50 protein-coding genes and 1 pseudogene (2 of these 51 cut by a window edge) are annotated in these 57244 nt (G+C 63.0%); 28 read left to right on the top strand and 23 right to left on the bottom strand.

Translation table 11 applies throughout. The features are described from left to right. Positions 1 to 522 carry the 3' portion of a hypothetical protein gene (locus tag JJJ17_RS07585; protein WP_200685103.1) on the top strand. It extends 126 nt beyond the left edge of the window, so 522 of the gene's 648 nt are visible here — the last part of the coding sequence; the start codon falls outside the window, past its left edge; the stop codon is at positions 520 to 522. Between the two features lie 40 nt (positions 523 to 562). Here the strand turns inward: JJJ17_RS07585 and metK are convergent, their stop codons facing one another. The 6 genes from metK to JJJ17_RS07555 all read right to left on the bottom strand — a co-directional run bounded on the left by metK (position 563) and on the right by JJJ17_RS07555 (position 7719). Beyond that, complete coding sequence (gene metK, locus JJJ17_RS07580; RefSeq protein ID WP_200685102.1) at positions 563 to 1741, bottom strand: methionine adenosyltransferase; 1179 nt, start codon at positions 1739 to 1741, stop codon at positions 563 to 565. A gap of 4 nt (positions 1742 to 1745) precedes the next feature. Further along, a complete protein-coding gene (gene ahcY, locus JJJ17_RS07575) occupies positions 1746 to 3137 on the bottom strand; it encodes an adenosylhomocysteinase (RefSeq protein ID WP_200685754.1) in 1392 nt (463 codons plus the stop codon). Between the two features lie 150 nt (positions 3138 to 3287). Continuing rightward, complete coding sequence (locus tag JJJ17_RS07570; RefSeq protein WP_200685101.1) at positions 3288 to 3923, bottom strand: TetR/AcrR family transcriptional regulator; 636 nt, start codon at positions 3921 to 3923, stop codon at positions 3288 to 3290. A gap of 306 nt (positions 3924 to 4229) precedes the next feature. Beyond that, positions 4230 to 6050, bottom strand: a complete 1821-nt coding sequence (gene typA, locus JJJ17_RS07565; protein WP_200685100.1) for a translational GTPase TypA — start codon at positions 6048 to 6050, stop codon at positions 4230 to 4232. Between the two features lie 359 nt (positions 6051 to 6409). Next, positions 6410 to 7165 carry a hydroxypyruvate isomerase family protein gene (locus JJJ17_RS07560; protein WP_200685099.1) on the bottom strand — a complete coding sequence of 252 codons (756 nt, stop codon included), beginning with the start codon at positions 7163 to 7165 and terminating at the stop codon, positions 6410 to 6412. 8 nt (positions 7166 to 7173) lie between these two features. Then, the gene (locus JJJ17_RS07555; protein WP_200685098.1) at positions 7174 to 7719 is read right to left on the bottom strand and encodes a DUF1285 domain-containing protein; all 546 of its coding nucleotides are present in this window, start codon (positions 7717 to 7719) and stop codon (positions 7174 to 7176) included. A 63-nt stretch (positions 7720 to 7782) separates the two neighbouring features. Between JJJ17_RS07555 and JJJ17_RS07550 the strand changes: the two genes are divergently transcribed. The 8 genes from JJJ17_RS07550 (at position 7783) to lpxB (ending at position 18110) form a co-directional block, all read left to right on the top strand. Beyond that, on the top strand, positions 7783 to 8790 hold the full coding sequence (locus tag JJJ17_RS07550; RefSeq protein ID WP_200685097.1) for an AAA family ATPase: 1008 nt from the start codon (positions 7783 to 7785) through the stop codon (positions 8788 to 8790). 7 nt (positions 8791 to 8797) lie between these two features. Further along, a complete protein-coding gene (locus JJJ17_RS07545; protein WP_200685096.1) occupies positions 8798 to 9667 on the top strand; it encodes a DUF58 domain-containing protein in 870 nt (289 codons plus the stop codon). Then, complete coding sequence (locus JJJ17_RS07540) at positions 9667 to 12444, top strand: DUF4159 domain-containing protein (RefSeq protein ID WP_200685095.1); 2778 nt, start codon at positions 9667 to 9669, stop codon at positions 12442 to 12444. The genes JJJ17_RS07545 and JJJ17_RS07540 overlap by 1 nt, the downstream gene beginning before the upstream one ends. Next, positions 12444 to 14585 (top strand): hypothetical protein, encoded by a 2142-nt coding sequence (locus JJJ17_RS07535; RefSeq protein ID WP_200685752.1) that lies wholly within the window; start codon positions 12444 to 12446, stop codon positions 14583 to 14585. Before JJJ17_RS07540 ends, JJJ17_RS07535 begins: the two co-directional genes overlap by 1 nt. 61 nt (positions 14586 to 14646) lie before the next feature. Further along, positions 14647 to 15126 (top strand): 3-hydroxyacyl-ACP dehydratase FabZ, encoded by a 480-nt coding sequence (fabZ, locus tag JJJ17_RS07530; protein WP_200685094.1) that lies wholly within the window; start codon positions 14647 to 14649, stop codon positions 15124 to 15126. After that, a complete protein-coding gene (gene lpxA / locus JJJ17_RS07525) occupies positions 15119 to 15904 on the top strand; it encodes an acyl-ACP--UDP-N-acetylglucosamine O-acyltransferase (protein WP_200685093.1) in 786 nt (261 codons plus the stop codon). The genes fabZ and lpxA overlap by 8 nt, the downstream gene beginning before the upstream one ends. Beyond that, positions 15901 to 16701 carry an LpxI family protein gene (locus JJJ17_RS07520; protein WP_200685092.1) on the top strand — a complete coding sequence of 267 codons (801 nt, stop codon included), beginning with the start codon at positions 15901 to 15903 and terminating at the stop codon, positions 16699 to 16701. Before lpxA ends, JJJ17_RS07520 begins: the two co-directional genes overlap by 4 nt. Positions 16702 to 16967: 266 nt before the next feature. Next, a complete protein-coding gene (gene lpxB, locus JJJ17_RS07515; RefSeq protein ID WP_200685091.1) occupies positions 16968 to 18110 on the top strand; it encodes a lipid-A-disaccharide synthase in 1143 nt (380 codons plus the stop codon). A 52-nt stretch (positions 18111 to 18162) separates the two neighbouring features. Here the strand turns inward: lpxB and JJJ17_RS07510 are convergent, their stop codons facing one another. From JJJ17_RS07510 to JJJ17_RS07500, 3 genes are all read right to left on the bottom strand, one after another. After that, on the bottom strand, positions 18163 to 18510 hold the full coding sequence (locus tag JJJ17_RS07510) for a RidA family protein (RefSeq protein WP_200685090.1): 348 nt from the start codon (positions 18508 to 18510) through the stop codon (positions 18163 to 18165). Positions 18511 to 18591: 81 nt separating this feature from the next. Then, complete coding sequence (locus JJJ17_RS07505; RefSeq protein ID WP_200685089.1) at positions 18592 to 18840, bottom strand: hypothetical protein; 249 nt, start codon at positions 18838 to 18840, stop codon at positions 18592 to 18594. Beyond that, on the bottom strand, positions 18837 to 19223 hold the full coding sequence (locus tag JJJ17_RS07500) for a hypothetical protein (protein WP_200685088.1): 387 nt from the start codon (positions 19221 to 19223) through the stop codon (positions 18837 to 18839). Before JJJ17_RS07500 ends, JJJ17_RS07505 begins: the two co-directional genes overlap by 4 nt. Positions 19224 to 19300: 77 nt before the next feature. On the opposite strand from JJJ17_RS07500, the pseudogene JJJ17_RS20355 reads away from it, so the two are divergent. From JJJ17_RS20355 to JJJ17_RS07490, 3 genes and pseudogenes are all read left to right on the top strand, one after another. Beyond that, positions 19301 to 19452, top strand: a pseudogene (locus JJJ17_RS20355) (MerR family DNA-binding transcriptional regulator); the annotation flags it as partial. Beyond that, positions 19444 to 19734 carry a MerR family DNA-binding protein gene (locus tag JJJ17_RS20350; RefSeq protein ID WP_325168794.1) on the top strand — a complete coding sequence of 97 codons (291 nt, stop codon included), beginning with the start codon at positions 19444 to 19446 and terminating at the stop codon, positions 19732 to 19734. The pseudogene JJJ17_RS20355 and the gene JJJ17_RS20350, both read left to right, overlap by 9 nt. Positions 19735 to 19801: 67 nt before the next feature. Next, a complete protein-coding gene (locus JJJ17_RS07490; protein ID WP_200685087.1) occupies positions 19802 to 21448 on the top strand; it encodes a flavin monoamine oxidase family protein in 1647 nt (548 codons plus the stop codon). 166 nt (positions 21449 to 21614) lie between these two features. Here JJJ17_RS07490 and JJJ17_RS07485 read toward each other — a convergent pair whose 3' ends face one another. Both JJJ17_RS07485 and uvrA read right to left on the bottom strand, forming a co-directional pair. Then, positions 21615 to 21977 (bottom strand): DUF4260 domain-containing protein, encoded by a 363-nt coding sequence (locus JJJ17_RS07485; RefSeq protein ID WP_200685086.1) that lies wholly within the window; start codon positions 21975 to 21977, stop codon positions 21615 to 21617. Beyond that, positions 21974 to 24853 (bottom strand): excinuclease ABC subunit UvrA, encoded by a 2880-nt coding sequence (uvrA, locus tag JJJ17_RS07480; protein WP_200685085.1) that lies wholly within the window; start codon positions 24851 to 24853, stop codon positions 21974 to 21976. Before uvrA ends, JJJ17_RS07485 begins: the two co-directional genes overlap by 4 nt. A 62-nt stretch (positions 24854 to 24915) precedes the next feature. Between uvrA and JJJ17_RS07475 the strand changes: the two genes are divergently transcribed. After that, complete coding sequence (locus tag JJJ17_RS07475) at positions 24916 to 25311, top strand: GFA family protein (protein ID WP_456152410.1); 396 nt, start codon at positions 24916 to 24918, stop codon at positions 25309 to 25311. 59 nt (positions 25312 to 25370) lie between these two features. Here the strand turns inward: JJJ17_RS07475 and JJJ17_RS07470 are convergent, their stop codons facing one another. The 4 genes from JJJ17_RS07470 to JJJ17_RS07455 form a co-directional block, all read right to left on the bottom strand. Next, complete coding sequence (locus JJJ17_RS07470) at positions 25371 to 26447, bottom strand: hybrid-cluster NAD(P)-dependent oxidoreductase (RefSeq protein ID WP_200685083.1); 1077 nt, start codon at positions 26445 to 26447, stop codon at positions 25371 to 25373. A gap of 4 nt (positions 26448 to 26451) precedes the next feature. Next, the gene (locus tag JJJ17_RS07465; RefSeq protein WP_200685082.1) at positions 26452 to 27696 is read right to left on the bottom strand and encodes an aromatic ring-hydroxylating oxygenase subunit alpha; all 1245 of its coding nucleotides are present in this window, start codon (positions 27694 to 27696) and stop codon (positions 26452 to 26454) included. A 515-nt stretch (positions 27697 to 28211) separates the two neighbouring features. Then, the gene (gene bioB / locus JJJ17_RS07460; RefSeq protein WP_200685081.1) at positions 28212 to 29180 is read right to left on the bottom strand and encodes a biotin synthase BioB; all 969 of its coding nucleotides are present in this window, start codon (positions 29178 to 29180) and stop codon (positions 28212 to 28214) included. Continuing rightward, positions 29177 to 29743: a biotin transporter BioY gene (locus JJJ17_RS07455; RefSeq protein WP_200685080.1), complete on the bottom strand. Its 567-nt coding sequence runs from the start codon at positions 29741 to 29743 to the stop codon at positions 29177 to 29179. The genes bioB and JJJ17_RS07455 overlap by 4 nt, the downstream gene beginning before the upstream one ends. A 167-nt stretch (positions 29744 to 29910) precedes the next feature. On the opposite strand from JJJ17_RS07455, the gene JJJ17_RS07450 reads away from it, so the two are divergent. The 5 genes from JJJ17_RS07450 (at position 29911) to nrdF (ending at position 34566) form a co-directional block, all read left to right on the top strand. Beyond that, a complete protein-coding gene (locus JJJ17_RS07450; RefSeq protein ID WP_200685079.1) occupies positions 29911 to 30192 on the top strand; it encodes a hypothetical protein in 282 nt (93 codons plus the stop codon). 426 nt (positions 30193 to 30618) lie between these two features. Then, positions 30619 to 30840 (top strand): glutaredoxin-like protein NrdH, encoded by a 222-nt coding sequence (gene nrdH, locus JJJ17_RS07445; protein ID WP_200685078.1) that lies wholly within the window; start codon positions 30619 to 30621, stop codon positions 30838 to 30840. A gap of 9 nt (positions 30841 to 30849) precedes the next feature. Next, the gene (gene nrdI / locus JJJ17_RS07440; protein WP_200685077.1) at positions 30850 to 31263 is read left to right on the top strand and encodes a class Ib ribonucleoside-diphosphate reductase assembly flavoprotein NrdI; all 414 of its coding nucleotides are present in this window, start codon (positions 30850 to 30852) and stop codon (positions 31261 to 31263) included. After that, the gene (gene nrdE, locus JJJ17_RS07435; RefSeq protein WP_200685075.1) at positions 31248 to 33371 is read left to right on the top strand and encodes a class 1b ribonucleoside-diphosphate reductase subunit alpha; all 2124 of its coding nucleotides are present in this window, start codon (positions 31248 to 31250) and stop codon (positions 33369 to 33371) included. Before nrdI ends, nrdE begins: the two co-directional genes overlap by 16 nt. Before the next feature lie 217 nt (positions 33372 to 33588). Next, on the top strand, positions 33589 to 34566 hold the full coding sequence (gene nrdF, locus JJJ17_RS07430) for a class 1b ribonucleoside-diphosphate reductase subunit beta (RefSeq protein ID WP_200685073.1): 978 nt from the start codon (positions 33589 to 33591) through the stop codon (positions 34564 to 34566). 4 nt (positions 34567 to 34570) lie between these two features. On the opposite strand, the gene JJJ17_RS07425 is transcribed toward nrdF, so the two are convergent. After that, on the bottom strand, positions 34571 to 36124 hold the full coding sequence (locus JJJ17_RS07425) for an NAD(P)H-hydrate dehydratase (RefSeq protein WP_200685071.1): 1554 nt from the start codon (positions 36122 to 36124) through the stop codon (positions 34571 to 34573). 155 nt (positions 36125 to 36279) lie between these two features. Between JJJ17_RS07425 and JJJ17_RS07420 the strand changes: the two genes are divergently transcribed. Then, positions 36280 to 36618 carry a P-II family nitrogen regulator gene (locus JJJ17_RS07420; protein WP_200685069.1) on the top strand — a complete coding sequence of 113 codons (339 nt, stop codon included), beginning with the start codon at positions 36280 to 36282 and terminating at the stop codon, positions 36616 to 36618. 99 nt (positions 36619 to 36717) lie between these two features. Next, the gene (gene glnA, locus JJJ17_RS07415) at positions 36718 to 38124 is read left to right on the top strand and encodes a type I glutamate--ammonia ligase (RefSeq protein WP_200685066.1); all 1407 of its coding nucleotides are present in this window, start codon (positions 36718 to 36720) and stop codon (positions 38122 to 38124) included. A gap of 114 nt (positions 38125 to 38238) precedes the next feature. Here the strand turns inward: glnA and JJJ17_RS07410 are convergent, their stop codons facing one another. Both JJJ17_RS07410 and JJJ17_RS07405 read right to left on the bottom strand, forming a co-directional pair. Continuing rightward, positions 38239 to 38841 carry an NAD(P)H-dependent oxidoreductase gene (locus JJJ17_RS07410; protein ID WP_200685064.1) on the bottom strand — a complete coding sequence of 201 codons (603 nt, stop codon included), beginning with the start codon at positions 38839 to 38841 and terminating at the stop codon, positions 38239 to 38241. Further along, positions 38841 to 39911, bottom strand: a complete 1071-nt coding sequence (locus JJJ17_RS07405; RefSeq protein WP_200685062.1) for an alkene reductase — start codon at positions 39909 to 39911, stop codon at positions 38841 to 38843. The genes JJJ17_RS07410 and JJJ17_RS07405 overlap by 1 nt, the downstream gene beginning before the upstream one ends. 217 nt (positions 39912 to 40128) lie before the next feature. Here JJJ17_RS07405 and JJJ17_RS07400 point away from each other — a divergent pair, with 217 nt between their 5' ends. The 3 genes from JJJ17_RS07400 (at position 40129) to JJJ17_RS07390 (ending at position 46076) form a co-directional block, all read left to right on the top strand. Beyond that, positions 40129 to 42648, top strand: coding sequence for a cation:proton antiporter domain-containing protein (locus JJJ17_RS07400; protein ID WP_200685060.1), 2520 nt, complete (start codon positions 40129 to 40131; stop codon positions 42646 to 42648). A gap of 71 nt (positions 42649 to 42719) precedes the next feature. Beyond that, complete coding sequence (locus JJJ17_RS07395; RefSeq protein WP_200685058.1) at positions 42720 to 45023, top strand: Tex family protein; 2304 nt, start codon at positions 42720 to 42722, stop codon at positions 45021 to 45023. Positions 45024 to 45299: 276 nt separating this feature from the next. After that, a complete protein-coding gene (locus tag JJJ17_RS07390; RefSeq protein ID WP_200685056.1) occupies positions 45300 to 46076 on the top strand; it encodes a transglutaminase-like domain-containing protein in 777 nt (258 codons plus the stop codon). Positions 46077 to 46081: 5 nt separating this feature from the next. Here JJJ17_RS07390 and JJJ17_RS07385 read toward each other — a convergent pair whose 3' ends face one another. Together JJJ17_RS07385 and JJJ17_RS07380 are read right to left on the bottom strand one after the other, a co-directional pair. Next, positions 46082 to 47533 (bottom strand): TrkH family potassium uptake protein, encoded by a 1452-nt coding sequence (locus JJJ17_RS07385; RefSeq protein WP_200685054.1) that lies wholly within the window; start codon positions 47531 to 47533, stop codon positions 46082 to 46084. Positions 47534 to 47695: 162 nt separating this feature from the next. Next, positions 47696 to 49183: an MFS transporter gene (locus JJJ17_RS07380; RefSeq protein WP_200685052.1), complete on the bottom strand. Its 1488-nt coding sequence runs from the start codon at positions 49181 to 49183 to the stop codon at positions 47696 to 47698. 98 nt (positions 49184 to 49281) lie between these two features. On the opposite strand from JJJ17_RS07380, the gene JJJ17_RS07375 reads away from it, so the two are divergent. Continuing rightward, positions 49282 to 49827 carry a TetR/AcrR family transcriptional regulator gene (locus JJJ17_RS07375; protein WP_200685050.1) on the top strand — a complete coding sequence of 182 codons (546 nt, stop codon included), beginning with the start codon at positions 49282 to 49284 and terminating at the stop codon, positions 49825 to 49827. A 281-nt stretch (positions 49828 to 50108) separates the two neighbouring features. Further along, positions 50109 to 51515: a peroxidase family protein gene (locus JJJ17_RS07370; RefSeq protein ID WP_200685049.1), complete on the top strand. Its 1407-nt coding sequence runs from the start codon at positions 50109 to 50111 to the stop codon at positions 51513 to 51515. Between the two features lie 15 nt (positions 51516 to 51530). Here JJJ17_RS07370 and JJJ17_RS07365 read toward each other — a convergent pair whose 3' ends face one another. The 3 genes from JJJ17_RS07365 to surE are packed head-to-tail and all read right to left on the bottom strand — an operon-like array spanning position 51531 to position 54159. Next, positions 51531 to 52652 carry a LysM peptidoglycan-binding domain-containing protein gene (locus JJJ17_RS07365; protein WP_200685048.1) on the bottom strand — a complete coding sequence of 374 codons (1122 nt, stop codon included), beginning with the start codon at positions 52650 to 52652 and terminating at the stop codon, positions 51531 to 51533. A gap of 35 nt (positions 52653 to 52687) precedes the next feature. Next, entirely contained in the window at positions 52688 to 53353 is a 666-nt protein-coding gene (locus JJJ17_RS07360; protein WP_200685047.1) for a protein-L-isoaspartate(D-aspartate) O-methyltransferase, read from the bottom strand. 5 nt (positions 53354 to 53358) lie between these two features. Continuing rightward, positions 53359 to 54159 carry a 5'/3'-nucleotidase SurE gene (gene surE / locus JJJ17_RS07355; protein WP_200685046.1) on the bottom strand — a complete coding sequence of 267 codons (801 nt, stop codon included), beginning with the start codon at positions 54157 to 54159 and terminating at the stop codon, positions 53359 to 53361. Positions 54160 to 54337: 178 nt separating this feature from the next. Between surE and JJJ17_RS07350 the strand changes: the two genes are divergently transcribed. The 3 genes from JJJ17_RS07350 to JJJ17_RS07340 form a co-directional block, all read left to right on the top strand. Beyond that, positions 54338 to 55255, top strand: coding sequence for a sulfite exporter TauE/SafE family protein (locus JJJ17_RS07350; protein ID WP_200685045.1), 918 nt, complete (start codon positions 54338 to 54340; stop codon positions 55253 to 55255). Then, positions 55255 to 56112: a TIGR02186 family protein gene (locus tag JJJ17_RS07345; RefSeq protein ID WP_200685044.1), complete on the top strand. Its 858-nt coding sequence runs from the start codon at positions 55255 to 55257 to the stop codon at positions 56110 to 56112. Before JJJ17_RS07350 ends, JJJ17_RS07345 begins: the two co-directional genes overlap by 1 nt. 176 nt (positions 56113 to 56288) lie before the next feature. Beyond that, positions 56289 to 57244: the 5' portion of an SRPBCC family protein gene (locus JJJ17_RS07340; RefSeq protein WP_200685043.1), read on the top strand. Its footprint extends 10 nt past the window's final position; 956 of the gene's 966 nt are visible here — the first part of the coding sequence; it begins with the start codon at positions 56289 to 56291; the stop codon falls past the right edge of the window.

Below are 57244 nucleotides of genomic sequence, written 5' to 3'. Positions count from 1 at the left end.
CCGGCGGTCGGCAGCCTCGGGACGCTCAGCTTTTCGCTTGGTGAGAATGCGCTTGGCCCGGTCGACCCGGATCAGAGCTTCGTCATCACCGAAGAGTGGCAGACGCTGCCGATCTTTGCCACGGTCGAGGTCGGAGGCTTCAGCACCGGCTTTCGCGGCAAAGGCCCGAATGATGAACTGACTATCGAGTCGCAGTTCGTCAGCACCGATCAGGTGCGCTTCTCCAGCCGCGAGGTCGGGCAGGGCATCTTGGGCGAGACCTTTGCGGGCAATCTGCGACTGTCCTTCTCGCCCGAGCTGATAGTCGCGCCCGCGACGTGGAGCGATCTCTTCCTTGCCATCGATGACGGTCTGGCGACCGCTCAGCTCAGCTATAACGGCACGTTGCATGGGCAGTTCGTGTCCTTCGGGTTCGAGCAGATCCAGCCCGCCCCGATCCCGCTTCCTGCCAGTGGCGTCGTGCTGATCGGGGCGATCAGTGCGCTGGCCGGGCTGAAGTTGCAGCGGCGCAAGGCCGCCTGACCCGGCTACGAAAAAGGGCCGCTCTCTGGCGGCCCTGATCTTAGCTCAGCGCGGCTTTCAGCGCTTCGGCCCGGTCGGTGCTTTCCCAACTGAAGGCGGTGCCGCCTGCCAGCGCATAGGGATCGCGACCGAAATGGCCGTAGCTGGCCGTCGGGCGATAGATCGGGTGCAGCAGGTCCAGATCGCGGATGATGGCGAAGGGGCGCAGATCGAACACCTCGCGCACAGCCGCGACGATCTTTTCATGCGGCACGGTCTCGGTCCCGAAGGTGTTGAGCGAGATCGAGGTCGGTTGCGCCTCGCCGATGGCATAGCTCACCTGAATTTCGCAGCGGCTGGCAAGACCCGCGGCCACGATATTCTTTGCGACCCAACGGCCCGCATAGGCTGCCGAGCGGTCCACCTTCGACGGATCCTTGCCCGAAAACGCACCGCCGCCGTGACGGGCCATGCCGCCATAGCTGTCGACGATGATCTTGCGCCCGGTCAGGCCGCAATCGCCGACCGGACCGCCGATGACGAATTTGCCGGTCGGGTTGATGAAATATTTCGTCTCTGCCGACAGCCATTCGGCGGGCAGGACCGGCTTGATGATCTCTTCGATCACCGCTTCGCGCAGATCGGTCAGCGATATTTCGGGGTTGTGCTGCGTGGACAGAACCACCGCGTCGATCGCCTCGGGGCGGCCATTCGCGTCATAGCGCAAGGTGACCTGCGATTTCGCGTCGGGGCGCAGCCAGTCCAGCGTGCCGTCACGGCGGACCTTCGACTGACGTTCGACCAGACGATGCGCATAGGTGATCGGTGCGGGCATCAGCACATCGGTTTCATCCGAGGCATAGCCGAACATCAGACCCTGATCGCCAGCGCCCTGTTCTTCGAGAGTTTCGCGGTCAACACCTTGATTGATCTCGGGGGATTGCTTGCCGATGATATTGATGACCGAGCAGGTCGAGCCGTCGAAGCCGACATCGGACGAGGTATAGCCGATATCGTTGATCACGTTGCGGACGATGGATTCCAGATCGACCCAGGCCGATGTGGTGATCTCGCCCGAGATGATCGCCACCCCGGTCTTGACCATGGTTTCACAGGCGACGCGGGCGCGGGCGTCCTCGGCCAGAATGGCGTCAAGGATGGCATCGCTGATCTGGTCGGCGATCTTGTCGGGATGGCCCTCGGACACGGATTCCGAGGTGAACAATGCATATTCGGTCATGGGATCAATACCGGTAATGGTCAGATTTGAACGGACCTTCTGGCGTGACGCCGATATAGGCGGCTTGCTCGGACGACAATTGGGTCAGCTTCACGCCGATCTTGTCCAGATGCAGACGCGCGACCTTTTCGTCCAGCGCCTTGGGCAGGATGTAAACGCCGGGCTGGTATTCGTCGCCCTTGGTCCACAGCTCGATCTGCGCCAACACCTGATTGGTGAAGCTGGCCGACATCACGAAGGACGGATGGCCGGTCGCGTTACCAAGGTTCAGCAGACGGCCCTGCGACAGCAGGATGATCCGATTGCCCGAGGGCATCTCGATCATATCCACCTGATCCTTGATGTTGGTCCATTTGTGGTTCTTCAGCTGGGCGACCTGAATTTCGTTGTCGAAATGGCCGATATTGCCGACGATGGCCATGTCCTTCATCGCCCGCATGTGGTCCAGCCGGATCACGTCCTTGTTGCCGGTGGTGGTGATGAAGATATCGGCGCTATCCACCACATCCTCCAGCACGACCACCTCATAGCCGTCCATCGCCGCTTGCAGCGCGCAGATCGGATCGACCTCGGTCACCTTCACCCGCGCGCCTGCGCCGCGAAGCGAGGCGGCAGAGCCCTTGCCCACATCGCCATAGCCGCAGACGACGGCGACCTTGCCGGCCATCATCACGTCGGTTGCACGGCGGATGCCATCGACCAGCGATTCCTTGCAGCCGTATTTGTTGTCGAATTTCGACTTGGTGACGCTGTCGTTCACGTTGATCGCGGGGAAGGGCAGCAGGCCGTTCTTGTGCAGATCGTAAAGACGGTGAACGCCTGTCGTGGTTTCCTCGGACACGCCCTGAATGGCGTCACGCTGTTCGGTGAACCAGCCGGGGCTTTCGGCCAGACGCTGCTTGATTTGCGCAAACAGCGCCTCTTCCTCTTCGCTGGTGGGCGTGGCGATCAGGTCAGTCTCGCCCGCTTCGACCCGCGCGCCCAGCAGGATATAGAGCGTTGCATCGCCGCCATCGTCCAGAATCAAATTGGCGGTGCCATCGGGGAAGCGGAAAATCTGGTCGGTATAGGACCAGTATTCGGCCAGCGTCTCGCCCTTGATGGCAAAGACCGGCACGCCTGCCTTGGCGATGGCGGCGGCGGCGTGGTCCTGGGTCGAATAGATGTTGCAGGACGCCCAGCGGACATCGGCGCCAAGCGCGGTCAGCGTCTCGATCAGCACGGCGGTCTGGATGGTCATGTGCAGACTGCCTGCGATGCGCGCGCCAGCCAGCGGCTTCGAGGTGCCGTATTCTTCGCGCAGCGCCATCAGGCCCGGCATTTCGGTTTCGGCAATGTCCAGCTCTTTGCGACCGAAGTCGGCAAGCGCAATATCTTTGATGATGTAATCGGTCACGTTGTCCCGTCTTTCGTTCATCCGCAGTCGTGCCGGGGATATCTCAATCCCCTAGCAACCGAAAGTGAAAATGCGGATTTCGGTTTGCACGTCATGCTTGAACGGGGGCGGCGGCATAAGGCCGCCCCGCATCTGGCGTGATGCCGAATATCAGGCTGCCCGCCCCGCCGGAAGGGTAAAATGACGCACGGTGTCGCGCATGATCGACTTGGCGAGTTGCAGCGCCGAAGCGTCCGGCTGCATGGCATGAAGCCGCCCATCGATCAACATCCGCGCCAGCCCGTGGCAAAAGATCCGCGTGGTCAGAACCAGCTTTGGAATATCCGCGGTCGCGGGCAGATCGCCACGGTCCTGCGCACGCGACAGGGTACGGATCATCAGCTCGGACAGCGAATCGATGTAACGCCGCAGTTCGGGAACCTCATAGCCGTCCACCAGACTGTTATCCGTCACCAGCCGGAACTGGGTCGGATATTGCGCCGCCCATTCCATATAGACATCGCCAAGCGCCAGAAACTGACCGATAGGGTCGTCCTGTTCGACTTTCACGATCGCCCGCGTCGTCGCGTCGATCAGCCTGACCAGCGCCTGTTCCGCCACCGCGACTAGCAGGGAATGCTCATCAGCGAAGATTCCCCGCAAATCCTCGGCGCCGACGCCCATACGCTCGCAGATTTCGTCCATACTGGGACGCGCGCTGCGCGTTTCGGCCATTACATCAAGCGCTGTGACGATAGCCCGACCGTGCAGGCCCATGCCTTCCATGATCCGGTCGTGTCTGCTCATTTCATGCCTGTCCAATCCCACCACCCGATCCATGGCAAAACGATAGCAATGATACAATCGTCCGGCGCATTTCAGGGCAGTTGCCATTGCCACAAGAGCCGGGACGACTCTTGAAGCTTACCAAAGTCTTGCTGTGTGAAAAGCCGCTGATTGCAGGCGCATTGAATCGCCCGTTTTCAGTTCCGATCATTGCCAGAAACACGCAAGCCATATGAAGGCCCGATCTACGACTGTTTACCTAAGGTAAGGCTAGCACGTAGATCGGGATTGGCGAAGCTCACATATGGTCAGTTCCGGCTTTTTCGGTCAGCCTTCCGCGCGCGCCTGACGCTTGCGTTCATGCGGGTCCAGATACCGTTTGCGCAGCCGGATATTCTTCGGCGTCACCTCGACCAGTTCATCGTCGTTGATATATGCGATAGCCTCTTCCAGCGACATCCGCACCGGCGGCGTCAGCCGGACCGCTTCATCCGTGCCCGAGGCGCGAACGTTGGTCAGCTTCTTGCCCTTCAGCGGATTCACCTCAAGATCATTGTCGCGGCTATGCTCGCCGATGATGATGCCCTGATAGATCTGTTCCTGCGCGCCGATGAACATCTTGCCACGCTCTTCAAGGTTCCACAGCGCGTAAGCCACTGAAACTCCGTCTTCCATCGAGATCAGGACGCCCTGTCGGCGACCCTGAATGCTGCCCTTGTAAGGGGTCCAGCCGTGGAAGATCCGGTTCAGCACGCCGTTGCCACGGGTGTCGGTCATGAACTCGCCATGATAGCCGATCAGGCCGCGCGAGGGGACATGAGCGACGATCCGGGTCTTTCCGTGACCTGCCGGGCGCATATCGACCATCTCGCCCTTGCGGTCGCCGGTCAGCTTCTCGATCACCACGCCGGTATAGTCGTCATCGACATCGACGATGACTTCCTCGACCGGCTCAAGCCGCTGGCCGTCTTCCTCGCGGAAGATCACCCGCGGGCGCGAGATCGACAGCTCGAACCCTTCGCGGCGCATGTTCTCGATCAGCACGCCCATCTGCAATTCGCCCCGGCCCGAGACGATAAAGGCGTCGCCGCCCGGCGTATCCTCGACCTTGATGGCAACGTTCGATTCGGCCTCTTTCATCAGCCGCTCGCGGATCACCCGCGACTGGACCTTGCTGCCGTCGCGACCGGCAAGCGGCGAATCATTGATGCCAAAGGTGACACTGATGGTCGGCGGATCGATCGGCTGCGAGGGCAGGGCGGTATCGACCTCAAGCGCGGCAATGGTGTCGGCGACGGTCGCCTTGGCCATCCCGGCCAGCGTGACGATGTCGCCTGCAACGGCTTCGTCGATCGGCTGCTGGGTCAGACCGCGGAAGGCCAGAACCTTCGAGACCCGGAACTGTTCGATCCGATCGCCATCGCGGCTCAGCGCTTTCACGGTATCGCCTGCCTTGACGCGGCCAGCCTCGACCCGGCCGGTCAGCAGACGCCCAAGGAAGTTGTCCGAGCCAAGCGTGGTCGCCAGCATCTGAAACGGCTCGCCCTGACGCGCGATCTGCTTCGGCGGCTGAACATGCTTCAGCACCATGTCGAAAAGCGCCGACATATCCTTGCGGTCGCCGTCCAGCGTCTCATCGGCCCAGCCACCGATCCCCGACGCATAAAGATGCGGGAAATCAAGCTGTTCGTCATTCGCGCCCAGATTGGCGAAAAGATCGAACACGTCGTTCAGGGCGTTGTCGGGTTCGGCTGCGGGCTTGTCCACCTTGTTCAGCACGACGATCGGGCGCAGCCCAAGCGCCAACGCTTTCGAGGTGACGAATTTCGTCTGCGGCATCGGGCCTTCGGCGGCATCGACCAGCAGGCAGACGCCATCGACCATCGACAGGATGCGTTCCACCTCGCCACCGAAATCGGCGTGGCCGGGGGTGTCGACGATATTGATGCGGGTGCCTTTCCATTCGACCGAAGTTGCCTTCGCCAGAATGGTGATGCCACGTTCGCGTTCGATGTCGTTGCTGTCCATGGCGCGTTCCGCCACGGCCTGGTTCTCGCGGAACGACCCCGATTGCCGCAGCAACTGGTCGACCAGCGTGGTTTTGCCGTGGTCGACGTGGGCAATGATTGCGATGTTGCGGATATCCATGGGTGACCTTTATGCTTTCGCGGTCGCCCTAACGAAAACGCGGCTGAATGACCAGACGGAATTCGCATCGCCGCCGCAACGGCATCTGCATTATCCGAACCGTCGGCACAGACAATCCTGCTTGCACCGACAGCCCCGATCTATCCTTTCGCGCGCAGAAAGCTCAGCGCAGGCCGAGGAAGGACAGGATGAACAGGACGATGACGACAAGGCCGACGATATAGATGATCGAGTTCATGTTTCTTCTCCCTTGGGGCCGATGGCGTCGGGCTGTCTGCCGATCCGTCGGGCTGTGATGCGGACAGAACGGGATCAGGCTGCACCGAGTTCCTTGATAACTGATGGAAACGGCGGGCGGTTTACGTTCTGGGCAACCAGCCAAGACCCGCATCGGTGCGCCGGGCGGGGTCATAAAAGGCGCTGATCCAGCCCTTGTAACCCCATTCGTCAAGTTCGTCGTAAAAGGCGGGAAAGTTCATCTTTCCCGGCTGCGGCTCATCCCGGTCGGGATAGCTGGCGATCTGCACATGCCGGATCAGCGTGGCGTGGCGCCGCCATGTCTGCAACGCATCACCTTCGATCTGCTGCGCCAGATAGGTATCAAGTTGCAGCCCCAGATTCAGCATGCCCACCTGTTCGACAATATCCGCCGCCATATCGTAATCGGTGACCGGAAAGCCGCGCGGTCCGCTGCGAGAGCCGGGCTTGATGGTCAGGCTGGCATGTGGCGCCCGTTCGCAGGCCCAGCGAAGGTTCTCGACCAGAACCCGTTGCGCGTCGGGACTGTCGGTCTTGCCGGTCATCACATGGATGTGGCGCGCGCGCAAAGCCTGTGCAAATCGCAAAGCCCGGTCAAAATCGGTGCGAAACCGCGTCTCCATCCCCGGCTGCGCGGCAAAACCACGCGGCCCGCCTGACCAGTTCGGCGGGGGGCAGTTCAGCAGCACCATCTGCAACCCTGCCGCCGCTGCCGCCAGATGCAGCTCTCGCGCGGCGATGTCGTAGGGATAGAGGATCTCGATCCCCTGAAAGCCTGCATCCGCCGCCGCCGAAAAGCGGTCAAGCAGGGGCAGCTCGGTGAACATGGTGGTCAGGTTGGCGGCAAAGCGCGGCATGATTGGGCTCAGACTTCCAGCGGGAAGAACTGCCCGCCCGAGCGGACGCCGGTGCGCCCGTCCTCTTCATCCGCCGCCGCCGCCAGCCGGTAGAAGGTCTTGCGGTCGATCAATGCCTCAAGCCCGGCGCGGACATGGATATAGGGGCGGGGTTCCTTGGCGTCGCCGCGAATGATGATCGGATGCTCGGCATCCGCCGTCACCTGATCGCCGACATTGGTGGTGAAGGTGATCTTGTCTTTCAGAATATCGGCATCGGTCGCCACGAAAGGCGCGTCCTTCACGCGGATGCCGACCTTCTCGGCCGGGGTGACAAGGAAGTAATCGTCGCCTTCGCGCTTCAGAATCGTGGAAAACAGCCGCACCATGGCAGGCCGCCCGATCGGTGTGCCCTCATAGAACCAGGTCCCGTCGGCGCGAATCTCCATATCCAGATCGCCGCAGAAGGGCGGGTTCCACAAATGCACCGGCGGCAACCCGCCTTTTTTCGAGGCCTTGCTGGCTGCGGCGGCAATGCCCTCGGCACTCACGCTTTTGTCACTGTCCTGTGCCATTCGCTGTGGTCGCCTTTCCTCAAACTCCCTATGGTAGGTCTAGAGCAGGAGAAGGGCATTGTCATGACTTCGGATGAAAATCTGGTGCCAGAGGTCGAACAGCTTGGAAAAACGCTGACCGAGGCCCGCACCAGCATCGAGCGGCGCTTCGTTGGGCAGCATGCGGTGGTTGAACAGGTGCTGGCGGCGATTCTGTCCGGGGGCCATGCGCTGCTGGTCGGTCAGCCCGGTCTGGGCAAGACGATGCTGGTCGATACGCTGTCCACGGTCCTTGGTCTTGGAAGCCAGCGGATCCAGTTCACGCCCGACCTGATGCCCGCCGATATCCTTGGCTCAGAGGTGCTGGACGTGCTGGCCGATGGCAGCCGCGCCTTTCGGTTCATCGAAGGCCCGGTCTTCACCCAGCTTCTGATGGCTGACGAGATCAACCGCGCCAGCCCGCGCACGCAATCGGCGCTGCTGCAGGCGATGCAGGAACGCGAAGTGACGATCAGCGGCCAGCACCGCCCGCTGGGCCGCCCGTTCCATGTGCTGGCGACGCAAAACCCGATCGAGCAAGAGGGCACCTATCCGCTGCCCGAGGCGCAGCTTGACCGCTTCCTGTTGCAGATCGACGTCGATTACCCCGACCGCGAGACCGAACGTGACATCCTGCTGACCACGACCGGGATCGAGGACCGGCAGTCCCACACCGCCTTCACCGCCGAGGCGCTGATCGCGGCGCAGCAACTGATCCGCCGGATGCCGGTCGGCGAAGTGGTGGTCGAGGCGATTCTCGATCTGGTCCGCGCCAGCCGCCCCGGTGCCGCCGAGGCTTTGCCCTTCATCGCCGAGTCGCTGGTCTGGGGGCCGGGGCCGCGTGCGGCGCAGGCGCTGATGCTGGTGACGCGGGCGCGCGCCGTGCTGAACGGGCGTTTCGCGCCGACGCTGGAAGATGTCGAGGTGATGGCCGCGCCGGTGCTGCGTCACCGGATGGCGCTGTCCTTCGCGGCGCTTGCGCGTGGCGAGACGGTCGATCAGGTCATTGGCCGCGTGCTTGATGCGCGGCTGAACCGTCAACAGGCCGCGTGAGGGCATCTTGTCGCTAAGTCCCGCGGAACTTCGCGCCCGCGCACAGGCTGCCAGCGCCCATCTTCCGGGCCTGATCCTGTCGGCCGAGCGGCTGTCGCGTCTGGTCGCACCGGGCGCGCATGGCATGCGCCGGGCCGGGGCGGGCGAGGATTTCTGGCAATACCGCGCCGCCGAGCCGGGCGAATCTGCCCGCAATATCGACTGGCGGCGCTCGGCCCGTTCGGATGTCGAGTTTGTGCGCGACCGCGAGGCGCAGACGGCGCAATCCGTCGGCATCTGGGTCTCGCGCGGGCAGGGGATGGATTATAGCGGCGACCCCGAACGCCTGCCGAAAGGTCAGCGGGCACAGCTTTTGGCGCTGGCCTTGGCGATGGTGCTGCTGCGCGGGGGGGAAAAGGTCGGCCTGCTGGGCCGTCCGGCGCGGACCGGGCGGCGGCAGGTGGACCGCATGGCCGAAGGTCTGACCGGCCTGATTCCAGTCGATACCGATGACGACGCCCCCTCGGCCGAGGCGGTCAGGACCAATCAGCGGCTGGTCATCATCTCGGATTTCCTGACCGAGACCGATTGGGTGGCGGCATTGCTGTCGCGCGCCACCGCGCTTGGGGTGCGAGGCGTGCTGTTGCAGGTGCTGGACCCCGACGAGGAGGAATTTCCCTATAGCGGCGCGGTCGATTTCCGCTCGCTTTCCGGCAACATGCGCCATGACAGCCGCGATGCCGCTGGCCTGCGCGACGCGTATCTGATGCGGCTGGCACAGCGGCGCGACTGGCTGACGGCGCAGGCGCAGGGCGCGGGTTGGTATTTCGGCCATCACCGCACCGACCATCCGCCCGCCCATGCGCTAAGCTGGCTGTATCAGGTTCTGGGGGGCTGATGCTGGTTCTTGGCCCCCTTGGCTTTGCGCTGCCATGGATCCTGACGGCACTGGCCGCGCTGCCGGTGCTGTGGGTGATCCTGCGCGCCATGCCACCCGCGCCAAAGCAGGTGCTGTTTCCGGGGGTCGCGCTGCTGCGCGGATTGCTGGACCGGATGCCCCTGGCGCAGCGGACGCCGTGGTGGCTGCTGCTGATCCGCATGCTGGCGATTGCGGCGCTGATCCTCGCCTTCTCCGGTCCGGTCTGGAAGCCGGTGATCGAGCGGCAGGGCAGCGGGCCGATGCTGATCGTCATGGATGCGGGCTGGGCCGCCGCCCCCGACTGGGCCAGCCGCCAAAGCCGGGCCGAACGTGCCCTCTCGGACGCGGCTGCTGCCGGACGGCCCGCCGCCTTGCTGATCGCGGACGGGCAGGCGCAGGCGGGAGCCTTGGAATTTGCCGCAGCCGACAGCCTGCTGGCCGGGCTGCGCGCCGCCGCGCCGGTGTCGTGGTCGCCGACCCTGCCTGAAAACCCCGCCGCCGCCCTGGCCAATCAGCCTGCGGGAGAGTTGCAGACCCTGTGGCTCAGCGACGGGATGGAACATGCGAACCGGCCCGAATGGCTGGCCGAGCTGACCTCGCGCGGGCCGGTCTCGGTCGTGGCGCAGGGGCATCCGCTGCGCGCGCTGACCCTGCAGGCGGGCGATACGCCGGTGCTGACCCTGACCGCCAGCGATGCGCATCCCCCCGCGATCCTTGCCATCGGCCCCGATCCACAGGGGATCGAGCGGGAACTGGCGCGGCTGGAACCGACAGAGGGGGCGACGCAGGACGGCGTCACCCGCAGCCCGGCGCAGATCGATCTTCCGCCCGAATTGCGCAACCGCATCAGCCGCTTCCAGATCGAGGGCGAATCGCATGCGGGCGCGGTGGTGCTGGCCGATGAACGGATCAAGCGGCGCAAGGTCGGGCTGGTCGGCGATCCCGACCGGCAGGCCGAGGGGCAACAGCTTCTGTCGCAGCTTCACTATCTGCGCAGCGCGCTTGGCCCGACCTCGGACGTGGTCGAGGGGGGCTTGGGCGATGTGCTGGACAGTGCCCCCGATGCGATCATCGTCGTCGATCAGGTCGATATGCCCGAGGTCGGCGAACTGGCCGAATGGGTCGATCAGGGCGGGCTTTTGATCCGCTTCGCCGGGCCGCGCATGGCTGCCGATGAGGAACTGGTGGACGAGCCGCTGATCCCCGTCGCCCTGCGTCAGGGGGGCCGCGATATCGGCGGCGCGCTGTCATGGGGCGATCCGCGCGGGCTTGCGCCCTTTGCCGCAGATGGCGTTTTCGCCGGTTTGACCGCCCCCGAAGAGGTCGCGGTCCGGGCGCAGCTTATGGCGCAACCCTCGCCCGATCTTGCGGGGCGGACCATGGCCTCGCTCAGCGACAATACGCCTTTGGTCACCCGTGAGCGGCTGGGCGAAGGGCAGGTGGTGCTGTTCCATGTCACCGCCAATGCCGAATGGTCGAACCTGCCCCTGTCGGGTCTGTTCGTCGAGATGCTGAACCGGCTGGTGGCGACCGCCCGGGTGACGCCGTCGCAGGAGCGCGCCGACAGCCGTGAGACGCCGTTCTGGAATGCGGAAATGGTGTTGGACGGTTTTGGCCGCGAACATCCGGCCGAGGGGCTGGCACCTGTCCCGGCGGCGGATATGGCCAAGGGGCCGGGGCCGGATCGTCCTGCGGGCATCTATGCGGCCGAGGAACGGCGGGTGGCGCTGAATGCGGGGACCGAATTCCGGCTGGCAAGCTGGCCGGGCGCGCAGGTGCAATCGGCGCAGGTGCTGCCGGGCCGCGATCTGAAGGGGCTGCTGCTGGCAGCGGCGGCGGCGCTGCTGGTTCTGGATGTGCTTGGTTCGGCGCTGGTCGCGGCGGGCGGCGGGCGCTGGCGTCGCGGCGGTGGTGGTGCGGCGGCGGGGGCGGTGCTGCTGGCGATGCTGGCGCTGCGACCCGACAGCGCCTTGGCGCAGGAGATCAACCCCGAACTGATCCGCGCCGCCGATGAGGTCGCGCTGGCCTATGTGTTGACCGGGGACGACAGGATCGACGAAACCTCGCGTGAGGGGCTTGAGGGGCTGTCCCGTATCCTGCGCCAGCGCAGCTCGGTCGAGCCGGGCGAGCCGGTGGCGATCGACCCGGATAATGACGATCTGTCGATGCTGACCTTCCTTTACTGGCCGATCACCGACACGCAGGCGCCGCCGTCGCCGCAGGCCTATCTGCGGCTGAACCATTTCCTGCGCTCGGGCGGGATGATCCTGTTCGACACCCGCGACGGCGATCTGACCGGTGTCGGCGGCCCCGATATGTCGCAATCCTTGCGCGATCTGGCTGCGCCGTTGGACATTCCGCCACTGGCACCGCTGCCCGACGATCACGTCCTGACCCGCACCTTCTATCTGCTCGAAGATTTCCCCGGTCGCTGGCATGGCAACCCGGTCTGGGCCGAAGCTCCGCCCGCCGATGCCGAATTGCAGGACGGCATGCCCTTCCGGCAATTGAACGACGGCGTCAGCCCGGTGATCATCGGCGGCAATAGCTGGGCCGAGGCCTGGGCGGTCGATCAGAACGGCTATCCGGCCTTCCCGATGGGCACCGGCTTTGACGGCGAACAGCAGCGCGAGATGGCCTATCGCTTTGGCGTCAACCTGATCATGTATGTGCTGACCGGCAACTACAAATCCGATCAGGTCCATGTGCCCGCCTTGCTCGACCGGCTTCGCGTCGAAGAGGAGCTTGGCCCATGATGACCGATCTGCGTTTCGATCCCGCCTTGCCGTGGTGGGCGATTGCGTTGCTGGCCGGGCTGGCGCTGGCGATTGCGGGCTTTGCGCTGTGGCGTGGCCTGCGTGGCTGGGCGTGGCGCGGTCTGGCCGGACTGGCGGCGGCGGCGGCGCTTGCCGGACCGGCGCTGGAACTGGGCAGCCGGGCGCGGCTGTCCGATATCGTGATCCTGCTGGACGACCGCTCGGCCAGCCAGTCTCTGCCGGGGCGCGAGGCGCAGACCGATGCCGCCATCGACGATCTGGGCCAGCGTCTTGCCGCCTTGCCCGATACCGAACTGCGCCGCGTGACCGTGGGCGACGCCGATGACGGCACGCTTCTGGCGACCGAGATTTCGCGCGCCCTTGCCGCCGAACCCGACAGCCGCCTTGCCGGAGTGATCGCCGTGACCGACGGCCAGATCCACGATCAGGCGATGCTGCCCGAAACCATCCCGGCCCCGTTCCATGTGCTGCTCAGCGGTCGCGCCGAGGATTGGGACCGTCGTCTGGTGATCGAGGAAGCGCCCGCCTTTGGCCTGATCGATCAACAGGTGATGATCCGCCTGCGGGTCGAGGATCAGGGCGCGGTTCCCGAAGATTTGCCGAAACAGGCGAACCTGCGCCTCAGCCTTGATGGTGAGAACGAACGTCAGGTGCAGGTGCCGGTCGGCACGCCGCTGGAACTGCCGGTGACGCTGAACCATGCGGGCCAGAACGTCGTGCAGATCGGCTTTGACGCGCCCGAAGGCGGCGAGTTGACCGACCGCAACAACAGCGCCGCGATCAGCATCAACGGTGTCCGCGACCGGCTGCGGGTGCTGCTGGTCTCGGGCGAGCCGCATGCGGGCGAACGGACCTGGCGCAACCTGCTGAAATCCGACGCGGCGGTCGATCTGATCCACTTCACCATCCTGCGCCCGCCCGACAAATTCGACGGCGTGCCGGTGAACGAACTGGCGCTGATCGCCTTTCCGACGCAGGAACTGTTCATGGAGCGGATCGACGATTTCGATCTGATCATCTTCGACCGCTACCGAAATCAGGGCATCCTGCCGCCCGATTACTATCTCAACATCGCCCGCTATGTCGAACAGGGCGGCGCGATCCTTGTGGCGGCGGGGCCGGAAATGGCCAGCGTCGAAAGCCTTAACCTCTCGCCTCTGGGCGCGATCCTGCCCGCCCGCCCCACGGGCCGGGTGATCGATCAGCCCTTCACGCCTGAACTGACCGATGACGGCCGCAAGCATCCGGTGACCGCCGATCTGCCCGGCGCACCCGCGCCCGAGGGCGAAGGCGGCGATGACTGGGGCCGCTGGCTGCGCGTCGTCCAATCGACGCCAAATCCCGACGCCGAGGTGGTGATGACCGGGGCCGAGGATGCACCCCTGCTGATGCTCAGCCGTCGCGGCAAGGGGCGGGTGGCGCTTTTGACCTCGGATCAGGCATGGCTGTGGGGCAGGGGTTTTGAGGGCGGCGGCCCGCAACTGGAACTGCTGCGCCGCATCGCCCATTGGTCGATGGAAGAACCCGAGCTTGAGGAAGAGGCGTTGCAGGCCGATGTCAGCGACGGGCTGAACGTGCGCTTCACCCGCCGCACCATGCAGGACCGCGCCGGTCCGCTGCTCATCACCCGGCCCGATGGCGAAACCGAAGAAGTGCCTTTGTCGCAGACCGCGCCGGGCCGTTTCGCCGCCGACTGGTCCGCACCTGAACCGGGGCTTTACCGCCTTCAGGACGGCGATCTGCGCCGGGTCGTGGCGCTTGGCCCAAGTGCGCCGAAAGAGTTCGAGCAGACCGTGGCGACCGGCGAGCATCTGGCCCCTCTGGTCGAGGCGACCGGCGGCGCAGTGCTGAACCTGTCGGACGGTATCCCGGATTTGCGGCAGGTGGCCGAGGGCCGCACCGCCCATGGCCGGGGCGTGGCGCAGGACTGGATCGGCATCACCCCGCGTGAGGCAGCGACCGTGACCGGCCTTCAGCGCCGCCCGCTGCTGCCCGGCTGGGGCTGGCTTTTGCTGATCTCGGGGCTGATCCTGATCGGCTGGCTGCGCGAGGGGCGCGGCGGCAGAACGGGTGGCGGTCGCTTGCCGGGGCAGGCGGGCCCGGATGACGCAAGGGCTTGATCTGCTTGCCAAGCGGGGGCGGCGTTGCTAACCCGGATAAAACGTTCCCGAAGGACCGCAAATGGCTGACCAGACGCGCAATCCCGCACCTTATACCGAGACCGACCTGTCGCTGATCAAGCGGATCATCCCGCATCGTTATCCGTTCCTGCTGATCGACAAGGTCCGCGATATCGTGCCGTTCAAAAGCGGCGTCGGCATCAAGAACGTCACCGCGAACGAGCCGCATTTCGAAGGCCATTTCCCCGATCAGCCGGTCATGCCCGGCGTGATGATCGTCGAGGCGATGGCGCAGACCTCGGCCATCGTCGTCGGCATCAGCATGAACATCATCGATCAGCCGATGCTGACCTATTTCATGGGCATCGACAAATGCAAGTTCCGCCGGATGGTCGTGCCGGGCGACGTGCTGGAACTGCATTGCACGGCGATCCGCGGCGGCGGCAAGATCTGGAAATTCGAGGGCAAGGCGATGGTCGATGGCCAGCTTTGCGCCTCGGCTGAATTCACCGCGATGATGGCGCTGAAAGAAGATGAGTGATGCCCGCATCCACCCGACGGCGGTGATCGAGGACGGCGCGCAGATCGGCGCGGGTGTCGAGATCGGGCCGTTCTGCGTCGTCGGCCCGCAGGTCCGGCTGGCCGATGGGGTGGTGCTGAAATCGCATGTGGCGATCACCGGCGATACATCCGTGGGGCCGGGGACGGTGATCTTCCCCTTCGCCTCGATCGGCGAGGTGCCGCAGGATCTGAAATTCAAGGGCGAGGATGTGCGGCTGGAAATCGGCGCGCGCAACCGCATCCGCGAATATGTCACGATGAATCCGGGGACCGAGGGTGGCGGCGGCGTCACCCGCGTCGGCGATGACGGCCTGTTCATGGCGGGGGCGCATGTCGCCCATGATTGCCAGATCGGCAACCGGGTCATTCTGGTTAACAACGCCTCGGTCGCGGGCCATTGCGTGCTGGAGGATGACGTGATCGTCGGCGGTCTGTCGGGCGTGCATCAATGGGTCCGCATCGGGCGCGGTGCAATGATCGGCGCGGTTTGCATGGTCACCGCCGATGTCATTCCCTACGGGCTGGTGCAGGGGCCGCGCGGCCATCTGGACGGGCTGAACCTTGTCGGCCTGAAACGTCGCGGCGCCACCCGCGCCGATATTGCCGCGCTGCGCGACCTGCTGTCGAACCTGTCGCAGACCTCGTTCCGCGAAGGTGCCCGGACGCGCGCGGAAGAAGAGGTTTCAGCGATGGAACGTGACGTGCTGGACTTTATCCTCGGTCCCTCGGATCGCTCTTTCCTGACGATGAAACAATGAGCCGGATTGCCGTTATCGCCGGGCAGGGCAGGCTTGCGCCTGCCGTGGTGTCGCTGCTGGATCAGCCGCTGGTTTATGCGCTAGACGGCTATGCCCCCGAAGGCATCGATGTGCAGCCCTTCCGGCTGGAGCGTCTGGTGCCGTTTCTGGACGATCTGGTGGATCACGGCGTCGACCGCGTGGTTTTTGCGGGCGCGATCCGCCGCCCGCGTCTGGACCCCGAAGCCTTCGACCCCCGCACCGCCCAGCTTGTCCCGCGCATCCTGATGGCGATGCAATCGGGCGATGACGCGGCGCTGCGGATCGTGCTGGACGTGTTCGAGGAACATGGCCTCACCATCGTCAGTGTCGAAGAGATCGCGGCACCCCTAGTCCCCGGCGAAGGCATCTTGACCGGCCAGCCCTCGGACCACGACAAACGCGATGCTGCGCGCGGCGCGGCGCTGCTGGAGGCGACGGGCGGGCTGGATCTGGGGCAGGGCGTGGTGGTGGCGCAGGGCCTGTGCCTTGCGCTGGAAACCCTGCCGGGAACGCAGGCGATGCTGGATTTCGCGGGCCGCCATGCCGGTCTTCGCCCCAATCTGAACGGCGCGAAGGGGGTGTTCTACAAAGCCCCAAAACCCGGTCAGGACCGCCGCATCGATTTGCCGGTGATCGGCCCCGATACGGTGACGCAAACCGCCGAGGCTGGCCTTGCGGGCATCGCATGGCAGGCAGGCGGCGTGATCCTTCTCGATCAGGACGAGGCCATCCGCCGCGCCGACGAGGCCGGCATCTTTCTCTGGGCGCGCAGCTAACGCCGCCTCACTGACCCAACCGCATAATGACCAAAACGGTGGGCGCAACACCCACCGTTCGCAAGCTGTGTACGCCCTGTGCATCCTCTGTGCGCGCGCGGTGCATCCCCTGTGCAGCCAGATCCCCAGCATTTGCTACCCAAAACCACCCCGCGATTTCTTCGTTGCAAAAATACCGATTGCAACGCCCGCCCCGTTGCGCCGCACTCTGGCCTTTCCGCCCCATTTTTGCTTTGTCTCGATCAGACCAGCACGGGAACCGGACCATGAAATTCTTCCTCATCGCGGGCGAACCCTCTGGCGATCTCTTGGGCGCGGCGCTGATGGCGGGCCTGAAGGAACTGGTTCCCGATACCAGCTTCGAAGGCATCGGCGGCCCCGCCATGCAGGCCGAAGGGTTGCAGAGCCTGTTCCCGATGGAGGAACTCAGCCTCATGGGCATCTGGGAAGTCTTGCCCAAATATTTCCACCTGAAACGCCGGATCGCCCAGACTGCCGAGGCGGTGATCTCTGCCGCCCCCGACGCGCTGATCACCATCGACAGCCCCGATTTTTGCCTGCGCGTCGCCCGTCTTGTCCGCGCCTCTCGCCCCGACCTGCGCACCATCCATTATGTCGCCCCCTCGGTCTGGGCATGGCGTCCGGGCCGCGCGAAGAAGATGGCTCAAGTCATTGATCACGTTCTGGCAATCCTGCCATTTGAGCCGCCGCTGATGCAAGCCGCAGGCATGAGTTGCGACTTCGTCGGCCACCCGATCGCGACGGCGCCGACAGCCTCACCGGAAGACGCCGCCGCCTTCCGCGCCACCCATGCGATCCCCGCCGACGCGCCGCTGATCCTGTGCCTGCCGGGCTCGCGCCGGTCCGAGATCACACGTCTTGCAGACCGCTTTGGCAAGGCTCTGGCCCTGCTGCAACAGGACGTTCCGCAGATGCGGGTTGTGCTGCCGACGGTTCCGTGGCTGGCGGACGACCTGCGCGGCATGACGGCCGACTGGCCCACCCCTCCGCTGATCATCGACGGCAAGGACGACAAACGCGCCGCCTTCTCCGCCGCCGATCTGGCGCTTGCGGCATCGGGCACGGTCAGTCTGGAACTGGCGGCAAACCGGGTGCCGATGGTGATCGGCTACGACATGGCCCCGCTTAGCCGCTGGATCATCGGGATGATGGTCAAGACCGACACGGTAACGCTGGTCAATCTGGTCAGCGAAACCCGCGCCGTGCCAGAGTTTCTGGGCCGCGATTGCCAGCCCGAACCGCTGGCCAAGGCGCTGAAGCAGGTGCTGGATCACCCGCAAGCCCAGCTTGAGGCAATGGACCTGACCATGCAGCGACTGGGCAAAGGCGGCGAAGCGCCGGGTCTGCGTGCCGCACGGTCTGTTCTTTCAGCGATTACAGCCCGTTAGCGCAGGATCGCTTCAAGCGAAAAAGCCCGCCTTGCAGCGGGCTTTCAGCGGGTCAAAGAACGGCGGTCACGATGATCTCGACCAGATAATCCGGCGTCGCCAGCGCGCTTTCGCCGGTGGCGCGGGCCGGGGTATGGCCCTGCGGTGCCCATGCGTCCCAGACTTCGTTCATCGCCGGGAAATCGCTCATGCTCGCCAGCCAGACCTGGGCCGAGACGATGCGCGTCTTGTCGGTCCCGGCCTCGGCCAGAAGGCGGTCGATATTGGCAAGGATCTGGCGGGTCTGATCGGCGGCGGATGTGCCCGGCTCGCCCACCTGACCGGCCAGCCAGACGGTGCCGTTCGCGATGACCGCCTGGCTCATCCGGGGGCCGGTCTCGATGCGTTTGATGTCGCTCATGTCTCTCTCCTTGAGAAGCGTCGGATTCGGGATCGCGCGGACGCTAGCGACAGGTCAGGGCGGGGGCAAGTTGTCCCATGCTCAGCGTGTCCGGCAATCGCCACCACAGCCGCAACGCCGCGCCTGCCTGCGGCGCAGGTAGAGGTAAAGAAGCGGTGCCGCCATCGCTACCACGACCAGCCCGACCGTGCCAAAGAGCGCGATTCCCGCTCCACCCGCCAGAAGGGCCGTGACCGAGGCGACGATCAGCGGAGCGCAGCAGGCGGCACAGGCCAAGGCGGCCAACCCGCCTGCTGCGAGCAAGCCTTTGAATGTCGATTTCGTCTTCATGACCGCCTCGATCCGGGGGCGAAATGGTCAAAGATTTCCTCTGCGGCCACCGCTGCCGCCTCGGGTGCGGTGATGGTCAGGTGGATGACGACGCCATCATCCGTCAGCGCGAAGTCAAGGAAGCGACAACAATCGGATTCGTCGTCGACGATGGCCTGAAGCTCTGCCTGAAGGGCGCGGTCATAGGTCAGATGCAGTCGCAACGGCTTGCGTTCGTGATCCAGCAGACCCCGCCCGGCAAGGTCGCGTATCCCCGAAAGACGGTTGCGAAAATCGGCTCCGCCCAGCGTGCAGACGATTTCAAGCGATGGTGCTTCCGGCGCTACAGGCGTGGTGCCGGGCGTGCAGCAGGTTTCGGCAAGTGGTGGGGGCGTCAGTGGCATTTCAACTCTCCATTGCGGCACGTTCCGGATGACGCTACTCCTTCAAGTAACTTTAAGGGCAAGGCGGGATTATCGCGATGAGCGTTCACTCTGGCGTGATCAGCATCGGGGCGCTGGCGAAGGCTGCCGGGGTCTCGGCTCCGACGATCCGATATTATGAACAGATCGGCTTGTTGCGCGCGCCCCGGCGCAGCGCCAGCGGTTCTACGACGCGGCGGATATCGAACGGCTGATCTTCATCCGCCGCTGCCGCGATTTCGGCTTTCCAATTGAACAGGTAAAGCTGCTGGCAAGCCTGTCGATCAGCGTTGACCGCGATTGTTCCGAGGTGCGCGAGGTGGCAAAGGCCCATCTGTCCCAGATCCGTACGAAACTGGCCGAGTTACAGGCGTTAGAGCGTGATCTGGACCGCTTTGTCGAGCGCTGCGAAGAGGCGTGCTGTTCAGGTCCGGGCATCGATTGTGTCGTCTTTCACGATCTGTCCCGGCCCGACACTGAGCGACCCGGATGACCCGGGCGGACCCTTGGCAAATCCGGCGCGGCTTGACACTGTGCGGGAACAGCCGAGGAGATGACAGATGCAGCGCCTGACCGCCTTTGGACCGGATTTCACCTTCGCCTATGACGACTGGATCACCCACCCGGACGGGCTGGGCGCGATTCCCGCCGATATGCGCGGCGAAAAGGTGGCGATCATCGGGGCAGGGGCGTCCGGTATCGTCGCGGCCTATGAGTTGATGAAGCTTGGCCTGCGCCCGGTGGTTTACGAATCCGACAAGTTCGGCGGGCGTCTGCGCTCGGCCACCTTCGAGGGCAGCGATGGCGTGATTGCAGAGCTTGGCGGCATGCGTTTTCCAACCTCGTCGCGGGGGTTCTATCATTATCTCGATCTGGTCGGCTGCCAGACCGCGCCGTTTCCGAACCCGCTGACAGGTGCTGCCGGATCGACCGTGATCGACCTTGAGGGCGAGACCCTGTTCGCCCGCAACCTGGATGAGCTTCCTGGTTTTTATCGTGAGATTGCCGAGGCTTACAATTCCGCTTTGTCCCAACATGCCGGTTTCGCCGATCTGCAACAGGCCATCATCGCGCGGGATGCAGAGGCGGTGAAGGCGCTGTGGAACCCGCTGGTCTCGGAATGGGACGAGCGGACCTTTTACGATTTCGTCACCCATTCCAAGGCGTTTCAGGCGCTGAGCTTCCGCCACCGTGAGGTCTTCGGACAGGTCGGTTTCGGCACCGGCGGATGGGACAGCGATTTCCCCAATTCGATGCTGGAGATCCTGCGGGTCAACCTTCTGGGTTTCGACGACGACCAGAAATATGTGATCGGTGGGGTGACGAATGTGCTGTGGCGGCTGTGGCAGGCCGCGCCGCCCTGCGTGCATTGGCCCGAGGGCACCAGCCTTGCCAGTCTGAACGGCGGGGCCACGCGGTCCCGCGCGACGGGCATTTCGCGCAACGGCGAGGGGCCGCTTGTCGTGACCGATCAATGGGGCAATCAGGACGAATATGCCGCCGTGCTGGCCACCTGCCAAAGCCACCTGCTGACCACCGCCATGGATGTGGACGAGGATCTGTTCGAGCAGAAGCTGTGGATGGCGCTGGACCGGACGCGCTATATGCAGGCCTCAAAGACCTTCGTGATGGTGGACCGCCCGTTCTGGAAGGACGAGGATCCTGTCAGCGGTCGTCCCGGCATGTCGATGACCCTGACTGACCGGCTGACGCGCGGCACCTATTTCTTCGACAATGGCGACGACCAGCCGGGGGTGATCTGTCTTTCCTATAGCTGGATGACGGATTCGCTGAAGGTGCTGCCTTTGTCACCCGAAAAGCGGGTCGAACTGGCGCTGAAAGCGTTGAAGAAGGTCTATCCGGGCGTCGATATCGCCAGCCACATCCGCGGCGCACCAATCGCCGTCAGTTGGGAGGCCGACGAGAATTTCCTTGGTGCGTTCAAGGGCGCTTTACCGGGCCACTACCGTTACAACCACCGCATTTACGGGCATTTCATGCAGGCCCGGATGCCCGGCCATCAGCGCGGGCTGTTCCTTGCGGGCGACGGGGTAAGCTGGACCCCGGCATGGGTCGAGGGCGCGGTGCAGACCGGGTTGAACGCGGTCTGGGGGATCATGACCCATCTCGGCGGCAAGACCAGCGTTTCCAATCCGGGTCCGGGTGATCTTTATCCCGAATTCGGGCCGATTGCGCTGCCGGATTGAGCAGAAAAGGCTGATGAGGCGCGGCATAGGTTTTGCTAAGCCGATCAGCGACAGTGATCCACTCATTAAATGCAATGGCGGAAATGCGAATGCACCTGTCCCATATCGCGTTGTGCCACTTTGGAGACCGCTCGCACCAGCCAATAGCGGGATTAAACCATCAGACTTAGCGTCCGATGCGGCCCAGATGGGTGTCCTGAAAGCTGGTGGAGGCTTTGAGTCCATAGCCAAGCGCGCGGTCGATCCCGACATGGGCCAGCCAGATCGCGCCCGCCGCGATTAGGGCGGGCATTCCTGCCAGTAGCCCGATCAGCGCCAGTAGTAGGCCAGCCGCGTAAAGATGGGCGGCGTTGTAGATCACGGCACCGATGCGCGGACCGGCGATGTAGCCCAGCATCGACAGGTCCGGGGCAAGCAGGGCCAGCGGCCAGACCCAGAGGGGCCAGCCGGGTTGGGTGACGCCTGCGAGGGGCAGGGCGGCGGCGAAGACCAGCGCGCCTTCAAGTCTTTGCCAGCCGATCGTGGTCATTCGGCGGCGTGGGTGCGGGCGGGTTTCAGCATCGGGCCAAGGTAAAGGCCGGTATGGCTTTCCTCGATCTTCGCCACGTTCTCGGGCGTGCCCGCAGCGATGATCCGGCCACCGCCGTCGCCGCCTTCCGGGCCGATATCGATGATCCAGTCGGCGGTTTTGATGACGTCCAGATTATGCTCGATCACCACGACGGTATTGCCCTGATCGACAAGGCTGTGCAGCACTTCCAGCAGTTTGCGGACATCTTCGAAATGCAGGCCGGTGGTCGGCTCGTCGAGGATGTAAAGCGTGCGGCCGGTGGCGCGGCGGCTGAGTTCTTTGGACAGTTTCACCCGTTGCGCTTCGCCGCCTGACAGCGTCGTCGCCTGTTGGCCGACCTTGATATAGCCAAGGCCCACTTCCATCAGCGCATCCATCTTTTCGCGGATCGAGGGGACGGCGGAAAAGAAGGTCTGCGCATCTTCAACTGTCATATCAAGAACGTCGGCTATGCTCTTGCCTTTGAACTGAATTTCCAGCGTCTCGCGGTTGTAGCGCTTGCCCTTGCAGGTTTCGCATTCGACATAGACATCGGGCAGGAAATGCATCTCGATCTTGATGACGCCGTCGCCCTGACAGGCTTCGCAGCGGCCGCCCTTGACGTTGAAGCTGAACCGGCCGGGTTTGTAGCCGCGGGCTTTCGCCTCGGGCAGGCCGGCGAACCAGTCGCGGATCGGGGTGAATGCGCCGGTATAGGTGGCGGGGTTTGATCGCGGCGTGCGGCCAATTGGGCGCTGGTCGATGTCGATGACCTTGTCCAGATGCTCCAGCCCCTTGATCGTCTCGCAGGGAGCGGGGGTCTGGCGCGCGCCGTTCAGCCGCATCGAGGCGGTCTTGAACAGGGTCTCGATGGTCAGCGTCGATTTGCCGCCGCCCGAGACGCCGGTGACGCAGACGAATTTGCCCAGCGGAAATTCGGCGGTGACATCTTTGAGGTTGTTGCCGGTGGCCTTGACCACGGTGACTTTCTTACCATTGCCCTTGCGGCGTTCAGCCGGGACCGAGATTTCGCGGGTGCCTGCCAGATATTGCCCGGTCAGGCTGGCCGGGTCGGCGGCGATTTCGTCGGGGGTGCCGCGACTGACCACGGTGCCGCCATGAACGCCCGCGCCGGGGCCCATGTCGAAGACATAATCGGCGTGGCGGATGGCGTCTTCGTCATGTTCCACGACGATCACCGAATTGCCCTGATCGCGCAGCCCCTTCAGCGTCGAAAGCAGCCGGTCATTGTCGCGCTGGTGCAGGCCGATAGAGGGCTCGTCCAGCACGTAAAGCACTCCGGTCAAGCCAGAGCCGATCTGGCTGGCAAGCCTGATCCGCTGGCTTTCGCCGCCCGACAGCGTGCCTGCCGCGCGGGACAGGGTCAGGTAGTCGAGGCCGACATTCACAAGGAAACCAAGACGTTCGCGGATTTCCTTGAAAATCGCCACGGCGATTTCGTTCTTCTGTTTGGTCAGTTGCGCCGGTGCGCCCTCGACCCAGGCCAAAGCCTCGCGGATCGACAATTGCGTGACCTGACCGATATGGTTGCTGGCGATCTTGACCGCCAACGCCTCGTCCCGCAGGCGATAGCCGTGACAGGCGCCGCAAGGGCGGTTGTTCTGATATTTCTCGAATTCCTCGCGGACCCAGTTCGAATCGCTTTCGCGCAGGCGGCGTTCCATATTCGGGATCACGCCTTCGAAGACCCGGCTGATCTCATAGACGCGACCGGCATCGTCAAAGCGGAATTTGATCTGCTCTTCGCCCGAACCGTAAAGGAACAGTTTCTGGATGCGTTCGGGCAGGTCTTTCCACGGGGTTTTCTTGTCGAAGCCGAAATGCTTGGCCAGCGCGTTGATCGTCTGGGTCAGATAGGCGGATTTCGATTTGGCCCAGGGCGCGATGGCACCCTTGTCGATGGACAGGGCCGCATCGGGGACGATCAGGCGTTCGTCGAAGAACAGCTCCATTCCCAGGCCGTCGCAGACGGGGCAGGCGCCGAAAGGGGCGTTGAAGCTGAACAGGCGCGGCTCGATTTCCGGGATGGTGAAGCCGCTGACCGGGCAGGCGAAATTTTCGCTGAAGGTGGTGCGTTCGGGTTCCGTCGCCTCGGCCTCGTCGCCGGATCCGCTGCTCGCGGTTTCCAGCACGGCGATGCCGTCGGCCAGATCCAGCGCGGTGCGCAGCGAGTCGGCAAGCCGCGTCTCCAGCCCTTCGCGGACGACGATCCGGTCCACCACCACGTCGATGTCATGGCGGAATTTCTTGTCCAGCGTCGGCGGCTCGTCCAGTTCATAAAACTGCCCGTCCACCTTCACTCGCTGGAAACCCTGCTTGCGCAGCTCGATGAATTCTTTCTTGTATTCGCCCTTGCGGTCGCGAACGATCGGGGCCAGCAGATAGGCCCGCGTGCCATCCTCCATCGCCATGATCCGGTCAACCATGTCCTGCACCTGCTGCGCCTCGATCGGCAGGCCGGTGGCGGGGCTGTAGGGCGTGCCTGCGCGGGCGAAAAGCAGCCGCAGGTAATCGTAGATTTCCGTGACAGTTCCGACGGTTGAGCGGGGGTTCTTCGAGGTCGTCTTCTGTTCAATACTGATCGCGGGGGACAGGCCGCTGATATGATCGACATCGGGTTTGCCCATCATGTCCAGAAACTGCCGCGCATAGGCGGACAGGCTTTCGACATAACGGCGCTGCCCCTCGGCATAGATCGTGTCGAAGGCCAGCGAGGATTTGCCCGAACCCGACAGGCCGGTGATCACCACCAGCTTGTCGCGCGGGATATCCATATCCACGCCTTTGAGATTATGTTCGCGCGCGCCGCGCACCTCGATGAACTTCTGTTCCATAGGCGTGCCTTTATCGACCAAGCGCATGAGATAATGAGGCCGGTTGAAAAAGCAACCATGAAATGAGAACATCAAGCGAACATTTGCCAAATGGGAGGTATGTAGTCATGGCAAGCCAGCATTATTCGGGATCCTGTCAATGCGGATCAGTGGCGTTCGTGGTCGATGCCGATCTGGACAGCAGCGTCACCTGCAACTGTTCCCGCTGTCAGCGGCTAGGCTGGGTTCTGACCTTCGTGCCGAAGGCCGCCTTCACCTTAACGAAGGACGGGCCGGTGACGGAATATCGCTTCAACAAAGAGGCGATCTCGCACCGGTTCTGCCCGGTCTGCGGGATCGAGGCCTTTGCCTTTGGTGAAAGGGACGGGGCCGAAATGGTCGCGGTGAATGTGAACTGCCTTGACGGCGTCGATCCGCGGGCGCTGTCGCCGCGTCATGTGGATGGGGCGTCGCGCTAGACAGTCGCGCTAAGTGGTGGCTGGCCCGTTCGATGCAGTGAACGGGCCACGCCTTGCGGTCAGACTTCGACCGCGATCTTGCCCATCGGGTTCGAGCAGCAGGCAAGGATATAGCCTGCCTCGATGTCGTCATCGCTGATGCCGCCGTTATGGACCATGTGAACATCGCCCGAGATCTTCTTGATCTTGCAGGTGCCGCACAGCCCGAAGGTGCAGCCCGAGGGGATGTTGAGGCCCGACCGCTTCGCGACCGCCAGAACCGTGTCGGTTTCGTGGCAATCGACGACAAGGTTGCTGGAGGCGAAATTGATCTGCGCCTTCACCTCGTCGCTCAGTTCCACATCGTCCAGCACCGGGGCCTCGGCCTCGGATTTGACGGGGGCACCGAAGCTTTCCTGATGGTAATGGTCCATGTCGTAGCCGAGCGAGATCAGCATGTCGCGCACGGCCTGCATGAACGGCTCGGGGCCGCAGCAGAACACTTCCCGCTCAAGATAGTCGGGCGCCATCAGGCCCAGCATGATCTGGCTGAGACGACCCTCATAACCATACCAGGCGGTGAACTTGTCCGATTCCTCGACGGTGAAGCGCAGCTTCAGGCCGGGGACGCGGTCGGCGAACTGTTCCAGCCTGCGGCGGAAGATGATCTCGCTGGGCGATTTGGCGGCATGGACGAAGACGATGTCCGGCATATTGCCGCTGTCCCATTCCCATGTCGTCATCGACATCATCGGCGTGATGCCCGACCCGGCCGAGATGAACAGGTATTTCTTCGCCGGATGTTTGTGCGACGAGAAAATCCCCGATGGCCCGTAAGCCTTGATCTTCATGCCGGGCCGCAGATGGTCCAGCATCCAGCGCGTGCCGAGGCTGTCGAACTGCGCCTTGACCGTGACCGAGATCGACAAGGGCCGAGAGGGCGAGGACGAAATCGTATAGGTGCGCTGCACATTCCCGCCCGGAACCGGCAGGTCCAGCGTGATGAACTGGCCCGGCTGATAGTCGAACCAGGCCCCCGTGGGCGAGCGGAAGGTGAAGGTGGCGCAGTCCGATGTCTCGGGCACCACCATCGCGCATTCCAGATATTCGTCGTCGGACCAGGGCTCTTGTGCCCAGTTCGCGCGGGTCTTCTTCATCAGATCACTCCGCCGCGACTGGCTTCGGGGCCAGACGTTCGGTCATCGTTTCGGAATACCAGTCGATGAACTGCAGAACGCCTTCTTCCTGAATGGTCGAATAGGGTCCGGGCTCGTAGGCGGGCGAAAGGATACCGGCCTGGTTTTCCTCGACCACCTGACGGTCCTCGTCATTGGTGTGGATCCAGACATGGGTCAGGTCTTCCAGATCGTAATCCACGCCCTCGACCGCGTCCTTGTGGACCAGCCAGTTCGTCGTGACCTGCGTGGTGGTGGGGGTCAGCGGCAGGATACGGAAGACGATGGCGTGATCGGCAAGGAAGTGGTTCCAGGTGTTCGGATAGTGGAAGAACAACAGGCTGCCCGCATCGTTGAACGGCATCGCGCCCATGCGCTTGGCCGGATCCTTCACCGCCGCTTTGCCGCTGAGCGTATAGCTTTCGGCGTGGTTCAACAGCGGGATGCGGGCCAGACGCCATTGCATCTTCGGATGGTTGACGAAGCGCGAGGGCAGACCAGCGGCTTCGCAGCGCTTCCAGTGGTCGATGATGTCGGGGCTGGCGCTGTCGGGGCCGTCCATCGCGGTCATACGCGGGTTGTCGGAATAGGTCCGGCACAGCGAGGGGTGGGCGCCGCCGCAGTGATAGCATTCGCGGTTATTCTCGATCACCAGCTTCCAGTTGCCGTTTTCGACAATGGTCGAGCTGTGGGCGATCTTTGCCTCGTTCAGCCCTGACGGCGTCAGGTATTTCATCAGCGTCGGGGCAAGATCGCTGATCGCGGGGGGCACCTGAGCAAGGCAGATGAAGACCATACCGCCCAGATTGACGCAATGGACCGATTTCAGCTTGTATTTACCGGCATCGAAGCCCTCGCCCATGTCCCGGGCATACATCAGCTTGCCGTCCAGATCGTAGGTCCACTGGTGATAGGGGCAGACCAGTTTCGGGGTGCTGCCGGTCACCTTCGAGCACAGCCGCTGGCCGCGATGGCGGCAGACGTTGTGGAAGGCGCGGATCTGGTTGTCGCTGCCGCGCACGATGACCAGCGGATAGGCTCCGACCTGCAGGGTCGAGTAATTGCCGGGTTTCGGGATCTCGCAGGCGGGAACCGCATAGAGCCATTCGCGATAGAAGATCTGCTCCAGATCGTCGTCGAAGGTCTGCTGGCTGCAGTAGAGATCACGTTGCAGCGCGTGGCCGGGGATACGTTCGGCGAGAAGGCTGGCGGTATTGACGTTAGGAGACATGGCGAATCCGTGGTGTGATACTGGCTGCGTTTCGACAGAGACTAAACCTGACGGGATTTTCACGCGGCAGATTTGCGACATCGTGATGTCTGATTGAGACATCACCGCGCGGGCTGGCGAAATTGCGTTCGGCCTGTGGTGATTCTGCCAAGGGGAGAGCGGGGATTTGGCCAGCGGAGGCCGGTCGGAAACAAGGCCCTGCATTTGCTGGAGCCGTTCGCGGGGCAGGGGTCTGGTTGCGACGGATCGGCTGTGGATGGTCGGTTTTGGACGACGGGTTTCCCGCGCCGTGTCGCGCGGGCGGCAGGCGACGTTCGATGTCGTTTTTATGCTGCGAAGTGCCCGCCCGGAATCGAGGTGCCGACAGGCACCGCCGGGCAGTGTCCCACCGCCCGCTCGGGCGGGCACTTTGGTGATGTCATGCTCAACACAGATCGATGACGGATTTGCACGATAAAGTGCCAGGAACGACGGTAGCAGTGCCCAACCGCGGCTGTGCACTGCCCTCTGCTCTGTCAGGCCGCCGACGCTTCCTTGTCGCGGACCGGCGCGGCCAGCGCGGCCAGCAGTTCCGCATCATCGCCGATCCCGGCATTCGGCGTGGTCAGCAGCGTCTCGCCATAAAAGATCGAATTTGCGCCTGCGATCAGACACAGGATCTGCGCCTCTCGGTTCAGGCTGGCGCGGCCCGCCGACAACCGCACCGTAGCCTGCGGCATCACCAGCCGGGTCGTCGCCACCATCCGAACCAGTTCCAGCGGGTCGATCACCGGACGCCCGGCGAGCGGCGTGCCCGCGACCGGGACCAGCGCGTTGATCGGCACACTTTCGGGATGCGGGTCCATCACTGCCAGCACCTGCAGCATCGAGGCGCGGTCGCGCACCGTCTCGCCCATGCCGATGATGCCGCCGCAGCACAGCTCTATCCCGTAGGCGCGGACGGTGGCCAGCGTGTCCAGCCGGTCCTGATAGGTGCGGGTGGTGATGATCTTGCCGTAAAATTCCGGGCTGGTGTCAAGATTGTGGTTATAGGCGGTCAGCCCGGCATCGGCCAAACGCTGTGCCTGATGCGGCTTCAGCATGCCCAGCGTGACGCAGGCCTCCATCCCCAGATCGCGCACGCCGCGAACCATTTCGATCACCGCGTCGAAGTCGCGCCCGTCGCGGACCTGCCGCCATGCCGCGCCCATGCAGAAGCGATCCGCCCCGGCGGCCCGGGCGGTGCGGGCCATGCCCAGCACCTTCTCTGGGTCCATCAGCCGGTCGCGGGTCAGATCGACCTCGCGGTGATGCGCCGATTGCGGGCAATAAGCGCAGTTCTCCGGACAGCCGCCGGTCTTGATCGACAGCAGGCTGGCCTTTTGCACATGGTTCGGGTCGTGGTGCTGCCGATGGGTGGCATTGGCGCGACCGACCAGTTCCAGCAGCGGCAGGTCATGCAGCGCGGCGATTTCCGCGACGGTCCAGTCGTGGCGGTTGGTCATGGCAGGGCCTTCAGGCGTGCAAAGAGGCCCGCGATCAGGGAAGTGCCAAGGGCAACAATGGCGATCTTGAAGAGGTCGCCGGGAAGGAAGGGCGCGATCCCTGCGGCGATCACCTTGTCGGCGGGAACGAAGTTCAAAAGCCACAGCGCGCCCAAGGTATAAGTGACGGCCAGCCCGGCCAGCATGGCGAGCATCTGGCCGATGATGCCGCGCCCTGCGGCCAGCCAGCCGGTCAGGGTCGAGGCAATAAGGTAGCCCAGAAGATAGCCGCCGGTCGGGCCGACCATATAGGCAATGCCGATACCGCGCTCCGGTGTGCCGGAAAAGACCGGCAGGCCAGCGGCGCCTGCGGCAAGATAAGCGGCGAAGATCGCCGTCGCCATGCGCGGACCAAGGAGAACAGCGAAGCCCATCACCGCCATGGTGTGCAGCGTCATCGGGACCGGCCAGAAGGGGATCTGCACCTTCGCGGCCAGCGTCATCAGGGCGACGCCCAAAGCGATGGCAGCGGTTTGCCGGGCATATCTGACGGGAGAGGCGGTCAGTTGCGGGGTGAAGGGCATCGCGGGCTCCATATTATAGATAAAAATGCGAATCTGTCGCCTGATGAATCCATAAAGCAGCCGCGAGAACAATCGTAATCGATAAATAATAGATAATTTAGTTTTTGTTTTCCCTGGATGCTATGAATGCCCTCATGTCATGATGGCGAATAGGCGAGAGGTGCCCAATGAACGGCAGAATAACGGAGCCAATCGCAGAGGCGCTGCGCTATTTGACTCGGCCTGATTGCGATTTCCTCTGGTCGCGCTGGCAAGGTGCCCCTCAGGCAATCGCCGAGTTGCGTGAGTTAGCCGCTTCGGCGAGTCTCGGCGATCATGCGGCGTTGTCAAAGCTCGATTTGCTGTTCGCGCCGACTGGCGCTTTGCAGGACCTATTCAACGTGAACGGGTGGGGCGACGAGTTCCTGAGGATCGCCGATGGATTCGACTCGGTCAGGCGCAATATCTAGTGCTTCGCCTGCCCGCCGCGATCGGCGAAATTTTTCTGGGGGCGGAAGTGGGGATAAATCGCATCCGGTGGCCCGGATACCAGTAAATTCAGGATCTAGCGCCGGGCAGCGGTCGCCGACTCAGGCTTTTTACAGCTTGTCAATATATTGACGGATGCCGTCACTGTGTGTCTATATAGTGTGGCTGTGGCATGGGGATGTCGGCCTGATACGGTTGCCTCCCGCACAACTCGAAGCAGATCAATCGGCCAGACTTGCAACCGGGATGGGACGCCCGGACGCGCGGCCCGGAGACAGCCCCGAGACCTGTCATGGCGACGAGACCAGAACCGGACGGTGGATCCGGCGAAAGCGATACCGGGATGAAACGACATAACCGGACCCTTTCGACCCCGCCGCCGCAAAAAACAGGAGCAGAGGACAGACATGACTATCACCGTTTATTCCAAACCCGCCTGCGTTCAGTGCACCGCGACCACGCGCGCTCTGGATGCCCGTGGCATTTCCTACAGCGTCATCGACCTGACGGAAGATGCCGCCGCGATGGAGCGGGTCACCTCGCTTGGCTATCGTCAGGCGCCGGTGGTGATTGCCGGTGAAGATCATTGGGCGGGCTTCCGGCCCGACATGATCGGTCGTCTGTCCTAAGGCGCGACCGTGGCGGGGTTGGTCTATTTTTCTTCGGCATCAGGCAACACCGCAAGGTTCGTCGCCGGGCTGGAGATACAGGCCAAGCGGATACCAATCTCGCCCAAGGACGACATGCCCTGCCCGGACCAGCCTTTCGTGCTGGTCTGTCCGACCTTCGCGGATGGCGAGGGGCGGGGCGCCGTTCCGAAACAGGTTATCCGTTTTCTGAATGATCCGGGCCGCCGCGCGCTTTTGCGTGGCGTCATCGGTGCGGGCAACCGCAATTTCGGCATGACTTTCGCGCTGGCTGCCCGCGTGATCGCCGAGAAATGCAGGATCCCGATCCTGTACCGATTTGAACTGGCTGGAACGCCGACCGACCTGCAACGCGTTCGCGACGGCCTTGATGAATTCTGGGGGATGACATGCTTGACGCCGTGAGGCCCGATCTTGATTACCACGCGCTGAACGCGATGCTGAACCTCTATGATGCAGAGGGCCGGATCCGTTTCGACGCCGACCGTATGGCCGCGCGTCAGTATTTCCTGCAACACGTCAACCAGAACACGGTTTTCTTCCATAATCTGGATGAGAAGCTGCGCTATCTGGTGGATGAGGGCTATTACGAGCCCGAGGTGCTGGACCAGTATTCCAAGAACTTCCAGCGCGAGATCTGGGATGCGGCCTATGCCAAGAAATTCCGTTTCCCGACCTTCCTTGGCGCGTTCAAATATTACACCAGCTATACGCTGAAGACCCGCGACGGTCAGCGTTATCTTGAACGCTACGAGGATCGGGTGGTCATGGTCGCGCTGGCGCTTGCCCGCGGAGATGAAAAGCTGGCTTTGCGGTTCATGGACGAGATCCTGTCGGGGCGGTTCCAGCCGGCCACGCCGACTTTCCTGAATGCGGGCAAGAAATCGCGCGGCGAATTGATCTCGTGCTTCCTGCTGCGCGTCGAAGACAACATGGAATCCATCGGGCGGTCCATCAACTCGTCGCTGCAATTGTCGAAGCGCGGCGGTGGTGTCGCCCTGATGCTGACCAATATCCGCGAATCCGGTGCGCCGATCAAAGGCATTGAGAACCAGTCCTCCGGCGTCATCCCGGTGATGAAGCTGCTGGAAGACAGCTTCTCCTATGCCAACCAGCTTGGCGCGCGGCAGGGGGCAGGGGCGGTCTATCTGAACGCCCACCACCCCGATATCTTCCGCTTCCTCGACACCAAGCGCGAAAATGCGGATGAGAAAATCCGCATCAAGACGCTGTCGCTTGGCGTGGTCATTCCCGATATCACCTTTGAATTGGCGAAGAAAAACGAGGACATGTATCTGTTCTCGCCCCATGACATCCAGAAGGTCTATGGCGTGCCCTTCTCGGAAATCTCGGTGACCGAGAAATATGCCGAGATGGTGGACGACAAGCGGATCAAGAAGAAAAAGATCAACGCGCGCGAGTTCTTCCAGACCATCGCCGAGATCCAGTTTGAATCGGGCTATCCCTACATCATGTTCGAGGACACGGTGAACAAGGCGAACCCGGTGCATGGCCGGATCACCATGTCGAACCTGTGCAGCGAAATCCTGCAGGTGAACGAAGCCTCGGAATTCGGCGAGGATCTGAGCTACTCGCATCTGGGCACCGATATTTCCTGCAACCTTGGCTCGATGAACGTCGCGGCGACCATGGACGGCCCGGATTTCGGCAACTCGATCGAAACCGCGATCCGTGCGCTGACCGCCGTGTCCGAGATGTCAGCGATCGATGCCGTGCCCTCGATCCGGCGCGGCAATGACGAGGCGCATGCGGTGGGCCTTGGCCAGATGAACCTGCACGGTTTTCTGGCGCGCGAGCATATCCACTATAACAGCCCGCAGGCGGTGGAGTTCACTAGCGTCTATTTCGCCGCCGTCGCGTTCCATGCGCTGCGCGCCTCGAACCTCTTGGCCCGCGAGCATGGCAAGACCTTCAAGGATTTCGACAAGTCGAAATATGCCGATGGCACCTTCTTCGATAAATATACCGAGCGGGACTGGCTGCCGGTATCCGAGGATGTGGTGCGGGTGTTTGAAGGCAAGGAACTGCCCACACGCGACGACTGGGCCGCGCTGAAGGCCGATGTGATGGAATACGGGCTTTATAACCGCAACCTTCAGGCGGTGCCTCCGACCGGATCGATCAGCTATATCAACAACTCGACCTCGTCGATCCATCCGATCGTCTCGAAGATCGAGATCCGCAAGGAAGGCAAGATCGGGCGGGTCTATTATCCGGCGGCGTTCATGTCGAACGAGAACCTGGAATATTACCGTGACGCCTATGAGATCGGCCCCGAGGCGATCATCGATGTCTATGCTGCGGCAACCGAGCATGTCGATCAGGGTCTGTCACTGACGCTGTTCTTCCCGGCAGAGGCCACCACGCGGGACATCAACCGCGCGCAGATCTATGCTTGGAAGAAAGGGATCAAGACGATCTACTACATCCGGCTGCGTCAGGCGGCGCTGGAAGGAACCGAGGTTCAGGGCTGCGTGTCCTGCACGCTGTGAGCGCCGGGGGCTGTCTGCCCCCGGACCCCCGAGGATATTTGCGTGAAGAAGAAGGGCGGCCATTGGTCGCCCTTTGTGTTTCTATATCTTGTGGATAGGTTTTTGAGTTTTAGCATATATGGTTGCATCGACTCACAGATTTGTTAGCTTTACTAGGGACGAGCGCGGATTCGCTCTGGCGCAATCATCTCAAAAAAGAAACGGCGGGGGACAGGCGATGAAGGATCAGGTTTTGCGGCAGCAGCAGGTGCAGCGGGCAATCAACTGGAACCGGCTGGATGACGAGAAGGACCTTGAGGTCTGGAACCGTCTGACGGTGAACTTCTGGCTGCCGGAAAAGGTGCCGCTGTCGAACGATGTGCAAAGCTGGGCCACCTTGCGCCCGGAAGAGCGGCAGTTGACCATCCGCGTCTTTACCGGGCTGACGCTGCTGGACACGATCCAGAACACTGTCGGCGCGCCCTCGTTGATGCCCGATGCGATCACCCCGCATGAAGAGGCGGTGTTGTCGAATATCTCCTTCATGGAGGCGGTTCACGCGCGGTCTTATTCGTCGATCTTCTCGACCTTGTGTCTGACCAAAGAGGTGGATGAGGCCTTCCGCTGGTCCGAAGAGAACCCGCATCTGCAGGCCAAGGCGCGGCTGATCCTTGACGAATACAAGAGCACTTCCGATCCGCTGAAGCGCAAGATCGCTTCGGTGTTTCTGGAAAGCTTCCTGTTCTATTCGGGCTTCTATCTGCCGATGTATTGGTCCAGCCGCGCCAAGTTGACCAATACCGCCGACCTGATCCGCCTGATCATCCGCGATGAGGCCGTTCACGGCTATTATATCGGCTACAAATATCAGCGCGGTTTGGAGAAGGTTACCGAGGCACGGCGCGACGAGTTGAAGGATTTCGCCTTCTCGCTGATGTTTGACCTTTACGAGATCGAGCAGAAATATACGGCCGAGCTCTATGACGGCATCGGGTTGACCGAGGATGTGAAGGCGTTCCTGCATTACAATGCCAACAAGGCGTTGCAGAACCTTGGCTATGAGGCGCTGTTCCCGCCTGCCGTCTGCGAGGTGAACCCGGCGATCATGGCCTCGTTGTCGCCCGATAGTGAAAACCACGACTTCTTCAGCGGTTCGGGGTCGTCCTATGTGATCGGCAAGGCTGTCGCGACCGAGGATGACGACTGGGATTTCTGATCCCTCACACTCCCATCTGACGAAAGACCTGCGGGATCATATCCGGCAGGTCATCCGCGATCAGGCCGGGCCCGAAGAGGCGCGCTGCCTGTGCGTGGATCAGCGCGCCAAGGCTGGCGGCGTCAAATGGATTGAAGCCGCGGGCCAATAGGCCCGTGATGATACCGGCCAGCACATCACCAGCGCCTGCCGTGGCAAGCCAAGGCGTATCCAGAGATGTAACGATGCGGGCTTGCTCGAATGGCGCGGCGATGATCGTGTCGCGGCCTTTCAGCAAGAGGCAGGTTCCCGAACGCGCTGCGGCTTCTTGCGCAGCGTCAAGGCGCGACCAAGCGGGACCGGTTGCGGGTATGTCAGAAAGACGTCTGGTGAGGTCGGGGAATAGCCGGGCGAATTCCCCGCCGTGGGGTGTCAGGACGCAGCCATCATGCAGCGCGTCCCACAAGTTCGGATCGATGGCGATGGCCGACAGGGCGTCGGCATCCAGCACGCAGGGTCCGCGGGCGGCTAGAGCCGGGGGCAGCAGCGCCGCCGCACGGTCGATGCCGCAGCCGGGGCCAATACAAAGGGCGGTAACGCGGGTGTCCTGCAAGGCATGCGCCATATCCTCGGGCTCATCAAGCCAGCGGCGCATCAGCGCATCGGGCGGTGTCGGGATATCTAGGGGCGGCTCTTCCGGACATAGCGTCACCAGCCCCGCGCCGACGCGCAGAGCCGCCCTTGCCGACAGACGGGCTGCGCCGGGGGCCATCCCCGAGATGATCAATGCATGACCGTGACTGAATTTATGCGCGCTGGACTGCTTGCCAAGCTGTTGCATGGTGTCGGGATCAAGATCGCTTATCCGCAGGTGGTGGCTTGTGATCCGGCGGGGCAGGGTGACATCCTTGCCGTCGGGCCGGGTCGCCTGCCGATAGCGGCGCCAATGGCTCAGCCCGATATCGGCGACGATGACCTTGCCGCAATGTTCCAGCCCTGCATCGATCAGATGGCCGGTCTTGAGGCTGTCGAAAGTGATCGTCAGCACGGCCCGAGGTGCAATCTGCGACAGGAAGCGACCGCTATCGAGGCAAAGGCCGCTTGGGCAATCGATGGCAACAAGCGGATTGGTGACATCGGCAAGTTGGGTCAGCAGTGCTGCAATGGCATCTTCGGGCGGGCGGGTCAGGCCGATACCGAAGATGGCGTCCACGATCAGATCATCCGGCGCCGTCGGCAGGAGGTTTGCCTCCAGCGGCAGGATCGGCCCGATCTCTTGCCAGAGCCGCTTCATCTTTGCCGCATCCGGGCCGGGGGTGTTCTCCAATCCCAAGACCCGCACCCGCCAGCCCGCGCGATGCAGCCGCCGCGCCACCACATAGCCGTCACCGCCGTTATTGCCCGGACCGCACAGCACCGTCACCCGACCGGGCTTTGGCCAGCGCAGGCGAATCTGTCCGGCGACCGCGCGGCCCGCGCGCTCCATCAGCTCCAGTCCCGTCACTTCACCGCTGGCCATCGCCGCAGATTCGATGGCGCGCATTTGGGCGCAGCTCAGGATTTCCGTGCCTTTCAACATGACTTCTGCCTATATTTTACCCTGATTGCACAAATTTCGTGCAGTTCCACCCGGTTGCCGGATTGAGTGGTCTGAACGATGCGCTGCCTCATTTACCCGCGCCATGAAACCCGCCAATCAGGCTTCAGACAAGCCGCGAGGAAGGATCATTTGCGATGAAAAAGATCGAGGCGATCATCAAGCCGTTCAAGCTGGATGATGTGAAGGAGGCGCTGCAGGAAGTCGGCGTGCAGGGTCTTTCCGTCACCGAAGTCAAGGGGTTCGGTCGCCAGAAAGGCCATACCGAGCTTTACCGCGGTGCGGAATACGTTGTCGATTTTCTGCCGAAGGTGAAAATCGAGATGGTGCTGCCTGACGATCAGGTCGATGCTGCGGTCGATGCGATCGTCAACTCGGCCCGGACCGAAAAGATCGGCGACGGCAAGATCTTCGTCTCGCCCGTCGAGCAGGCCATCCGTATCCGTACCGGCGAGACCGGCGACGACGCGGTTTGAAAGGATTGACGCGGTTGCCCGAAACGGCGCCGCGCTGCCAATGAACTTCCGCGCCTCGCGGCCATGCCGCCGGGGCGCATCCACGAAGAAAGGGAAGAGATGAATACCACAGAGGTCTTGAAGCTGCTCAAGGACGACGAAATCGCTTATGTCGATGTCCGCTTCACCGATCCCAAGGGCAAGCTGCAGCACGTGACGCTGGATGTCGATCTGGTCGATGAGGACTTCTTCGAGGAAGGCTTCATGTTCGACGGCAGCTCGATCGCGGGCTGGAAATCGATCGATCAGTCGGACATGAAGCTGATCCCGGACCCGTCCTCGGTCTATGTCGATCCGTTCTATGCCGAAAAGACGCTCTGCGTGCATTGCAACGTGGTCGAGCCGGATACGGGTGAGCCCTATGCCCGCGACCCGCGCGGCACCGCCGTCAAGGCCGAGGCTTATCTGAAATCCTCGGGCGTCGGCGACGCGGCCTATTTCGGCCCGGAAGCTGAATTCTTCCTGTTCGACGACGTGCGCTATTCGGTGACGCCGCAGAAGGTGTCGTTCCAGATCGACTCGGTCGATGCCGCATGGAACACCGACACCGAATACGAGATGGGCAACCAGGGTCACCGCGCCGGTCACAAGGGCGGCTATTTCCCGGTCAACCCGGTCGATGCAGCCCAAGACATCCGTGGCGAAATGCTGTCCACGATGAAGCGCATGGGTATGAAGGTTGACAAGCACCACCACGAGGTTGCCAGCGCGCAGCACGAGCTGGGGCTGATCTTCGGTTCGCTGACCGAACAGGCCGACAATATCCAGAAATACAAATACGTCATCCACAACGTCGCCCATGCCTATGGCAAGACGGTGACCTTCATGCCGAAGCCGATGAAGGGCGATAACGGCTCGGGTATGCACGTCAACATGTCGATCTGGAAAGACGGCAAGCCCTTGTTCGCAGGCGACAAATATGCCGACCTGTCGCAAGAGGCGCTGTATTTCATCGGCGGCATCCTGAAGCATGCCAAGGCGCTGAACGCGCTGACCAACCCCTCGACCAACAGCTACAAGCGGCTGATCCCCGGCTTCGAGGCCCCCGTTCTGCGCGCCTATTCGGCCCGCAACCGTTCGGGCTGCGTGCGTATCCCGTGGACGGAATCGCCCAAAGCCAAACGTGTCGAGGCTCGTTTCCCGGATCCGGCTGCGAACCCCTATCTGGCCTTCGCCGCGCTGCTGATGGCCGGTCTGGACGGGATCAAGAACAAGATCGATCCGGGCCCCGCATCCGACAAGGATCTGTATGATCTGCCGCCGGAAGAGCTGGCCGAAATCCCGACCGTCTGCGGTAGCCTGCGCGAAGCGCTGGAAGAGCTGGAGAAGGACATGGACTTCCTGCTGGCAGGCGACGTGTTCACCCGCGACCAGCTTGAAGGCTATATCGCGCTGAAGTGGGAAGAGGTTTACGCCTACGAGCACACCCCGCATCCGATCGAATACCAGATGTATTATAGCTGCTGATTACGGCAGAATGAGACCGGGAAAGGGCGCCAATGCGGCGCCCTTTTCGTTTGGAGAGAAGGGAATACCGCGCCTTGATCCGAGGTATGGAATGCATCGGCGGGCGGAAATTTCCTACTTCGACAAGGCTGTGATTGCCCCATCGATTTTCGCCGAGAACTTATCCACCTTCTGCGACGTCACCGTCTCCGCCCCATATAACGCCAGCCAATGCAGCTTCGCTTGCGGCGCGCAGGGCTTCAGGATCGACCAGCGCAGCACACGCCGTAAAGGCTGGCGCAGGACCAGACGGTCCACCCATAGGGGCGAGCCCATTGTGGTGATCGCGACGACGTGGCGCAGGCTGGTCAGGCGGGGGATCAGGCGGCCCATGTCCGGGCTATGGTCAAAGGCGACGCCGGGGCGCCAGACCCGGTCGAACCAGCCCTTCAGGATCGCAGGGAAGCCGAACCACCATGTCGGGAACACCAGCACCAGAACCTCGGTTCGGCGAAGCTGCTCGACCATAGCGGCAAGCGCCGGGTCCGGGGGCGGGCTGTCCGCGCCGTAATAGGCGCTGCGCTCGGGCGCGGGCATCACCGGGTTGAACTGATCCGCGTTCAGGTCCAGCACCTCGATTGGCCACCCTTTGGCCCGGATGGCGGCTTCGGTCCGCGCCGCCAGCAGGCCGTTCAGGCTGTCCGGCACAGGATGGGCGCGGACCAGAAGCGTTTGCATCACTCTGCCGCTTCGGTCGCCGGATGGGTGGGATAGTCGGTATAACCCGACGCGCCGCCGGAATAGAAAGTCGTCTTGTCGATCTGGTTCAGGGGCAGACCCAGCTTAATCCGCTCGGGAAGGTCCGGGGTGGCGATGAAGTCGCTGCCGAAGGCCACTGCATCTACCGATCCATCCGCGAGAAGCTTCGCCGCCGTCTGCGGTGTCAGTCCCTCATTGGCGATCACCACGCCGCCGAATGCCGCCTTGATATCGGGCAGCACGCTGTCCTCGGCCGGGTATTCGCGGATGCAGATATAGGCGATCCCACGCGCCGCCATTTCAGCCGCCACATGGCTGAACAGTGCCTTCGGATCGCTGTCGCCCATGTCGTGATCGTCGCCGCGCGGCGAAAGGTGCAGGCCCACCCGGTCGGCACCCCAGACCGGGATCACCGCATCCGCAATCTCGGTCAGGAAACGCACCCGGTTCGCGATAGGGCCGCCATAGCGGTCGTCGCGCAGGTTGGTGCTGTCTTGCAGAAACTGGTCGATCAGATAGCCGTTCGCCGCATGGATCTCGATCCCGTCGAACCCGGCTTTCAGCGCGTTCTCTGCCGCCTTGCGATAGGTCGCGACGACATCCGCGATCTCGTCGGTTTCCAGCGCGCGGGGCGTCTCATAGTCCTGCTTTGGCCGGACCAGACTGACATGGCCCGCAGGCTGCACCGCACTGGGCGCGACCGGCAAGGCGCCGTCAAGAAACAGAGGCGCCGAGATCCGCCCGACATGCCAAAGCTGCAGCGCGATCAATCCGCCCGCCTGATGCACGGCGTCGGTGACCAGCTTCCAGCCCTCGACCTGCTCATCGCTCCAGATGCCGGGAGTATCGGCATAGCCCACGCCCATCGGCGTGACCGAGGTCGCCTCGGTCAGGATCAGCCCGGCACCGGCGCGCTGGCGGTAATATTCGGCCATCATCGCATTCGGAACCCGGCCCTCGCTGGCGCGACTGCGGGTGAGGGGGGCCATGACGATACGGTTTTTCAGAAGCAGCGGGCCGAGGGGAAGCGGGTCGAACAACGTGGTCATTGTCTGTCCTTGTCTTGCGGTTGGATCGGTAACCTTACCCGTCAACTGTATCCGCCAGAGCCGGGTTTCAATCCCCCCGCCGCGCAGAGCCGGGTTGCAGCAACGCAACTTCACCCCGAAACCAGCCGCACGAGATGGTGAGCGGCACGGAATCCGCGTGGTCAACCCGGCGCAGATGATGTTTCCATCGCGGCGATACCAATGATGCGCGACCTGAATGGATATTGCCCTTCTCACCACCGTAGCCGCACTGCTTTTCGTGCTGATCGGGCTGGCCGAGCCGCTGGCCTCGCGCCTGTCGCTGCCGTTCAGCGTCATGCTGGCCAGTCTTGGCATTCTGATCGGGGGCGGGGCGTTGTTTCTGCTGCATACCGACCTGACGGATGCGCTGAATCCGCTGGCCGATACGATCATCGAATTGCCGATCCGGTCGAACGTGTTCCTTTACGTCTTTCTGCCGACGCTGATCTTTCAGACGACGCTGGACATGAATATCCGCCGGATGCTGGACGATTGGGTGCCGATCCTGACCCTGGCCGTGGTGGCGGTGTTGGTCGCCACGTTGACCATCGGCTATGCGCTGTCATGGGTCAGCGCGCTGCCGCTGGTCGTTTGCCTGCTGGTCGGTGCGATTGTCTCCACCACCGATCCATCGGCAGTGGTCGGCATCTTCCGCGACCTCTCGACCCCGCAGCGGCTGGCCCGGATCATCGAGGGGGAAAGCCTGCTGAACGATGCCGCCGCCATTTCGCTGGCGGGGCTGTTCATCACCTATGTCATGATGGAACTGCCACCGCCGGGATTGGGGCAGGCGATTGGCAGCTTCCCGATGCTGTTCGTCGGCGGCGTCGCGGCGGGATGGCTGATCGCCTTCGTCGCGATTGAGTTGATGAGCCGCATTCACCGTTTTGAGCTGGCGCAGATCTCGATCTCGGTGGCGGTGCCCTACCTGTCCTACATCGTCGCGGAAGAAGTGTTCCACGCATCCGGGGTGATCGGCGTCGTCGCGGCGGGGTTGACGATGAATTTCGCCGGGCCGGGCAGGATCCTGCCCTCGGCCTGGGCGAAGCTGCGGGCGGTTTGGGATTTGCTGTCGCATTGGTCCGGGGCGCTGATCTTCGTGCTGGCGGCGCTGCTGATCCCGCGGCTTCTGGATGACGTGCATCTGGTCGATCTGGGGCTGATCCTTGTCGTCGTCGTCGCGGCTTTGGTGGCGCGGGCGATCATCCTTTTCGGGCTGATGCCGCTGCTGACCGGCCTGCGCGTCTCGCCCGTGGTCGAGGTGCCTTATCGCGTGGCGATCCTGTGGGGCGGGCTGCGCGGCGCGGTGACGCTGGCTTTGGCGCTGGCGGTGACCGAGAACCCCTATGTCGATGTCGCCATCAAGCGAGAGGTCGGGATTCTGGCGACCGGCTTTACCCTCTGGACGCTGATGGTGCAGGGGACCACGCTGAGCTGGGTCATCAACCGGCTGCGGCTCGACAAGCTGTCGCCGGTTGATACGGCGCTGTCGAAACAGGTCATCGCGGTTGCCCTTCAGGAGGTGCGCGAGGATCTGAAGAAGACGACCGAGAATTACGGCATGTCCCCCGAAACCCTGAAATCCGAGGCGCAGCGGTTCGGCAAGCGGGTGGACCGCGCCATGCTGGCAGCCGAATCCGAAGATAACCGCAATATCCTTGACCGCGACCGGGTCACGCTGGGCCTTCTGGCGCTTGCCGGTCACGAGCGCGAGGAGATTCTTGATTACTTCCGGGTCCATGTGATCAGCGTCCGGCTGTCGGAATCGATGCTGTTCGACGCCGACCGCCTGATCGAGGCGACCCGCACCGATGGCCGCATGGGCTATCAACGCGCCGCCAAGCGCAATCTGCGCTACGGGCCGGGCTTTCGGATCGCGGCCTTCCTGCGCAACCGCTTCGGCATCAGCGGGCCCTTGGCCAATGTCACCGCCGACCGGGTTGAAATCCTGCTGGCCAAGCGGCTGATCTTGCGCGATCTGGGCGTCTTCATCGACGGCCGCATCCGCCGCATCCATGGAGACCGCGTGGCCGAAATCCTGCATGATCTGGTCAACCGCCGCAGCGAGGCGCTTGATGCCGCAATCGAGGGGCTGCGCCTGCAATATCCCGACTATACCGACAAGCTGGAACGTCGCTATATCCGCCGCCTGTCGCTGCGGCTGGAAGAGCGCGAATTTGACGCCATGCGCGATGACGGGCTGATCGGCGAGGAACTGCACAGCGTGCTGATGCAAAGCATCGCCCAAAGGCGCGCGGCGACCGAACTGCGCCCGCATCTGGATCTGGCCCCGGCACAACAGGGGACATTGCCCAGTTTTCCGCTATTCGCTGATCTGGGCGAGGAAGAATTGCAGGCGCTGCTGCAAGAGCTTGACCGCAGTTACGTCAACAGCGGCAAGGTTATCTTGCAGCGCGGCAGCGTCTCGCGCAGCGTTTTCTTCGTCGCCTCGGGGGTGGTCGAGTTGGAGGTGAATGGGCAGATCAGGCGGCTGGAACGCGGCAATATGTTCGGCGCCTTCACCGCGCTGACCGGCCGCCCCTCGATCGGGCAGGCGACGGCGCTGACCCCGGTGAGCCTGCTTCAGCTTGACGAACGCGGCTTTCGCGACGTGCTGAGACGCTCGCCAAGCCTGCAGCGGGCTTTGCTGGAAAACGCGCCGACCCCGGAAATCCGTGCGGAATTGCTGAACGTGCCCGAACTGCGTCAGGGCTGAACGCTTGTGATGGCTTGGCGGCGCGGGCCGCGATGGTTAAGACGGCACTCCGGCCTGTCAGGAGGATCAGCATGGACGCCACCACCACCCGCATTGCCCGCACCATCGCGGGCGAGATCAATGCCACCCCTGCCCAAGTCGGCGCGGCGGCGGAATTGCTGGATGGTGGCGCGACGGTCCCCTTTGTCGCGCGTTACCGCAAAGAGGTGACGGGCGGGCTGGACGACACGCAATTGCGGACGCTGGCCGAGCGTCTGGTCTATCTGCGGGAGATGGAGGCACGGCGGGCGGCGATCCTGTCTTCGATCACCGAACAGGGCAAGCTGACCGACGATCTGGCCCGCGCGATTGCCACTGCCGAAACCAAGGCGACGCTGGAAGACATCTATCTGCCCTTCAAGCCCAAGCGCCGCACCAAGGCGATGATCGCCCGCGAAAACGGGTTGGAGCCGCTGCTTCGCGCCATTCAGGACGACCGGGCTGCCGATCCTGCCGCGCTTGCGGCGGGCTACATCACCGAAGCCGTGCCAGATGTGAAAGCCGCGCTGGACGGCGCGCGCGACATTCTGGTTGAGGAGCTGAGCGAAAATGCCGGCCTTCTGGGCGCTCTGCGCGACTTCATGCGGGCCGAGGCGTTCATTGCCGCCAAGGTGATCGCGGGCAAGGAAACCGAAGGCGCGAAGTTCAGCGATTATTTCGATCACCGCGAGACATGGGCGGGGATCCCTTCGCACCGCGCACTGGCGATCCTGCGGGCGGCGAAGGAGGAAATCGTCACCATCGACATCTCGCCCGACCCCGAGACCGGGGCGGCGCGGGCCGAGGGGATCGTGGTGCAGGCCATCGGTCGCTTGGGCAATCAGCCGGGTGATCTGTGGCTCAGACAGGTGGCGGGCTGGACCTGGCGGGTCAGGCTGTCCAACACCATGTATATCGACCTCTTGACCGAGCTTCGCAAACGCGCCCATGACGAGGCGATCCGGGTCTTTGGTCGCAATCTGAAAGACCTTCTGCTGGCGGCACCCGCCGGGCCTCGGGCCACCATCGGGCTTGATCCCGGTATCCGCACCGGCGTCAAGGTGGCCGTGGTCGATGCGACCGGCAAGCTGCTGGACACGGCCACGATCTACCCGTTCCAGCCCAAGAACGATCTGCGCGGCTCGCAGGCGACGCTGCTGGCCCTGATCGCGCGTCACAATGCCGATCTGATCGCCATCGGCAACGGCACCGCCAGCCGCGAGACCGAGCGTTTGGTGGGCGAGGTCCTGAAGGCGCTGCCGAAGTCGGTGAAGCAGCCGACCAAGGTGATCGTGTCCGAGGCGGGGGCCTCGGTCTATTCGGCCTCCGAACTGGCCGCGAAAGAGTTTCCGGGGCTGGACGTGTCCTTGCGCGGCGCGGTGTCCATTGCGCGGCGCTTGCAGGATCCGCTGGCCGAACTGGTGAAGGTGCCGCCGGAATCCATCGGCGTCGGGCAATATCAGCATGACGTGGACCAGCGGCAATTGACGAAAACCCTGGAAGCCGTGGTCGAGGATGCGGTGAACGCCGTCGGCGTCGATCTGAACACCGCCTCGGCGCCGCTTCTGGCCCATGTCGCGGGGCTTGGTCCGTCGCTGGCGCAGAATATCGTGGCGCATCGCGAGGCATCGGGTGCTTTCCGTTCGCGCGCGGCGCTGAAGAAGGTGACCGGCCTTGGCCCTCGCGCCTTCGAACAATGCGCGGGCTTTCTGCGCATTCGCGACGGGGATGAGCCGCTGGACGCCTCATCCGTCCACCCCGAAGCTTACGGCGTCGCGCGCAAGATCGTGGCGGCCTGCGGGCGTGATATCCGGGCGATCATGGGCGATGGCTCGGCGTTGAAGGGGGTCCGGGCCGAGCAGTTCGTGGATGAACATTTCGGCCTGCCGACGATCCGCGATATTCTGTCCGAGCTGGAAAAGCCGGGCCGCGATCCCCGGCCCAGCTTCGTCACCGCCAGCTTCACCGATGGCGTGGAAGAGATCACCGACCTGAAACCCGGGATGTCGCTGGAGGGCACTGTCACCAACGTCGCGGCCTTCGGCGCTTTCGTCGATATCGGCGTGCATCAGGACGGGCTGGTCCATATCAGCCAGTTGGCCGACCGTTTCGTGAAAGACCCGAACGAGGTGGTGAAGGTCGGCGATGTGGTGAGGGTTCGCGTGACCGAGGTGGACGTGCCCCGCAAGCGTATCGGCCTGACCATGCGCAAGGATGGCGGTTCGGAAAAGCCGGAACGGTCCGAGCGCCCGCAGCAAAACGCCAAGCGTCATGCGCAGGCCAGTCCGCAGGGGCAGAAGGATACAGGGCAGGGCGCTTTCGGCGCTGCGTTGGCCGAGGCAATGCGCCGCAAGTAAGAAGCGCCCGCCCGGAATCAAGTCGCCCTTGGGCGACGCCGGGCAGTGCCCGACCGCCCGGACGGGCGGGCACTTCGGTGATGTTCCGCGCAACAGATAGCGACGACGGGGTGGCACGATAAAGTGCTGGGAACGACTGTCGCAGTGCCCACCCGCGGTCGGGCACTGCCCTCTGCTTAAGCACACCTCTGTCGCTAGATGTTGAATCCCGAGTCGATATGAACCCGCCGCCAGCCCGCTGCGTTCCCGCTTCATGTGACCAGTGGAGCCTTGCCGATGCGCCTGAAGATCGACGTCGAACTTGTTTACACCCTTGCCCAACCCGGCCCCGCGATCCTTGTGATCGAGGCGGCGGGCGCCACCGGGCAGGAGCTTCTGAAAACCGAGATCGACTTCGGCGATGTCGAACATTTCGCCCGCGTCCCCGCCGAGGAAGGTGTCGGCGAGAAGATCATCATCCGCACCGCCGAAAAGATCGCCTGCAGCTATTCCGCCGAAGTTCAGATCACCCGACCGCGCCCGGATTTTCCAAACCTTTCGGCGATGGAACTGGATGAGATGCCGGGTGACGCCCTGCGCTACATGCTGCCTTCGCGCTATTGTCAGGCAGAACGCTTCATCCCCTTCGCGGCGCAGCGTTTCGGAGAGTTACGCGGCGGTCAAAAGGTCGCCGCGATCCGCGACTGGTGTGAACAACGGCTCGATTACATCTCGGGCAGCAGCGATGCGCAGACCACCGCCGCCGACACCTTCCTGTCGCGTCAGGGCGTCTGCCGCGACTATGCCCATCTGATGATTGCCCTCTGCCGCGCGGCCCAGATCCCCGCCCGCATCGCCAGCGTCTTCGCTCCGGGGGTCGAGCCGCCTGATTTTCACGCGGTGGTCGAGGTCTATCTGGACGGCAACTGGCACCTGATCGACCCGACCGGCATGGCCCATGCGGATGAGATGGCGGTGATCGCTGTGGGTCGCGATGCTGTCGATGTGGCCTTCATGACCACCAATTCCTATGCTGAACTTGAGCGGCAGACCGTCCTTGCCACGCGGCTCTAACGCGCTCAGGACCGCCAGAATCGCGGCAGGAACAGCACCAGAACCGAGACCAGCTCGAGCCGGCCCAGATACATCCCGACGATCATCATCCATTTCGCCGATTCAGGGAATTCGGCAATCGAACCGTTCGCGGTGATTTCGGGGCCCCAGATCGGGCCGATATTGGCGATCGCGGTCCATGCGGCGGTCAGGGCGGTTCGCGGGTGAAGCCCGGTCAGCGACAGGCCGACGATCAGCAGACCGAATGTCAGCATGAACAGCGTGAAGAACGCCATGACCGAGTCGATGACATCCTGATCCAGCGGCCGCCCCTCATATCGCAGGGGATAGACGCGATGCGGTGACAGCATCCGCTTCAACTGCGCCTTCACGGCCTGAAACAGCACCAGATAGCGGAACACCTTGACCGAGCAGGTGGTAGAGCCGGTGCAGCCGCCGATCAGCCCGCCAATGAACAGCAGCGTGAAGGGCAGGTGCCCCCAACTCATCACATCGGTCGAGAAGAAGCCGGTGCCGGAGAAGGTCGAGATTGTGTTGAAGACAGTCTCTCGGATCACGTCCAGCGGCTCTGCCTCATGGCGGGTGTCGATCAACCGATAGATCACGATCAGCGCGCAGCAATAGAAGACCCACCGCAGATAGGCCCGGATCTGCTTGTCCTGCCAGATCGGTTCGAAATTCCCGCGCATCGCCTGCACCATGCGGATGAACGGAATGGTCGCCAGAATCATGAAGACCGAAGCCGCCCATTCAATCGGCCCCAGAAACTGCCCGAAACTCAGATCGTAGTTCGAGAAGCCCCCGGTCGAGACCGTGCCAAGCGCCTGCACCACCGCGTCGAAACCCGACATGCCAAGCAGCAGATAGGTGACGATGCAGGCGCCGGTCAGGAACAGGTAAATGCGGGTCATCTCGGCGGCGATCTCGCCCGCGCGGGGCAGGATCTTGCCCAGCGTGTCGAACCCTTCCGAGCGGAAGAACTGCATGCCGCCGACCTTCATGATCGGCAGGAAGATCATCGCCACCACGACGATCCCCAGACCGCCGATCCAGTGCAGGATGGCACGCCACAGATGCGTGCCCATCGGCAGCTTGTCCAGCGTTTCAAAGACGGTGGTGCCGGTCGTGGTGACGCCCGACATCGACTCGAAGAAGGCGTCGGTGAAACTGGCATGGGGCTGGCCCAGAATGAAGGGCAGGGTGCCGAAGATCGGGATCGCGATCCACAGCCCCGAGGTCAGCAGGAAAGCCTGCTGCAGGTTCAACGACTTGTCCTCGCCGCGCGTGGCGACGGTGATCAGAAGACCGATGACGAAGGTCAGAACGCCGCTGTGCAGGAAGGCCTGCCAATGCGGGTTGCCGTGCCACCAATCGACAGCAGCGGGCAACAGCATCGCCACCCCAAGGGTTGCGACGGTCCGTCCAATAGGCTGTGCCACCGGGCGCAAATCGATCATGCCGATTGCTTGCCGCGCGCCTTGCGGCGCGTCAACGGCTTTCCTGCGCCGAACCGGAAACGACTCTGACATGGCACGATTTCTGCAACAAACACGCGGCGCGGCCTGTCAGCAGAGACCGCGCCGCTTCTTCGTTGTCCAAATACCGATCCGACAGGGGCCTCAGGCGCGAAGCCCGACCATGCGGCGCGACAGCCGCCCGATCCACAGCGATGCCGCCACCAGCACCGTCGTCGAGGCGATCATAACGACCAGCACCGACCGATCAAAGGCGGCAATGCCAGCCCCGATCACCTGCCGCGCCTCGGCCACGGGCAGGCTCTCGGCGACCAGCCGCGCCTGATCCAGCGAATCCGCCGCCAGCGCCGGGGCCGCGTCGCCGCCTGCCAGATAGGTCGCCGTATAGACGCCCGACATCAGGCTGCCCAGAAGCGCGATCCCAAGCGCGCCGCCCAACTCGTAGGACACTTCCTCGACCGATGCTGCCATCCCGGCGCGGTTTGCCGGTGCGTTCATCATGATGGCCGAAGAGGCGGCTGTCATGGTCGCTCCGATCCCCGCGCCCATGATGGCGAAGGCCAGCAATTGCAGCGGCACCGCGCCGTCGAAACTGGCGGTATAGATGATCGCGCCAAGCCCCGTTGCCGCAAGGGCCAGCGTCATCAGCCGCCCCGCATCGACCCGCGACAGCGCCATCCCGGCCACCGGACCGGCGATGAACGAGGCAAGCGGGATCGGCAGGATGAACAGCCCCGCCTGCAACGGCGACAGTTCAGAGACCAGTTGCAGGCGCTGCGTGATGACCAGCTCCATCCCCATCAACGCTGCCGCGGCAGAGATCGCCCCGATCACGCCTGCCGAGAAACGGCGGTCGCGGAACAGGTTCAGATCGATCATCGGATGGGCGCTGCGGATCTGGCGGCGCAGGAACAGGGTCAGCGCCGCCGCACCGACCAGCAAGGGCAGAACGAAACCCTGCCATGTCGGTTCGGGCTTCGCGACCTCTTTGATCGCCAGCGTCAGACCCAGCAGGGCGACAAGGATCTGGACCGAACCCAACGGATCGAACGGATGCCCGCCGTCCAGACGCGCGCGCGGCACATAGATCATCGCAAGCGGCAGCGCGATCAGCACCACCGGCAGGTTGATCAGGAACACCATTCCCCAGTGGAAATGCTCCAGAATGACGCCGCCCAGAACCGGCCCAAGCGCGGCGCCGCCAGACGCGACCGCCGCCCAGACGCCAATCGCCAACGAGCGTTGATCGGGATCGTCGAAACTTTGTCGGATGATCGACAGTGTCGCGGGCATCATCGCCGCCGCGCCCACGGCCAGCACCGCCCGCGCCGCGATCAGCATCTCGGCCGAGGATGCCATCCCCGCCATCAGCGAGGCCGCTCCGAAAATGACCAGCCCGATCATGAACATACGCCTGTGCCCGTAACGGTCGCCAAGCGCGCCCGACGCGGGCAATAGGCCCGCCACGGTCAGCGAATAGGCATTGACGATCCACAGCTTTTCAACCGCCGTCGCGTCCAGATCGTGCGTCAGCGTCGGCAAAGCCGTATAGAGAACCGTCATATCGACGACGATCAGAAACAGGGCCGTCGAAACGATGGCCAGAATAAGCCAGGGCGAACGGGTAGTCATGTCGGAACCTCTGAAAAAGATGCGATCCGGCACGATGGCCGGATGGCGAATCATGTGACGATCATTTAAATACGATCGTATTGAAATGGAAGAGGCAGATGGCGAGACCGAAGAAGATCGACCGCGAACAGTTGCTTGATGCCGCGGAAAAGCTGGTGCGAGAGCGGGGGGCCGCGGCGCTGACCATCGATGCACTTGCCAAGGCAAGCGGCATCACCAAGGGCGGGGTGCAATATACCTTCTCCAGCAAGGACGAGATCATCGATGCGATGTTTGCCCGCTGGAACATCGGTTACGATCAGCGCTTCGATGAATTGACGGGTGACTCTCTGGACCCCGAGCGGCGCATCCGCGCGCATATCACCGCCACGAAAGAGGGTGACGAGACCTCTTATACCAAGGCCGCCAGCCTGATGGCGGCACTGCTGCAAACGCCCGAAAACCTCGAATCGACTCGGGAATGGTATCGGGACAGACTTCTGGGACTGGACCTTTCAACGCTCGAGGGGCGGCGGTTATGGCTTGGTTTTCTGGCCAGCGAGGGTGCGTTTCTTCTGCACTATCTGCGATTTCTTCCGATCGATGAGGAGGAATGGGACCGGACTTATGAAGATATCGACCGCCTTCTGGATAAAGAATTTTGAAATATCGATTCCGAATGACCAAATTTCCAATGGCTTGTGCGGAACCAATATCTGCCGCTGAAAATATCCCAAACGCGATGTAAACCGCGCTCCCCGTTTCTTGCTAATTTTATATGCAGCTCTCCTTTTCGTGATATTTTCAGAGGATCGGCCAGGCGCCGATAATCACGAGGAAACAGGTGTTTATAAGGGGAGTAACCAAGATGCCCAGGCATGGCGTATATCCAAGAGATATCGTCCCACCGAGGTCGAAATATTCGGATGAAGGCAGGTTCGGGCGGATGTTCGGCGAACTGCCCCCCTTCGCGGCGGATACGCCCGATGTGCGCGCGGCGCTGCTGGATATCGGCAAGGTCAACGGCGTTATGGATGCCAGAGACGATCTGGACCAGAGCCCGCAGGATCTGATTACCGAGCCGCAATTCTCGCAGAAGAACAGCGATAATCCGACCCAGACGGCAGGGGTGACGTTTCTGGGTCAATTCCTTGACCACGACATCACCTTCGATCCGACATCCACTTTGGAACGACAGGCCGACCCCGAACAGATCGCCAACTTCCGCACGCCCAGTTTCGGGCTGGATAATGTCTATGGCTCCGGTCCCGGCGGATCGCCGCATCTTTACGATACGTTGCCTGCCAATGCGGCGAAGATGTATCTTGAGCCGACGGGGGCGCCTGACAAATGGGACCTGCCGCGCAACCGTCAGAATGTCGCGCTGATAGGCGATCCCCGCAATGATGAGAACCTGATCATCAGCCAGCTTCAGGTGGCCTTCATCAGCTTTCACAACGCGGTCGTCGATTATGTCCGCACCAAGATCAAGCTGAAAGCCGCAGATGAGGTCTTTGCCGAGGCGCAGCGCATCGTCCGCTGGCATTATCAGTGGATCATCGTCCACGAATATCTGCGCATGACCTGCGGACAGGCGATGATCGACGATATCCTGAAAAACGGTCGCAAGTTCTACAAATGGCGGAACGAGGCCTATATCCCGGTCGAATTCTCGGTCGCGGCCTATCGCTTTGGCCATAGCCAGATCCGGCCGTCCTATCGCGCGAATTTCACCGGCAATGGCGGATCGCCCTTCTTTGCGATGATCTTCACGCCGACACCATCGAACCCCACCGATCCGGACGATCTGTCGGGCGGCTGCCGCTCGGACCGCCGGTTCATCGACTGGCCGACCTTCTTCGATTTCGGGGACGGTCTGGTCCGCCATAACAAAAGAATCGACACGCGCCTGTCCTCGGCTCTGTTCAGGCTGCCGCCCTCGGTGGTCTCATCGCCTGATCCGAAGACCAACCCTGCCTCGCTGGCGCAGCGCAACCTGCTGCGACATCTGACCTTTTCGCTGCCTTCGGGCCAACGGGTTGCAAAGGCGATGCAGGTGCCTGAACTGTCGCGCGGCGATCTTGAGGATCTGAAACCGCATGGCATGGATGACCGCACGCCGCTGTGGTTCTACATCCTGCGCGAGGCCGATCTGATCGAGAATGGCGAACGGCTGGGCCCGGTCGGCGGGCGCATCGTGGCCGAGGTGTTTCTGGGCCTGCTTCAGGGGGATAGCGGTTCCTATCTGACGCAGGATCCTGACTGGCAGCCGTTCCTGAAAACCATCGACAGCACGATGACTGGCGATGATTTCAGGATGGTCGATCTGCTGTCGTTCGGAGGGGTGGCGTAATCGCCACCCTCTTCCTTATTGCAGATAGCGTTCGGGATCGACGCTGTCGAAACCCTGACGCACTTCGAAATGAACGAAGCCGCCATTGCCCGCCTTGCCGATCTGCTGCCCGGCACTGACCTGATCGCCCTTGTTGACGTTAAGCCCGTCCATGCCGGTATAGACCGTCATCAGATTGCCGTCGTGGCGGACCACCACGATCGGCGTGCCAGCGGTGTCCTTGGTGACTGCCGCCACCGTGCCACCGCCTGCGGCATTCACCGCCGTCCCTGACGTTGCGGCGATGTCGATGCCGTCGTTGCGGCCCTTTTCATAGACCCGAATGATCGAGCCTGCGACCGGCATGCGGAACTGACCGCTGCCGGATGCCGCCGTCCGGGTTGCACCCAGATCGGTCGCCGGCGCTTCCGGGCCAGGATCGGCGGCGGCGCGGGGCGTCTCGTTCGGCAGCGGTTGTGCGGCGGATGGCGGGCGCGGCGTCGGGCTGCCGCTGCCGGGGGCGGTGGTGGTGTTGCCCGCAGGCGCGGCTTGCCCGGCAACCGGGATCATCAGGCGCTGACCGACACGCAAGGTCATGTTCGACGGCAGGCTGTTCCAGCTTGCCAGATCCTGCACATTGACGTTGTAGCGCCGTGCGATGGACCAAGCGGTCTCGCCCGCGGCCACGACGTGCTGGCCCGGCTGTCCGGCAGCGCTGGTCGCCGCAGGGGCGGTGGGTTGCGCCGCAGCGCCGCCGCCAGCAAAGGGATCGCTGACCCCGCCGGTGCCGCCGCCGCCAGTGCCCGCCGATCCGGCGATCCGGCGCGGCAGAACCAGCGGCTGGCCTGCATTCAGCGTCGCATCGGCGGGCAGGGCGTTATGCCCGGCCAATTCCTGCGCGTTGAGACCAAGGCGGCTTGCGATCGAGGCGGGCGTGTCGCCTCGGCCCGCAATTGCGACCTGATAATTGGGGAAGGTGATGACGCCGCGATTGTCGGGCGCGGGACGCGGTGCGGCGCGGGCGGCGGCGTCCGAGGTGTTCAGCCCGCCCGGTGCCCATCGACGCAGATCGGGATCGAAATTGCCGTTCGGCCCGCAAGATGCCAGCATCGCCACGGCCAAGCCCGCGCTGGCCACCAGCCTCAAAGTTCTGCTCATTCGGTCATCCTCATCTTGCCTGCCACCTGCGGGGGTCATGTCTGTCCCAACCCCTCGACCAGCGGCACGAAACGCACTTGTCGCAACTCATCATAGTCAAATCCGCCTTCGGTGCGGGTGACGCGGATCAGGGTCTGAACCGCATCCGACTGACCGACAGGCACCACCATGATACCGCCGATCTTCAACTGTGCCAATAACGGGCCGGGAGGATCCTCGGCCGCAGCGGTGACAAGTATGCGATCAAAGGGGGCCTGATCGGGCAGACCGCGTGATCCGTCAGCGACTTGCGCGGTAATGTTCGAGATATTGAGCTGCCGGAAGATCACCTCGGCCTCTTGCACCAGCCTGCGGTGCCGGTCCACGGTATAGACCCGCCGCGACAGCCCGGCCAGAACCGCCGCCTGATAGCCCGACCCGGTCCCGATCTCCAACACGGTGTCGCGTGCCCCAACGGCCAGCGCCTGCGTCATCAGCCCCACGACCGAGGGCTGGCTGATCGTCTGCCCGCAGGGGATCGGCAAGGGCGTGTCGTCATAAGCCCGGTCGGCGAACTGGCCGCGCACGAAGACGCCGCGATCGATCCGCTCCATCGCCGCCAGAACTCGAGGATCAGTGACCCCGCGAGAGCGAAGCTGGAACAGAAAGCGCATCTTGCGCTCGGCCGGGGTTTCCTCGTCGGGGCTGTCCTCGCTGGTCATCCGGCCTATACCGCCTCGTCTTCGAAGGCCGCCACCAATTCCGGCAGAGATTTGTGGCAGGTCAGGTCGGCGCGCATCGGCGTGATCGAGATATAGCCATCCATATTCACCGCAACATCGGTGCCCGCCCGCGCCGGAGCCGTCTGCGATCCGCCCGCCGCCCACATGAAGCGCCGCCCGTTCGGGGCCGTATAAGGCACGACGGTGAAATTGCTGCCCTGCCGCCGTCCCTGCGGCACGACGCGGATACCACGCACATCGGCGGCGGGCAGGGGCGGGAAGTTGATATTGTAGAACAGCCGAAACTCGGCATCCGAGGTCCAGTCGCCGTGATCCAGCAAACGCCGAATCACACTGGCGCCATGGGCCGCCGCCGCCTCAAACGGATTGGCCAGATCGGCGGTCGCGGCACCCAGATATTGCGACAGGGCGATGGCGGGCAAACCCTGAAGCGCCGCCTCCATCGCGCCGCCGATGGTGCCGGAATACATCACATTCTCGCCGGAATTGTTGCCCCGGTTCACGCCGGACAGGACCAGATCGGGCGGCTCGTTCACCATGATGTCCGAGACAGCGGCCAGCACGCAATCGGCGGGGCTGCCTTCGGTCGCATAGCGCCGCCCGGACAGGCGGGCGACCATGGTGGGATGGGCATAGCTGATGCAATGGGCCACGCCTGATTGTTCAAAGGCCGGGGCGACGGTCCAGACCTCGCCATCCGGTCCGGCCAGTTCCGCCGCAATTTTTTCCAGCACTTCCAGCCCGGGAGCGTTGATGCCGTCGTCATTGGTGATGAGGATGCGCAAACTGCCCCCGCTGCCAGTTAGGGCACGCCCTTGGGCGCGCAAGTCATTCCAGTTGAAATCTTCTTTCCTGATTAGCGATGCAACAGCCTCGCTTCAAGTCTTGCTCCGGCCCTGAAAGCGGTTTGACCTGAAGGGCGACGCGTTGCATGGTTCTGACAGCACAGGCAACGCGAACGATATGCAGATCTATCTTCCCATCGCCGAGGTTTCGGTCAACGCCTTCACCCTCGTCGGGCTTGGGGGAATCGTCGGTCTGATGAGCGGCCTCTTTGGCGTCGGCGGCGGCTTTCTGATCACGCCGCTGTTGTTCTTCATCGGCATCCCTCCCGCCATTGCGGTGGCGACCGGCGCCAATCAGGTCGTGGCCTCGTCCGTCTCGGGCGTCTTGGCGCATATGAAGCGCAAGAGCGTCGATTTCCGTATGGGGTGGGTGCTGCTGGCCGGGGGGCTTGTCGGGTCTTGGCTGGGCGTCGCGATCTTCAACATCCTGCAGAATATGGGCCAGCTCGATCTGGTGGTGCAGCTTTGTTATGTCGTGTTTCTGGGCCTGATCGGGATGATGATGCTGCAGGAAAGCCTGCGAACGCTGCGCCGGTCGAAGACCAATCCCACCTATCGCAAGCGCCTGCATCAGCATAACTGGATCCATCGTCTGCCCGCGAAGATGAAATTCCGCGCCTCGGGGCTTTATATCAGCGTCTTTCCTCCGCTGCTGCTGGGCGTTGCGGTGGGCGTCCTGGCTGCGATCATGGGCGTCGGCGGCGGCTTCATCATGGTTCCGGCGATGATCTATCTGCTTGGCATGCCGACCAAGGTCGTCGTGGGAACCTCGCTCTTCCAGATCACCTTCGTCACCGCCTTCACCACGCTGATGCATGCGGTCAGCTACAACACCGTCGATATCATGCTGGCGGTGCTGCTGATCCTTGGCGGGGTCGTGGGCGCGCAGTTCGGCACGACGCTTGGCGCGAAATTGCGGGCCGAGCAGTTGCGGATCCTGCTGGCGCTTCTGGTGCTGCTGGTCTGTGGCAAGCTGGCGCTGGACCTGTTCCTGACGCCTGACGATCTTTACGAGATCGTGGCGGGGATCAACTGATGCGCTTTGGTCCCGCAATCCTTTGCCTCTCGCTTCTCGCTGGCTCGGCGCTGGCCCAGGATGCGGTCGTGACCGAAGATCCGGGTGCTGTCGCGCTTCCGCTCGAAAACAGTCCGGCGGCGCCGACGGCAGGTCAGGTCCACCCGGTCGAGCAGGTCGTGGCGGGGCTTTCCAGCGATTCCGTTGCGATCACCGCAAGTTTCGACGGGTCAGAGATCCTGATCTACGGTGCCGTCAAACGTGAGACGCCGATCCCTCAAGGACCACCCTTGCAGATCATCGTCACCGTCGAAGCCCCCTCGCGCAGCGCGACCGTCTGGCGGAAAGAGCGTAAGGCGGGGATCTGGATCAACTCCGAATCCGTCCAGATCGGCGCGGCCCCCGGCTTTTATGCCGTTGCCACCTCTGGCCCTCTGGATCAGATCCTGCTGCCGGAATGGGATAACCGCTATCGGATCTCGCTGTCGCACGCGATGCGGGCCTTTGCCGGGCAGATCGCGGTCGAAAGCGCCGTTCCCTTTACCGAGGCGCTGATCCGTATCCGCGAACAAGAGGGACTTTACCGGCTGGATCAGGGCAGCGTGTCGTTGATCGACCAGACGTTGTTTCGCGCCGATGTCCGCCTGCCGGCCAATCTGGTCGAGGGGGCCTACAAGACGCGCATCTTCCTGCTTCGCAATGGCGAGGTGATGGATGTCTTCGTCGCCCCGATCAATGTCCGCAAGGTCGGGCTTGAACGCTGGCTCTACCGTCTCGCCTTCGATCAGCCGCTGGTTTACGGGCTGATGTCGCTTGGCATCGCGGTCTTTGCCGGATGGGGCGCCTCGGCCGCATTCCGAAAGCTGCGCCGGGCGTGAGGGGCAGGGGGGCGTGCCCGGATTTCGTTGTCATTGGTGATTTAACGCGTTTCAAGTCATCTTAGCCATTGTTTCAGTTCGTTCTTTTCAACGCAGGCCCGCAGGGCTATTCCGCCCCCGCCTGAAGGCCAGCAGAAATCGCTGCCCGCGATCCCGATTTGCAAATGAGGTGCGTCTTGCGTGAAGTTCTGAAGCGGCTGAAGCTCGCCATTCCGATCGGGCTGATCTACGGCATTCTGCTTTATATGCTGGTCTGGGCCGGACAGCATGTCGATGAGGGCCTGCCCGCCATCGCAGGACTTGTGCTGTTCCCCACCGGCGTCGGCAGCGTCGTCGCCGCATTCTACGATCCACGCGCCGAGCGTCGCGTTCTGGACTCGATCTTTGCAAGCTGGGGCGTGTTCTTCGGCATCCTCTCGATCACCGCGCTGTTCTTTGGCGAGGGCATCGTCTGCATCATCATGGCGATCCCGATTGCATTGCCGACACTGGCTTTGGGTGCCTATCTGACCCATGCCTGGGTGCGAAACCGCGGCAAGCGCAATCTGACCCCCTGCATCGCGGTTCTGCCGCTGCTGGTCCTGCCGGTCGAGAACATGATCACCTGGCCGAACCAGATCACCCATGTCACCTCGGTGGTCGAGATCGACGCCCCCGCAGATGTTGTCTGGCGCAATACCGTGGACATTCCCGATATCGACCCCGATCAACTGGGCTGGACGGTCAGCCATAGCCTGATGTTCATTCCGAAGCCTCTGGACGCGCGGATGCAGGGCAGCGGCGTCGGCGCGGCGCGGGAATTGTCATGGACGCGCGGCGTCAGCTTCCGCGAGCGGATCACCGAATGGGAACAGGATCGCCGCCTGTCATGGGGTTTCGAGTTCGACGCGGACTCGATCCCAAGAGGCATCGACGATCACATCCGTCCCGACAGCGATTATCTGGAGCTGGTGCGCGGCGAATATGAACTGACGCCGCTGCCCTCGGGCGGGACGCAGCTTAGCCTGACCACGTGGTATCGCGTCCAGACCCCGATCAACGGCTATCTGAACCTCTGGGGGCATATGTTCCTGAACGATTTCCACGGTATCGTCCTGGCCGAAATCGACCGTCGCGCGACGGCGGAGGCAGG

It is taken from the genome of Paracoccus caeni (assembly GCF_016629665.1).
GTDB classification, from domain to species: domain Bacteria; phylum Pseudomonadota; class Alphaproteobacteria; order Rhodobacterales; family Rhodobacteraceae; genus Paracoccus; species Paracoccus caeni.
This window is presented reverse-complemented; position numbering and strand designations above follow the sequence as displayed.

Excerpts from the sequence above, each read along its gene's own strand:
- metK (WP_200685102.1), bottom strand. The coding sequence starts at position 1,741 with ATGACCGAATATGCATTGTTCACCTCGGAATCCGTGTCCGAGGGCCAT.
- JJJ17_RS07570 (WP_200685101.1), bottom strand. The coding sequence starts at position 3,923 with ATGAGCAGACACGACCGGATCATGGAAGGCATGGGCCTGCACGGTCGG.
- typA (WP_200685100.1), bottom strand. The coding sequence starts at position 6,050 with ATGGATATCCGCAACATCGCAATCATTGCCCACGTCGACCACGGCAAA.
- JJJ17_RS07560 (WP_200685099.1), bottom strand. The coding sequence starts at position 7,165 with ATGCCGCGCTTTGCCGCCAACCTGACCACCATGTTCACCGAGCTGCCC.
- JJJ17_RS07555 (WP_200685098.1), bottom strand. The coding sequence starts at position 7,719 with ATGGCACAGGACAGTGACAAAAGCGTGAGTGCCGAGGGCATTGCCGCC.
- JJJ17_RS07550 (WP_200685097.1), top strand. The coding sequence starts at position 7,783 with ATGACTTCGGATGAAAATCTGGTGCCAGAGGTCGAACAGCTTGGAAAA.
- JJJ17_RS07540 (WP_200685095.1), top strand. The coding sequence starts at position 9,667 with ATGCTGGTTCTTGGCCCCCTTGGCTTTGCGCTGCCATGGATCCTGACG.
- JJJ17_RS07535 (WP_200685752.1), top strand. The coding sequence starts at position 12,444 with ATGACCGATCTGCGTTTCGATCCCGCCTTGCCGTGGTGGGCGATTGCG.
- fabZ (WP_200685094.1), top strand. The coding sequence starts at position 14,647 with ATGGCTGACCAGACGCGCAATCCCGCACCTTATACCGAGACCGACCTG.
- lpxA (WP_200685093.1), top strand. The coding sequence starts at position 15,119 with ATGAGTGATGCCCGCATCCACCCGACGGCGGTGATCGAGGACGGCGCG.
- JJJ17_RS07520 (WP_200685092.1), top strand. The coding sequence starts at position 15,901 with ATGAGCCGGATTGCCGTTATCGCCGGGCAGGGCAGGCTTGCGCCTGCC.
- lpxB (WP_200685091.1), top strand. The coding sequence starts at position 16,968 with ATGAAATTCTTCCTCATCGCGGGCGAACCCTCTGGCGATCTCTTGGGC.
- JJJ17_RS07510 (WP_200685090.1), bottom strand. The coding sequence starts at position 18,510 with ATGAGCGACATCAAACGCATCGAGACCGGCCCCCGGATGAGCCAGGCG.
- JJJ17_RS07505 (WP_200685089.1), bottom strand. The coding sequence starts at position 18,840 with ATGAAGACGAAATCGACATTCAAAGGCTTGCTCGCAGCAGGCGGGTTG.
- JJJ17_RS07500 (WP_200685088.1), bottom strand. The coding sequence starts at position 19,223 with ATGCCACTGACGCCCCCACCACTTGCCGAAACCTGCTGCACGCCCGGC.
- JJJ17_RS07490 (WP_200685087.1), top strand. The coding sequence starts at position 19,802 with ATGCAGCGCCTGACCGCCTTTGGACCGGATTTCACCTTCGCCTATGAC.
- JJJ17_RS07485 (WP_200685086.1), bottom strand. The coding sequence starts at position 21,977 with ATGACCACGATCGGCTGGCAAAGACTTGAAGGCGCGCTGGTCTTCGCC.
- uvrA (WP_200685085.1), bottom strand. The coding sequence starts at position 24,853 with ATGGAACAGAAGTTCATCGAGGTGCGCGGCGCGCGCGAACATAATCTC.
- JJJ17_RS07475 (WP_456152410.1), top strand. The coding sequence starts at position 24,916 with ATGAGAACATCAAGCGAACATTTGCCAAATGGGAGGTATGTAGTCATG.
- JJJ17_RS07470 (WP_200685083.1), bottom strand. The coding sequence starts at position 26,447 with ATGAAGAAGACCCGCGCGAACTGGGCACAAGAGCCCTGGTCCGACGAC.
- JJJ17_RS07465 (WP_200685082.1), bottom strand. The coding sequence starts at position 27,696 with ATGTCTCCTAACGTCAATACCGCCAGCCTTCTCGCCGAACGTATCCCC.
- bioB (WP_200685081.1), bottom strand. The coding sequence starts at position 29,180 with ATGACCAACCGCCACGACTGGACCGTCGCGGAAATCGCCGCGCTGCAT.
- JJJ17_RS07455 (WP_200685080.1), bottom strand. The coding sequence starts at position 29,743 with ATGCCCTTCACCCCGCAACTGACCGCCTCTCCCGTCAGATATGCCCGG.
- JJJ17_RS07450 (WP_200685079.1), top strand. The coding sequence starts at position 29,911 with ATGAACGGCAGAATAACGGAGCCAATCGCAGAGGCGCTGCGCTATTTG.
- nrdH (WP_200685078.1), top strand. The coding sequence starts at position 30,619 with ATGACTATCACCGTTTATTCCAAACCCGCCTGCGTTCAGTGCACCGCG.
- nrdE (WP_200685075.1), top strand. The coding sequence starts at position 31,248 with ATGCTTGACGCCGTGAGGCCCGATCTTGATTACCACGCGCTGAACGCG.
- nrdF (WP_200685073.1), top strand. The coding sequence starts at position 33,589 with ATGAAGGATCAGGTTTTGCGGCAGCAGCAGGTGCAGCGGGCAATCAAC.
- JJJ17_RS07425 (WP_200685071.1), bottom strand. The coding sequence starts at position 36,124 with ATGTTGAAAGGCACGGAAATCCTGAGCTGCGCCCAAATGCGCGCCATC.
- JJJ17_RS07420 (WP_200685069.1), top strand. The coding sequence starts at position 36,280 with ATGAAAAAGATCGAGGCGATCATCAAGCCGTTCAAGCTGGATGATGTG.
- glnA (WP_200685066.1), top strand. The coding sequence starts at position 36,718 with ATGAATACCACAGAGGTCTTGAAGCTGCTCAAGGACGACGAAATCGCT.
- JJJ17_RS07410 (WP_200685064.1), bottom strand. The coding sequence starts at position 38,841 with ATGCAAACGCTTCTGGTCCGCGCCCATCCTGTGCCGGACAGCCTGAAC.
- JJJ17_RS07405 (WP_200685062.1), bottom strand. The coding sequence starts at position 39,911 with ATGACCACGTTGTTCGACCCGCTTCCCCTCGGCCCGCTGCTTCTGAAA.
- JJJ17_RS07400 (WP_200685060.1), top strand. The coding sequence starts at position 40,129 with ATGGATATTGCCCTTCTCACCACCGTAGCCGCACTGCTTTTCGTGCTG.
- JJJ17_RS07395 (WP_200685058.1), top strand. The coding sequence starts at position 42,720 with ATGGACGCCACCACCACCCGCATTGCCCGCACCATCGCGGGCGAGATC.
- JJJ17_RS07390 (WP_200685056.1), top strand. The coding sequence starts at position 45,300 with ATGCGCCTGAAGATCGACGTCGAACTTGTTTACACCCTTGCCCAACCC.
- JJJ17_RS07385 (WP_200685054.1), bottom strand. The coding sequence starts at position 47,533 with ATGATCGATTTGCGCCCGGTGGCACAGCCTATTGGACGGACCGTCGCA.
- JJJ17_RS07380 (WP_200685052.1), bottom strand. The coding sequence starts at position 49,183 with ATGACTACCCGTTCGCCCTGGCTTATTCTGGCCATCGTTTCGACGGCC.
- JJJ17_RS07375 (WP_200685050.1), top strand. The coding sequence starts at position 49,282 with ATGGCGAGACCGAAGAAGATCGACCGCGAACAGTTGCTTGATGCCGCG.
- JJJ17_RS07370 (WP_200685049.1), top strand. The coding sequence starts at position 50,109 with ATGTTCGGCGAACTGCCCCCCTTCGCGGCGGATACGCCCGATGTGCGC.
- JJJ17_RS07365 (WP_200685048.1), bottom strand. The coding sequence starts at position 52,652 with ATGAGCAGAACTTTGAGGCTGGTGGCCAGCGCGGGCTTGGCCGTGGCG.
- JJJ17_RS07360 (WP_200685047.1), bottom strand. The coding sequence starts at position 53,353 with ATGACCAGCGAGGACAGCCCCGACGAGGAAACCCCGGCCGAGCGCAAG.
- JJJ17_RS07350 (WP_200685045.1), top strand. The coding sequence starts at position 54,338 with ATGCAGATCTATCTTCCCATCGCCGAGGTTTCGGTCAACGCCTTCACC.
- JJJ17_RS07345 (WP_200685044.1), top strand. The coding sequence starts at position 55,255 with ATGCGCTTTGGTCCCGCAATCCTTTGCCTCTCGCTTCTCGCTGGCTCG.